A 57,671-nucleotide genomic window follows, 5' to 3' on the forward strand; every position below is an offset into this window, starting at 1 on the left:
TTCAACCCTTAATTCGCATTAACAATTAGTACTCGCTTCATTAATTAATAGTTTTACTGCTTAATACAATCACTTCTTCCTTCTTTTCTACCGCACTGCCGCTTAATTCGATATTATCCAGTCGGAATCCAATCTTATTCGATTGCGATGACGAGATAAACTCAATAATAAGATTAGCACTTTGAGGCAAACCTTTCAATTCAATCGGATAGAATTTTCCATTGTCACCAGCAGCGTTAGAAATAACTTTGCTCGGAACCGCCATCATATTGCCATTAACACGAATCTGAATCTGATCAAGATTTGCCGTCGAACCCGCATCAAATAAATTCGCTGTCAATTCATATTTAAGGTTAATAGTGCCCTTATTCAGACTGTTGATTCCGGAAATCTTAACCGTTGCGTCCCGATTTGCCGGCAACCAGATATGGGCACCGCTTCCACTTGATATACTTCGTATATCCGCATTTTTACTGTCATCCTCATATTTCACTGGGGCTTTCATATCGAAGTCGGTAAAATCATTGATCTTTGGCCTGTTGCCCGACCCGTAGCGCTGGTTACCAAAAGTCTCCCGAAAGAATATTGCTGTATTCGGTTCAACGGTTTCTTCTTCCGTCCCGTCAAAATTGCCGATATCTGATTTCGTTCTTAAGACCAATTGCCATGCACCATTAAAGCGCCCCAGCACCCCGAACAATTTCCCCTTGCCTTTCGGTAATGGCTCACGAGAGAAGTCCGCATAATTACTCGTTCTGACATCTAGCGTTTTTCCAGAGGCGTCTTTAATGCTTTCATTCGTCGTTCGATCTCCGGTAATAAACGCGTTCTTTCCACCATTGATGAAGCGGATCTCATTCAATTCAACCAATTGATGCAAGTACTCCTCAGACATATCCGAAATCGATATTTTCTTTGCCTCGACGTTCTTCATATTCGGCCAGGAATTGGCGAAGGCACGCGACTGAAAATCATCCCAGCGAATGCGGTTTGCCTGTGTTTTCGCCATACCTAATTGCAACTCATCGCCATATTTCAACATATATAAACCTTTCAAATGCACGAAGAGCTCCTGCCCTACTTGATAAGAGCCATAGATCGCATTCTGATCGATGCCGATATTCAAACCCGCCGTCTCATCTTGTATATAGATCTGTTTATAGATATTCCCAGACTCATCATTTCCCAGAACCGTCCCTTTAATAATAAACTCATCGGTCACTTCCGTTGGAGCTGTAATGTTTTTGAATTGCGTCTTAAGTTGCTTAATGCTGATATTATTCAGTTTTCCACTGTATTTAGGCTCCGTTAAAGGTGGCGGAGTATAATCGCGTTCGCAAGCAGCAATAACTAAAGCAACTAACAGCGATAATATGATGTAGATCTTCTTCATCGTTTTTATTTTTTAGAATCTATAACTTGTGTTGAGAAACACATTCAAACCCTGCATATAGAAGTATCTAGGCGCAAATTGATTCGGCCACTTCGTGCTCAATCGCCCCTGCTCGAATCCTCCAGTACGAATTTTCTTATCGTTCAGAAAGTTGACGATAGAAAAGTTAACACTTAACGATTTTCTATTTTTCAGGTAGAGCAACTTGCCAATGGACGCGTCGAACGTAATAGCGTCCGTTAAGCGTTCTTGCGCGCTTAACTGTAGATATGCATTATAACTCTGAGTATCATTGGGATTGATATTAGCATAATTAGATGCAATGCGACGAAGGGGTGCCGCAGATAAATACATTCTCCCTGCATAATTGCCACTTAGTTCGAAAAACCAGAAATCATAAAAGTATCGCGCCGCTAAAATTCCAGCGAACTGAGGTGTTCCCGAAACATATACATGCTTTAAGTACACCTTCTCCTGCACATTCACCAATTTTCCATTTTCAGAATTCATAGTCCCCATGGGATTTGCGGAATAATAATACTCACCCAAATTCAATATAGCATCGATGCTCCAATGCCGATCAGGCGTAAGTGTCGCGGCTGCTTCTAAACCACGATGCACCTTCGACACACCCGATAGTTGGTGGAACACAAAAGTTCGCTCCGAATCATGGTAATACTGCATCCGCTCAACCTGATCGTTAAAATTCGTTTGGAACAGGCTAATTCGACCGGCTATTTTCGGTGTCGAGAAAATGTAGTTCAAATCACTCTGAAAAATACGAGCACTTTTGAGATTTAAAGCCGTTTGATCGGTCGATCTGGACATAATGTAAGCGCGGTCCGGAACAGGAGCTTCCGTTAGCAAGCCCACGTTCATGGATAGAAAATGGCGACCCGAAAACTTATAGTTCATACCTCCTTTTAATGCAAAATCAAAAAACTGATGTTTTGTTCCCTTGCCATATGAAGAGTTTGGAAATCGACCATTTTTCATCTTTCCGCTACGTCTGAAATCAACATAGGAGAACTTACTCCCATAATAGAAATCGAACGACTTGGTTTTATGCTGATTATTAAACCAAATACTTGCCGACTGTATTCCGATTTCAAAGTCATAACCAAAAATATCACCGACATACACTTTACGATCTGGAAACAATAAATCGTTCTGCTTTCGAGTTTCGAAATCTGCAAACTCTTTCTCGCGTTCGGCAAACTTGTCGTAGTCGGTCACGAAATCTGCACCTAACAAGTCATTAACTGTTTTATATTGGAATGAAGTCGATTTTCTAGCTTCCACACCCGCCGTAATGGACATGTTATTATCATAAAGCTTATGAAAATTAACATTCATGGTGCCCTCTAATAAATCAAAATGCCTACGCTCGACCATGTAGAGTGCCTCGCCCGCATATTTTCTCCGATGCTCCGGATTTCGGTTTTGCGCATAGAGATCATCCCAGTCGATTTGTGTGATTTTTGAATCTCCAGAAATCCATCTATTTGTTAATCCACTAATATCTAATGATGTACGCGAGCTATCCTGTAATTGAAAGGAAGGTAATTTCCTGTAATAGTCTGGTCGAGGATCCATCGCATCATACCAGTTCAAGGCTGAATTGCTATAACGCCCATAATGTACCATCGCTCCACTGCTTAACGACGTTCGCTCGTCTACACGCCAAACATGCGATAGAATAGCAGTAGGATCAAAAGCCTTCACGATTCTTGAATTCCGAACCTTCCCATTTTGATATCCCCAATTTGGATTGTAGAGATTATTCTTGGTCAAGTCGTAGGCTTCCTGAAATGATGAGCCCTGTTGTCCGCGGACAACAGGCGAACCATAGGTAACAAGGGATATGGAATGCCGTCCCTCAGCCCACTGCCTTTCGACAGACAGCGCATAAGAAACATTTTCATAAGACGTTCCTTCGATATAGCCACGGTCGGAAAATCGCCCACCTAAAGCACCTACAAATGCCCAGCCGCGATCAGACATCCCCGTCGCATAGCTTAGAATACTACGAGCATAGTAATTCCTATTTGTATAAGATAGAGTAACCCTGGCTCCGGGGGCATATGATCCTGCCCGCATATTGATATTTTCAGAGCCACCTATGGATCCAAAAGTGAAAGTTCCGCTATTATTGTAATTGACCACATCACCATTACGCGTCAGGTCATTCAATGCACCAATGGATGCATAATTAAATACTCGACGGTATTGGTCATTCGCCAATACCCCATTGATAAAAGTTTGTTCGTAGATTGGATCAAAGCCTCGAACACGATATCGAAATGGAGACAGCTTAAAGCCAACTTTATTCAGATAAATATCATTCGATAAGATGACAGAGGATTGAACCTCTTGATTCGAGATATCAGCATCGCCAAGAATATCTTCGTCAATAACGCCCAACAGCATTTGGTAGTCAACTTTCGGTTCTAGCACAAGCTCTATTGGGTCTAAGCGTAAAGTATCACCTTCCTTAATAATCAGCTCTAACTGAAAAGGTCGATAACCTGCTGCTCGGATACTAAGCTGTTCAGATCCTGCTTCTAAATTCACAAACAGGAACTGACCATTCTCATTGCTGATTGTTGATTGCTGATTATTGGCTAGGTCTATCTGTATGCCAACCAATGGAGCCTGCGTTCCTGCTTCCAGAACCACACCACTGACTTGTGCTTTCTCTTGGGCAATAAGTAGCATGCTTCTCCAAAAGAGAAAGAATATTATGATGAGTAGCTTTCTACACATACGCCATTATATTAATCATTTAAAACTGAAAGAATGAGGCTAGAGAATTAGCCTCACTCATAGAATCAAATCTGGGTGTTAACCCTATTTGGTTCCGAAAATTTTGATGTTATCGATACGATAGCCAGCCTTATTCTCTGCAGCTTGGGCTGAAATCTCTACTGTTAAGTTTGCAGCACTCGCAATACTGTTGATTGCCACTTCGCTAAACTGGTTTTGTCCTCCTAAGGTTCCACTTGTTGGATAATTTACCCCATTGATGTTAACCTTCAGTGCAGCAATGTCAGCGTTATTTCCATTAGCAGCTTGCTCATAGGTCATTCTTAACTTCGTATAGCCCGCAGCATTGATATTTTCAATCTTCATACCCGTCGTTCTGTTCGCCGGAAACCAAACATGCGTGTCCATGGTCGATGTTTGGCGAATATCTGCCCAACTGTCGGTGTACAAATCACTGTATTTAACCGTTTTATTTTTAAAGTCTGTATAGGTTGCAAATCTGCCTCGAGGATTTGATCTAGGCCCTTGTGTACCAAAATCTTCTTCAAAAAAAACTTGTTCAACACCAACCGGGTCAATAGGTTTGATAGGCTCCTTGTCTTTATCCAAAATAACGCTGCTTCCAGGCACAATCACCCAATCCGTAATCGTTGTTTCACCGATCTCAACAGCTTTTGTAATTCCCGCTTCCGTACGTAATTCGATGGTGTGATTGTATTTTTTTCCAGCTTCTAAATTGTAGGTAGTAGGCAATTTCCAAGTGAAGGAATTAGTGCCGATCGTAAATACTACGTCTTTTCCGCCATAAACTTCTGGAATCAAAATCGCTTCAACTGTTGATCCCGTCGTTCCAGCGGTAACTTTTGTCGAAATATTTGTCGCAGCGGTCGGCGCTGTTAAATTCCCGCTCGCTAAATCTAAAGAAGTCTGTGATAGTATGTTCTGGTAAGTAACAGCTAGACCATCTAAATTAGTAACACCAGGCCCTGCTTTAACTGTAATCTCTACTTTCGATAAGCTATGCTTAAAATTCAGCTTTGCAATTTCAGAATCCTTGTTAAAACCTGTCGCATTATTAGAATAAAGGACGTCAATGGCAGACTGATTGCTCTGATCAGCAACATTGATTGCTACACTATTATCTCGAAGATCTGCCTTAAAAGGATAGTATGCAATAAAGTCTACAGTACCTTCATTAGGGTAGTTGATAATATCGTCTCCTGTAGCAGTAAAATTACCATTCCCTGCAGTGCTATATCTTTTATTTCCCGCAATTACATTACTTAAACCTGTACCTTGCTTCATAAAAACACCGATCGCATCGTCCTTGTCCCAAGAATTTCCGGATACGCGAGTTGTGCTATTTCCTGCTATTGTAGATGTGAATTGTACTCCATTTTCTGCCGTTTCTTCTAGATCACGGTAGGCATCGTTCTTACACGAGCTTCCTAGCAATAAGGCCAAGAAAGCCACGCTCAATAATTTTTTTGTGTTCATTGAATTAGTAATTATTTGTAAAAAAAGTAAAAAATCTATCGCCAGATTTGATTGTCTATTGTCCGTTTGACCGAAGGATCCAAGCCTGGAAAAAATGTCAAGCCAGTTAACTCTTCTAGGTCCGCCACACTTAATCGGTGGCTCATAAAATTATTATCGGTTGGGAAGTATTTATTATCCATCTTAAAGCCGATGGCGTAGTAATTGCTACCTCGTTTGACCGCCAAAGCCTTGTAATAGTACTTTGGACGTGCAATTCTGTTCCTCCCCCTATCCATAACATAGTCGATGGTTTGGTCTTCTTTCGTTTGAATGACAGCGCCTGTAACGACATACATCGTATCTACAGCTGATTGAAAGGTCCAATTGCGTATCTTGTCCTCCAAACGCATCCATAGACCTTGATTCAAGAATGACTCCTGAGCCGTCATATTGGTATAATAAAAGGTCGTCGCATTTTCAGCGAAGTTCTTCGTGCGGTCTGCGCTCGGTAGTTGGTGGCCGCGATCAATGCCCGTTATACCAAAACCACTGGAAAGAAATGGTTGTGTATTTTGAGGAAAAAGAGGGTCGTAGCTCCAAGCATTCGTACGCCGCTGAGAACCTACATAGTCGCGACTCAAGGGATAAGCAACCCAGCGGGCTAACCTATTTACCTTATCATATAACATAGAGAAGTTTCTCTTCGACCCATCAGGTGTCATTCGGAACTTATATTCTAGATTTGCACTGGCTTCAATCCTCGGCACTTCAAGATAACTAGTCTTTACCTCAGGGAGTACCGCTCCTCCACGCAAGGTGAGCTCATACTGATAACGATTACCTGCCATAAGTGGAAGGTTCAACTCACCAATATTCCATGTATAAGTACCTCCATTCGCATCGTGGATTACCAGTTGTGATGCGCGAGGTAACTGTTTAGGAAATAACATCCATTCTACTGTTGTTTCCTGCTTACTATTCTTCGAAACAAATCCCTCTACATCCTTAAGAGCATCATACAAATCAAGATCTTTATTTGACAGGTCGTAGGTCGCCTTCGTTGGAACCTGTCTTAAGGTCGCCTTCAAATTCGAACTTGAGGTATTACTTAGCGTAATCTGAAACTTAACCATCAAGCGTTCGAATACCAAGGAAACAGGGCCCTGTTGAGATATGGGGCCTGCCTCACTCTGCCCATGTAAAAAGTCAAGCGCTGATTGATTCTGCTGGTTCTCAATATCTAATAAACGTGTCAGCAACGGACCGCGCTGAAAAGGGTGAAAAGCTAAAAAACGAACTTCTTTATCTTTGGGAAACTGGAATGATTCATTTACATCGGCAGGGCGGAGATTCCCGCCTCTAGAAGCGATAAACTTTTTATTAAAAGCTTGCGGGAGAATGCTTCCGCTGGTAAACTTATCCGTCTCATACATATATATACTCAGCGAGTCCTCCGCATCCCAAACATTGCCAGACACCCGAGTGATGCTCTCTCCTGAAATTTTACTACTGAAGAGAACAGAAGCATTCTGTTCCACGACGTCGGGAAGATTTGCTTCCTTACGACAAGATTACGTTATAGTTAAAATTAAAATTAAATAAATTAAACCTACTCTTTTCATTTTTTCTTAGCTATTCTATTATCTAAGCGCAAATAAAAACTATACTTAGCTCCTTTGAGCGCTTGACGCTAAATTAAAAACGAAATAATAATTATAAATATTTTACTTATTAAGTAATTGTTATTAATCTAAAGTTCTCCAAGGCATTATCCAGTCAAAATAAAAATGTTGGGGTACAAAAAGACTGAAGGGCTTAGAAACCGTAGGCTATATTTTCTTAACCTAGTAAGGCTTGTCTATTGAAAAAAATCGATGTTTCCTTTGAGAACAGCAAAAGCATTGGAAGTTTTCCGTGGTCTGTGAATAAACCCACTCTGAAATATTAAGGCAAAAAAAAATCACTATTTCTAGTGATTTAAAGTCTTTAGGTATTTGCTGAGCTTCGGCGCGATTACGACCTGGCAAAACTGATTCTGAGGATTCTGATTGAAGTAATCATGATGATATGCTTCGGCCTCCCAAAATCTCGAAGCAGGTTCAACTGCAGTAACGATAGGACTATCAAATACTTTCTCAGACTCTAATGCCTGAATAAAATCCATTGCTGCTAGTTTTTGCGCTTCATCGTGATAGAATACTACCGAACGATATTGCGTACCTACATCTGCGCCCTGACGGTTTAACGTAGTAGGATCATGCGTCTTAAAAAACACTTCCAATAACTTCTGAAAACTAATCTGGCTCTCATCAAAGTCTATTTCAATAACCTCCACATGACCTGTCGCACCTGAACAAACCTGCTCGTAAGTCGGATTTTCACGCTCTCCGCCCATATAGCCCGGACGTACCGAATTAACCCCTGCTGTATTTTGAAAGATAACTTCTGTACACCAAAAGCATCCCCCTCCGAATGTTGCCTTCATTTCTTTTCCTTTATTTTTACATACAAATTTACAAAGAATTGCCTACTTAGCCGTCTCGCTTTTGTAATGGAACTTTCCTTTTTCAATGAGATCTTGCTTTTCCTTATCGCAAACTGCAAAAGTAAACCCATCCTGCAGCGCATAAGATCCATACTCACCCTGCTTATTCAGTGCCAGAAAACCAACCTGTATATCCTTAGCAATCTCTGGTTTTTTCTTAACAATACGGAGCACTGCCTCTTTGCAGGCATCCTCTGGAGAATAACCTTGTCGCATCAATTCAACGACCAAAAAACTCCCCACTGTACGAATGACCTCCTCGCCGACTCCTGTAGAAGTTGCACCACCAATCTCATTATCTACATACAGTCCTGCTCCGATAATCGGGCTATCACCCACACGACCATGCATTTTGAATGCCATTCCGCTTGTTGTACAAGCACCAGACAAATTTCCATTAGCATCTAAGGCCAACATACCGATGGTATCATGATTATATTGGTTCCCGGGTAAACGATCCGTCGCAAACGACTTATTCTCAATATTCATTACCGGTTCATATTTCTTCTCTTTTAACCATTCTTTCCAAGCCTTATCAGCCTCAGGTGTCAATAAATTATCCTTCTGAAATCCACTCTCCAAGGCAAATTGCATTGCCCCCTCACCTACTAGCATAACGTGCGGCGTTTTTTCCATCACTAAGCGCGCAACAGATATAGGATGGGCGATATGCTCCATCGCGGCTACTGAACCACAATTTCCAAACTCATCCATGATACACGCGTCTAGCGTGACATGTCCGTCCCGATCAGGATATCCCCCTTTTCCAACCGTATGATTTGATAAATCTGCTTCCGCAACTTTTACGCCCTGTTCAACGGCATCTAACGCCCGTCCATTCTTCCCTAGAACCTCCCATGCAGCTTGATTTGCAGCAACGCCAAAGTCCCAAGTTGAAATGACAATAGGTTTTTTTCCTTTAGATTTGGATGGACTCGGCTGAGCGCAAGATACAGCCGATGCCAACGTGCCTAAACTCGCAGCACTGAGGACGCCCTGTTTAATGAATGTTCTTCTGGAATGCATAAACTTCTTATTATTCATAATGGTTACTGAAACAACAAATATAGAGGTTTCGACCGAAATTAAACGTTTTAGTAAAATGTCAATTAATGCGGTAATTATGAAATAATCTTGCAAGAAATTGCATACTTTTTTACGATTGTGGATAAAAAAGCTAGGGAAATCGAGGTTATCACCATATTTATTCGCATATTTATGCACATTTACCTCAGTTTTAGCAATTTTAATCGATACCAATGAACAAGAAAATTATTCATATTGTTTGTTTATCCCTATTCGCTGTACAATTCAGTTACGCACAAAGCGATTCCACAACTTTTAAAAAAATACAAGCGGTTGTAGCACAAGCAAAACAAAACTTTGCTCCTGACAAGCGGACGAAAATAGTTGCTATCACAAAAGCAGACGCCAATAATAACCAGTACTTTATTGAATCAACGGAACCTGCAGCGAACGACTATATTCTGCAGCAGGTAAAAGAATTGAAAGCAGAAGTTAAGATCAACAATCTGCCGGATAGTTCAGTTGCAGACAAAACGCATGGAGTGATAAATTTGTCGGTGGCGAATCTACGTACGCAGCCCGGACATGCTTCTGAAATGGCAACTCAAGCCATATTAGGAACTCAGGTCGATATACTCCAAAAAGATAAGGGCGAGTTTCGCGTGAGAACACCTGAAGGCTATATTTCTTGGATTCCTGCTTCATCGGTAGTACCTATGGACAAAGCTACTTTCGAAAAATGGAAAAAACAGCAGAAGGTTATCTATACCCAGGATTTCGGAAAATCGTATTCTAAACCCGATAATCAGAGCATACGTGTATCAGACTTAGTTTATGGGAATATTCTTAGCTTGCTCGGGAAGGAAAAAGGATTCTATAAAGTAGCTTACCCCGACAACCGTATTGCCTATATCCCCACTTCCGAAGCTGTTAGCTTCGATCAATGGATATCGACTAGAAAACTGACATCCGATAATGTTTTAGAAAGTGCGAAAACGATGATGGGTCTTCCCTATCTTTGGGGCGGCACGTCTGTAAAAGGTGTGGATTGTAGCGGATTTACAAAGACTGCTTTCTATATGAATGGCGTGGTCATTCCTCGCGATGCTTCTCAACAAGTATTGGCTGGAGAAAAAGTCGATATACTAGACGCTGAAGGGCATTTCGAACCTACAAAAGCATTGAAAAACTTAAAACCTGCCGACTTATTATTCTTTGCTTCTGGAAAAAACAGCAACCCAAATGCTCGCGTAACACACGTCGCGATGTATATTGGCAATGGCGAATTCATTCACTCAGCAGGAACAGTTCGAATCAACTCTATGCTAAAAGACGCGGCAAACTACGACGATTTCCAAACCCGTACGGTAGTTGCTGCAAAACGCTATATCGGAGTCGACGATCCACAGATACAAACCATAAAGAACAATCCGTATTATAATTAACAAACCAATGAGTGCAGCTTGGCAATCAAAAAAAATGGGGAAATTCACCCTACGCTACCGACCTTACACATTAGAGTTACGTCATGTTTTTACTGTAGCATCCTTCAGCCGTTCAACAACACCTGTTGTGCTAACCGAGCTTGAATATGATGGAATAATCGGATACGGCGAGGCAAGCATGCCCCCCTATTTAGGCGAGACGCAGGAAAGCGTAATCAACTTCCTAAGTAAATTAGATCTATCTTCTTTTTCTTCACCATTTGAAACTGCAGAAATCCTGAGTTATGTCGATCAGGTTGACAGCAAAAACACAGCGGCAAAAGCCGCTCTAGACATCGCCTTGCATGATCTATTGGGCAAAATCATGCAGCAGCCTTTCTACAAAATCTGGGGCTTAAACCCTGATCTTATTCCAGCAACATCTTATACCATAGGTATAGATACAGAGGATATGATTCGAAAGAAAGTCGAGGAAGCCCAACAGTTTAAGATATTAAAAGTAAAGCTGGGTCTAGATACCGATAAGATGATCATTGACACCATACGTTCGGTGACTGATGTACCACTATGTGCTGATGTGAACCAAGGATGGAAAAATAAAGAAGAGGCTTTAGAGATGGCTCACTGGCTTGATGAACGCAACGTTGTATTTTTAGAGCAACCCATGCCTAAAGAAATGATCGATGAGAACGCCTGGCTTACCGAGCGATCACCGATTCCAACGATCGCTGATGAGGGCTGCCAACGTCTAGCTGATGTAACCGCATTACGGGGGGTATATACGGGCATTAACATTAAGCTGATGAAATGCACAGGCATGCGTGAAGCAAAACAAATGGCCGAATTAGCGAGAGCATTGGATATGAAAGTCATGCTAGGATGTATGACGGAGACGTCCTGCGCCATTTCCGCTGCGGCGCAATTAGCACCATTAGTAGATTGGGCGGATCTTGACGGAGCATTACTAATCGGAAATGACATATACGAGGGAATGTATGTGGAGAATGGTCTCTGCAGACTACCCGACCGACCGGGAATCGGTATTATAAAAGCTTAAAAAACAAATTTTACCTAGAAACTATTTAAATACCTCTATTATGAAACATCATTTACTCACTTCACTGTGCGTAATGGCCTGTAGTAGCCTACAAGTCGTTAATGCGCAACAGATTGCAGTAGCCGGAAAAGTTTCAGACCAAAATGGCGCTGCGCTAGCGGGCGTCACAGTAACTGTAAAAGGTACTTCCATCAGTACCTCTACGAACGAAAATGGTCTCTTTACTTTAAATGCGGATCACAACGCTACATTAATTATTTCTGCAATCGGTTATCAACGCCAAGAAATCCCTTTGGCAGGCAGAAAAACAATCAACATCAATCTGAGCAGCGCTGATGAGGCGATCGACGAAGTTATTGTAGTCGCTTACGGTACTGCCAAGAAAAGTGCTTTCACCGGATCAGCAACGCAAGTAGACTTTGACAAAGAAGGCGGAGATGTGCCGGTAAACTCTTTTGAACAGGCATTGGTTGGAAAGCTACCTGGTGTACAAATCAACACCACAACAGGACAGGCTGGAGCAACATCAAGCATACAGGTTCGTGGTATCGGGTCGATGAATGCCGGAACAGAGCCCTTGTATGTTGTCGACGGTATCCCGGCCCATAGCGGAAACTCTGGCCAAATGCAGTCCGCATTAGCAGGGACATCCAACAATATCATGGCGACCATCAACCCGAACGATATTGAATCCATTACTGTATTAAAAGACGCTGCGGCGTCATCATTATATGGATCCCGTGCAGCAAATGGTGTCGTTTTGATTACGACAAAATCTGGAAAAGCTGGAAAACCGAAAATCGACTTCCGCACATCCTTGGCAACCACGCCAGACTGGGCAGTAGACAATTATAAACCGGGAAGTGTACAGGACCAAATCCAATATTTCTATCAGATTTTCCACGACTATAGAACTTCCAACGGAAAAACAGAGGCCGAGGCAAATAAATATGCATTAGATCGCATGAATACCCGTTTTGGAATACATGGCTATAGCTTCTCTAGTGAAGGCACCGGTCTATATGATAAAATTATTATTACCGGAAAGACCGATGGTGTGGAAAATAGAGATGGTAAATACTTCGACTGGAACGACGCCTTATTCCGCACAGGAAGACATCAATCCAACGACCTCTCCTTTTCTGGAGCAAACGAAAAAACAAGATACTACTCTTCTTTAAACTATACCAAAGAGCTCGGTAGAGCAATTACTAACGAATTCGAACGCATCAGCGGACGGGTAAATATCTCCCAAAAATTACATGATATCGTTGAATTCGGTGCTAATATCAACGTCACCCACAATAATAAAGAAGGATATAACGACACCAGAAATACCGGAACAAACTATTTCTATCTGGCAAACAACTTACTGTTTCCTTTCTATTGGCCTACGGATTACAAGACAGGTCAGGAATACAGCACCCGTTATAGTTCTTTAGGATATAACCCCTTATTCTACGATAAACAATGGGAAAACAACTCCAAAACTTTTCGTGTGATTGCATCGCCTTCATTGACGGTAAACATCTTGCCTGAACTAACAGGAAAGACAATATTCTCTTATGATAACGCTGAAGTGAAAGATCATTTATACTATAGCCCATTGCACTATCATACGACTTATGGAGCAACAGCTAATGGTTCTGTTTTCGAATACAGCACCAACTACCGTATTTTGGTTTCTTCATCGACTTTAACCTACGACAAGAAGTTCAACAATCATAATTTAAACGCCTTGTTGGGTTTTGAAGCGCAGAAAAATGAAACCGACTACCAGTACGCTGCGGGCTCAAATCTTCCAAACTCCGCCCTGCATACTGTAGCAACGGCAGGGGTAAAAGATGCGAATTCCTATTCTTGGGGACACAATATGTTGTCTGTATTCTCTAGAATGGAGTACAACTATTTAGATACTTACTACCTATCAGGATCTATCCGTCGTGATGGTTCATCAAGAGTAGGACCAAAAGATCGTTGGGCAAACTTCTGGTCTTTATCGGGGGCTGTGAACTTGAAAAATACAGCTTTCTTAACGAATGTAAATGAAGTGAGCTTCCTGAAACTCAAAGCGTCCTATGGAACAAACGGAACACTTGCAGATTCTAACTTCGGTTGGCGCTCGCTTGCGGGTTTTGGCATGAATTATATGAACCAACCTGGAGGATCCATCAACACGATTGCCGATGAAAACTTACGTTGGGAGCAAAACTTAAACTTCAACGTAGGTACGGAATTCGGATTATTCAATAGCCGCCTTAACGGTTCGATCGAATATTTCTCAAGAACTTCCAAAGACCTATTACAAGCCGTAAATATCTCACTCGTTACAGGTTTCCCAAGCACCTTGAGAAACATCGGTAAAATCAACAATAGCGGAGTGGAAATCGCGTTGAGCGGAGATATCATAAGAAACGACAATTTCCGTTGGTCTGCCAATGCAAACACCTCATTATTGACATCAAAAGTGAAGTCCTTATATGCAGGTCAGGATATCCTTTGGTCTGACCCTACAGGCGGTGATGCCCGCGTTCCTTTTATTTACCGTGAAAACGAATCTGTCTATTCCTTCTATATCAGAGAGTGGGCGGGAGTAGATAAAACAAACGGTAAACCAGTGTGGTATGTTAATGATCCTGAAAATCCAGATGGCGACTTCTTATATAACGGCAGAGGCGCATCTAACTCAGTATCTAAAGCGAAGCAAATTATTGCTGGAAGTCCGATCCCGAAAGCATATGGTGGTTTTGGAACCGAACTGGAATATAAAGGTATTAGCTTAGGCATGACCTTTACCTACAAAATTGGAGGTAAACTATATGATGCGGGATCTAAAGATGTAGCAGAAGATGGCTATTACTGGGAGCGGATTCGTTCGGAACATGGTATTAAAGAAGTATGGAGACCAGACTATACCGACGCATTATTACCTAAAGTTAGCGGAAATGACCCAGAAGACGGAATTACCAATTCAACCCGTCACCTTTACGATGCTTCATTCTTACGTTTAAAACAAATTAACCTAGCTTATCGAATTCCTGCATCAATCACCGAAAAAGCAAGAATCAGTAATGCTAGAATCTTTTTCAATGGTACAAATCTATTGACCTTCTCCAAATTTAAGCTAGCGGATCCCGAAGTTAATCAGTACGGAACCCGTGGATGGGAAACCCCATTCGGAAAGACTTATTCATTTGGTTTAGAGTTTAGTTTATAACCTATCAATTATTATCAATCATGAAAAAGAAATCAATATTCATTATAGCACTTGCAAGTATATCATTGTTCTCATGCAAGGATTTCCTCGATGTAAAACCGACAAACTCCATTGATTCCGGAGAAACCATCACAACGCTAGCAGATGCCAAGGTGATGACAAACGGCTTATTACGTAGCTTGGTCACAACAAGTTATTATGGCCGCAACTTTATGATATATGGAGACGCAAAAGGAGGTGATGCAACGATCGTTTCACAGGGTCGTGGGCTAGATGCACTTTATGTATTCAACCATAGCGTCACGAACAATAACTACAGCGGCTTTTGGGCTGACGGATACAACGCTATATTACAGGCAAACAATATTATACAAAGTATAGATGACCTCGTTGCCAATGGCTCTACATTGGATTTCAATACCTATAAGGGGCAAGCATTAACCTTGCGTGCATTAGTTCACTTCGATCTAGTTCGCCTCTACGGCAAAACGTATACAGATGATCCAGCTTCCTTTGGTGTGCCAATTGTAACCGAGAAACTGAAGCACGACGCTAGATTATTAAGAAATTCCGTAGCAGACGTTTACAAGCAAATCTTAGAGGATTTAAAAGATGCTGAAGCCTTATTGCCGAAAACAAAAACAAATGGTTATGTGAATTACTACGCCAATAAAGCCATTCAGGCACGCGTGTATTTGACTATGGGCGACTTTACAAATGCATTTGCTGCAGCAGAAGAAGTAATAAACTCGAAAGTTTACTCTTTATACAGTAATTCCGAATGGGTAGGTTCTTGGGCGGCACAATTCGGTAAGGAGTCTATTTTCGAAATCGCTATCGCTAAAGATCAAGGCGACTTAGGTTCAAGTTCATTAGGTTTCTATTATCTAAAAAGTAAACAAAATAATGCCCTTGGAAACTTCACAGCATCGGATTATTATGTAAACCGTTTAGGCGAAGACGCTGATGATGTGCGTTGGGGAGTAATAACCGAGGATGAGTTAGAAAGGAAAGCCGCAGTTTATAAGTATGTTGGTGGCATCAGTCAACCTTTTAAAGGCGACGGTAAAGACGTATTTACTGCAGTAAACATCAAAGTTATTCGCTTGTCAGAGATTTACTTAATTGCGGCAGAAGCAGCGTTGAAAAAAGCAGGACCCGACGCTGCCAAAGCGGCAACATATTTGAATGAGATCCGCAAGCGATCACCGAATTTAGTGGCAGCGACCGCAGCGACCGTCACTGAAGACATGATTCTGAACGAGAAAAGTAAAGAGCTTTACGGCGAAGGACAACGCTATTGGGACATGATACGTAACAATAAGACAATCACCTTCAATGATGAGCACGTGGGTGTCTCTCTTCAACATAGACAGAAGACCATCAACCGCAGCTTCTACAAAACAATACTTCCAATTCCACAGGTTGAAATCGATGCCAACCCGGAACTTGAAAAACAACAAAACTCGGGATATTAGCCCGACAAATAATTAAATAGGCTGTCCAAAAGGGCAGCTTATTTAATTTATAGAAGCTGGGTTAATGGAACTTTATTTTGAAATACAAGCATTGCAATACTAAAAATGCTGTATCTATTTATTGTACTCCTCATCGGTCACTTCTTCCAACCAGACTGTTTCGCCCTTTTCTCTACCGGTTATAGCAACTTGTATAAAAGCACTGTCCGCGCTAGCACCATGCCAATGAGGGATGTTAGGTGGACATTTTATGGCGTCGCCCTTACGAAGTATTTCCTTAGGTTTTCCTTTCTCTTGATAATATCCGACACCATCTATCACCAATAATATTTGGCCTCCTGGATGAACATGCCATTTGCTTCGCGCTCCCGGCTCGAACGTCACATTTCCGACCGAGATATCATTTAAACTATCCGCATCCACAAGCATTTGCAAATATGCCGTTCCTGTGAAATTCGCATTTGTGATTTTTTCGCCCTGCGGAAATACAAGCGAATCTTTTGAATTCTCTGCTGTCTTTTTTTCTGTCTGATTACAAGCCAAAACAGATGGGATAGACAGCAATATCATATAGATAAATTTATTCTTCATCATTATTAATTCTATAAGTGTGATTGATAAAAACTCGACAGTTTATTTACGATTTGATCCACATATTGGGGCTTCCAATATGTTTCTATATGCGTAGCACTGTCAATCAGAAACAATTCCTTATCTTTTGCATTCGTGGCCTTTTTAAAAGCCTCATCGCTCATATATTTGGTATCGGCTTTGCTGCCAACAATCATCAATAAGGGCTGATCGAGAAGCTCAAGTTGATCGGTCGCATCCCAGGTCATCAAATCCATTAAACTACTCGTTGTATAAAGAAAAGTTGAATTTGGGTGAGAATGTGTCCGATAATAATATTCAAAACCTTCACGATATAGTCCCGCGGGAGTTTTCGCAATCTCTTCATCGGTAACACTTGCCACCCCTGTCAGTCGAATTTCTCCACCCTTTGCCTCTTCGGCACGTGCCTCAGATGCTTGCAATAGGCGTTGTTGTATGGTCTGGAGCTGCGAATTTTGAAAGCCGTTACGACGAACTTCCCCAGAGTTAAACATACTTAATGTTGCTACGGCTTTAAAGCGCTTGTCCGACTCTGCCGCCTTCAGGCTATAGCCACCACCTCCACATATTCCTAAAAGACCAATTCGGTCACTGTCGACACCTGGATAGTTACTTAGAAAGTCTGCCATGCCATGAATGTCAGCAATTCGATTTTGTGGCCTATCTGTATGACGAGGATAGCCTCCGCTTGCCCCTTGATAAGCTGCATCCGCTACAATAGTAATGTAGCCTAATTCTGCGAGGCGTTGCGCGTACAAACCTGTTGTTTGTTCCTTCACACCTCCGTTGGGATGTGCCAAGACTATCGAAGGATACCTCTTAACCGTATCAAAATTTGCAGGAACGTAGATATTTGCGGCAATATCAATTCCATTAACCTGATAACTCACTGGCTCAATGTTCACCTTCCCTTGCTCATTTTTACTCAAAGCCCCTCCATATACGAGCGAATATGGGTTTTGCTCGGCTCTTGACTGAGATTGTGCAAAAACAGGTTCACCCGAAAAAGTAGACATCGCTACTGCAATTATTGAGGTCAAATTTTTCATTTGATTGATCATTTCTGATTTTTTAATTATTTAATCCTTTTTCTTTCATCCAGGCAGCTAAATGATTGGCAACTTCAAGATTATTCAAATCTGACATTGGAAAATGCGTATTCCCAAGAATGCCTACTTCTGGAAGATGGATTACTCGAGCATCACCCCCATGCTTATTAATCGCAGCAACCCAGAGTTTTGCCATTTCTAAGCCTGAACGCCAATGATCCATATTCCACACGGATGTTGGTTCTTTCGCAATATTGTCTCCATAATAAATAACAATCGGTTTAGTCGTCAATTTCTTAAAATCCGATAAAGGAATAGCTACTCCATTCAACGGTCCAAAAAGACCCGTTGATGTTATGGCTTCAGGAACTTCCCCATCTGGAAATACGAAACCGCTATAAGGCTCATATGCTACGACAGCACTTACCTTTTCGTTTGCTATGGCTGCCAACCAGCCTGCACCACATCCTTGCGAATGCGTAATCAATACGCCTGGCCCTATTTTATCGAATAATGCCGATACTGCCGCGCTGACAACCGTAGCATCAAAAGCACCGGTATTTGGGGTCATTTGCCTATAAAACTGTTCTAAAGCTGCGTTATCTCGCGGAAACTGAACATTCGGAAAAAATTCCGGAAAATTGCCAATGCGGAATTGGGTAAACCAAAATTGTTCGTCTGCAACAGGCTTGATTGTGGCCTCAACAGTACTGCGTCCTGCGGCACCTCTTCTCGGTTGATCCAACAAATAAACCGAATAGTCTTTTCTTAGGAATATATTCTGAAAACCCTCGCGCCCATCGGGCGTAGATTCCCATGTCTTTTTCGATTGTCCCGCACCATGTAAAAAAACTAGTGGTAGTCTCCTAGACTTTTGAGGTATTTGATAAAATGCATAGGCATGATCTCCGTGAAAAGATTGTCCGTCAGGCTTTAGCGCTTGACCCACATCGAAACTCCCGGCAGCAGTAAAAGAACTTCCGCCCACAGCAAAGCTCCCTTGAGAACGAATAACTAACGGTTTTAATGGCCTTTTCTCGGTTTGGGCATATACGTTAAACATCATGATGGCAAATAATATTACTATTGAAATTTCCTTCATGTCTTCCTATTTTGATTTATAGTTTTCAATCACTTCATTTAAAACCGACTGCGCGGACCTTGCTTCAGGCTCGCCTAGTGTTGACCGTATAGTATCAACGAATTGCTGTAATTGTTTTTCACTTAAGCCTATATTTAAGCAGATTGTTAAATGCGAGCGCAACATAGGCTCTGCCCTTTCTATCGCAGCAATGACGGATACTGTAACTAATTCTCGCTGAACATAATTAAGAACGTCACGCTCAAAAATATCAGCAAACAGGTGCTCTTTCAGGAATACATCGATTGGAGGTGCAAATGCAGAATATCCACTTAGTGTATCTGCAGAAACAGTTCCTGTTAGTCGATCCAATATGGATTTACCACGATTATATTTACTTTCTGTCTGATCAATATCAGAAGCGAATCGGCCAAGATTATCTTGGATCCCACGTTGCTTTCTATCGTCCATCACTTCCATAAATGTTTGCAAACCTCTTATACTACGAGGAAAACCACAATAGGCATAAGTGTGAATAAGAATCTCCTTTATATCATTGACGGTCAATCCAGAGGATAGCCCCTGTTCCAATGATAACCTTAGCTTTTCCAAATCTCCTTTCGCAGTAAGAGCAGAAATAGAAATTAAACTGACTTCAGATGGCGTCAAGCCGGCGGAATCCGTATCTATTTGTTGTGCATTAGCATGTCTTGTAACCATCGAAATAATACCTATTATTATTACTAGAACTATATTTTTGAATTGAACCATATTCCATTTTTAATATTTGACAAACTGTAGAACCTATAATAGTTTATCCCTCCGCACTGAAAGAAAAAACCGTGATCTCCATCAATTAAATTAATTTTGTAAAAGATAGTGATAGCAGCAACCATCGATTACCTTCTTTTTGATAAACTTCAGTCACCATAAAATTATTGGTCACTTCATTGCCCCCAACGACCGCTAGAAGTGTGATTTTATTTAGTAAAATAGCGGTATTATCAATGATATTCACTGAAACATCATGCACGTCTGCCTTCTTGTACCAGATCCCCCCATTCTTTATCACTTCCAGTTCTGCTGTCTTTCCCCAAGCACCGCCCATATGTACGAACACAGATTTCTCATGAAACAGGTCGTCCAATATTTCGACCTTTTTGTCCGCCATCCAATGCCATTTATCCAATGATAATTTCCGAATGCCTTCATCTTCAACCTGACTTTGAGAAAACGCTAGTGGCATCGCCGATAGCAAAAAGATCATCCCAATAATCAATTTCATCACCATACTTTTCTTGCTTTTCATATCATTAGTATTAAAAGATTATTCACTTTAAAAACGCAGACTTAATGCATCTCGCTAATCGCAAAACAACATTAACTTCGTTCTTACAAAATTGTAAGTTATTATCAGATTGTCGTTTATACAAATTACGGAATCACCTACCAAAATCACTGATAAGTGGAAATGTGTACACAGAGAAGTGATCGAATGTGTAAATTTGAATCAAGAATTCTAAAGGATTGAACAATGGAAGATATTATAAACTTTAAGTCGATTAAGGAGTATAACACTTTTAATAATAATGAGACCCTTCATCCCTTGGTCAGTGTGGTGCATTTGGATAAAGCAGATCAGAGAAAATTATCCCGAATGCGTTACGAGTTTTACACGATATTTCTGAAAAAGATTCATTGTGGCGATCTACGATATGGACTCGACAACTACGACTATGAGGAAGGGACCCTTATCTTTCTAGCTCCGGGACAAGTAATAGGCCAATCTGGAGAAGAATATTATCAACCACAAGGCATTGCGTTGGTGTTCCATCCAGACTTGATCGTAGGAACAACACTCGCCAAGACCATTGGAAATTACCACTTTTTCTCTTACGCGGTCAACGAAGCATTGCACCTTTCAGACCAAGAAAGAAGAATTATACAAGATTGCTTTACAAAAATCGAATATGAACTTCAACATGCGATCGACAAACATAGCAAGCAACTGATTATCTCCAATATAGAATTATTTCTAAACTATTGCACGCGATTCTACGATAGACAGTTCATTACTAGGGAACATGTAAACAAAGGAATACTAAGCCGTTTCGAACAATTACTCGATGGCTACTTTTCGAGCGACCGACCTCAAATGATTGGCCTGCCTTCGGTATCTTGGTTTGCTGATGAATTAAATCTCTCACCGAATTATTTCGGCGATCTCATAAAAAAGGAAACAGGAATATCAGCACAAGAATATATTCAATCGAAAGTCATTCATATCGCGAAAGAAAAGATGTTCGATACAAATAAATCAATTAGAGAAATAGCATTTGACCTTGGTTTTAAATATCCTCAACATTTCACACGCCTTTTCAAACAAAAAACTGGTGTAACGCCGGTCGAGTATCGGAATTTGAATTAAGCGCCGCTTTAAATAAAGCGAGCTGGCGAATGCCAGTTCTCTTTATTGTATTCTGTTCTTCAGCAATCCTATATCTTTCACCGACTTTGACAAATCAATCAAATAACCATTTAAGATAGCATATTTCAAGTTTCCTGTAGAATCCCCAATATAGAAGTTAGTCGTTCCACCTAAGTCAATAAAAGGCGTTGCTGCAAAAGCGGTTTTGCTAAAAACCTGAATCGGTAGACTATGTAGCATCCCTTCTTCAGCAGGCAAAAGCTTAGCCACCTGCACGCCCATATACCCCTTTTTCAGTAGATCATAGGCTACTTCTGGCGTTAGAGTTGATAAATCCGGGATAGCTTGCGGTGCTATTTTTCCTGCGATAAATTTTAAACCATCGGCTTCCACTTCATCGTAACCATAAGATTCCGGCAAATCGCCAATATCTTCAACGCGACCGCGGACAAAATAATCACCTCCAACCGTCATCTCTCCTCTGCGGATTGCAATATCGCTCTTTAGCGAAATAGAATCATTGCCGAAGGAAAGTCCACGGATAACGATATCATGCATCTGGCTCGCATTGAATGGAATCTCCTCATAACCCTTCGCATCATAGTTCTCATAAGTGCCTTGCGCAATCTCCATTAAAGCATTGAGGATAATTATAAAATTGAGCTTCCGAATCTGTTGTTTCTCCGGATCGCCTTTCAGTCCACCCGATTCAATTAAAACGGTGCTCGCTCCCCAAGATTGGAAATTATCCCCAAAGCCCCGAGGCGTATAAGTATCGTCATATTTGGCAACCGCATCAGGAACATATTGCTGCAAAATTTTATTCATCCCTACAATAATCTGCATTGCTCCCTCGCGAACTTCGTTGACTTCCCGTTCCGTATTGTAAGCAGGAGCCAGCAAAGATATCGTTACTGGATTCTTGGTATCCGGCACATTGTAATAAATATTCTGATCATGAAGATTGAATCCATAGCGAGGATTAAACTCCTTCGCCCGAGATTTCAACAAGGAGCCTTCTACAGTTTGATTGGCGCGGGCGTCTCTATTCAAGTCTATACTTTGCGCATTTCGACGCAAGAAGCGCTCTGCGCCGTCCGGGTTTAGCATAGGTATAAATCGAATATTTAGATTTTCTTGAAGCAGGTTCCGAATGCTATCAAAGCCATCCCCATTACCTTCCAGAAAGTTGAATATATCAAACAGCGCCATGGTTGCCGTAGGCTCATCGCCGTGCATTTGCGACCATAGCATAACCTTCTTACCTCCTTTGCCATAGGCAAGTTCATAAATTGCTCTCCCCTCGACAGATTTTCCAATTTGCGAAATATTAAACAGCTCGCTTTTACGATGCACTTGGATTAGCGAATCGATGTCTTTGTGTTTAAATCGTCTGTGAAAAAGAGCAGACTCTTTGTATGATGCATGCATGGAATTCCATTGGCTGCTATCTACCTGCATCCCCAATTTTACAGCTTGTTTTGAAGCATTGAAGGGATTGCTACAGGTTGTCGCGGCCAATAGACCTAAGGAAACTAAGAATAACTTCATATTAAATCAACGCTTTTTCTAGGATTTCTATTGTTCCCTTTGTCGCATCTAAGCGCACTTTCACGCCCACCGGCAACAGAAACTGATCATCAATATGTCCGATAACTGCCCCAGTATAAGCCGGGATGTTTAGGGGTTTGATAAAATCGCGAAGGATTTGGTCGAGATTTAAAGAGCCGTATCCGGCCGACGGTGAGCAACCTGTGCATTTACCGAAAACGAAGCCTTTGATCTGTGAAAGTATACCTGCATTCATTAATTGGCAGAACATTCGATCCACCTTCTCGGGGGTCTCATTAATCTCTTCCAGGAACAAAATACTGTCTTTAAAATCTGGAAGATATGGAGAGCCACAAAGGCCTGAAATCAGTGTTAAGTTACCACCAAGTAGTTTACCTTCAACCACGCCTGGATTAATCGTCGTTATACGATCCTTATATTGTACGATGTTATCGCCTTTTTTATCAGGGTTCGAAAAAGTCACGAGTTTATTATCAATAAACTGATCATTAAACGTCTTCGCTACAAAGTTGCTCCAGTTGGAAGTACCAACAGGGCCATGGAAAGTTACCAAACCTACTTTCGCTTGGAACGCCATAATCAAAGCCGTGATATCGCTGTATCCCAGTAACACCTTTGGATTATTTGCGATAAGTTGATAATCTATTTTCGAAAGTAATCGGGACGCTCCGGCGCCTCCGCGAATACAAAGAATTCCCGCAACAGATTTATCCGCAAACATGGTATGCAGATCTTCCAGACGCTGTGCGTCAGTACCTGCCAAATTCCCATAACGCTCGCGTATATATTTTCCTTCTTTCACTTTGAAACCGAAATAAGTTAGCACTTCTTTCGTCAAAGTGATAGCATCCTCGTCACCTAATGCACTAGCAGGAGTAATGATACCAATGGTATCTCCCGCTTTCAATACTTTTCCTTTCAACAAAGGTTTTACCTGCGCTGCCATGGCTAAGGCGTCCGAACTGCCTGCAAATGGGATGGCGGCCATCCCCAACCCTAAAGATTTTAAGAATGAACGTTTATCCATTATTATCTATTAAAAAGTAAACGATGTCCAGAACCAACTTCGACGATAGCACCATTGCTATAGGCAATATTTCCTGAAACCAATGTATGTTCGATCGTAGAAGAGAATGTATAATCCTCAAATGGCGACCAGCCACATTTAGAAAGTATATTCGATTTATTTACCGTATAAGGTTTATTCAAGTCGACCAAAACTAAATCGGCCCAATAACCTTCACGTATATAGCCGCGTTGCTCAATTTGGAATAAAGTCGCTGTATTATGCGCCGACTTTTGAACCAATTGTTCCAAGGTCATCTTGCCTTGCTTTACTAAGTCGATCAATGCTTGTAAAGCATGCTGTACTAATGGCCCACCTGATGGCGCCTGTAAATAAGCTTGTGACTTCTCTTCAATGGTATGAGGCGCGTGATCCGTTGCGATCACATCGATATGCCCATCCAATACCGCTTTTAAGATGGCGTCGCGATCATCAGCTGTCTTTACGGCAGGATTCCATTTAATAAAATTCCCTTTCGTTTTATAGTCGGCATCCGAAAACCAAAGATGGTGTATGCAGGCTTCCGCCGTGATGCGCTTTTGCTCTAAAGGAATGGAATTATCGAACAAACCGGTTTCTCTGGCCGTTGAAATATGAAGAATATGTAATCGTGTATTGTTTTTCTTGGCCAACTCCACCGCTTTGGAAGAAGAAAGATAACAAGCCTCTGCCGAACGAATCAGTGGATGCATCTCTATCGTTACGTTGTCGCCATACTTTTCCTTATAGGAGGCTAGATTTGCTTGAATCGTAGCCTCATCTTCGCAGTGCGTTGCAATCAATGTTGGTGCCTGGCTGAAGATTGCTTCCAGCGATTGTTCATTATCGACAAGCATATTTCCCGTCGAAGAACCCATAAATATTTTAATACCACAAACATCGCGTGGATTAGTTTTCAATACCTCATCCAGATTATCGTTCGCCGCACCCATAAAAAATGAGTAATTGGCTAAAGAGCTATCCTGTGCGATATCATACTTATCTTGCAATAATTTCTGCGTTAATGTATTAGGAACGGTGTTAGGCATCTCCATAAACGAGGTCGTCCCACCGGCAACTGCAGCACGGCTTTCGGTAAAGATATTCGCCTTATGAGTGAGTCCAGGCTCGCGAAAATGAACCTGATCGTCGATCAATCCTGGAAAAAGGTGAAGACCCTCTGCATTAATCTCTTTATCGGCAGTAGCGTCAATCGTTCCAGCGATTTTTTCGATACGCCCATTTTTAATCAATAGATCTTGCGCCTTGACCTCCCCTTCATTTACAACCTGCGCATTTTTGATAAGTATTGTAGACATGTATATTTATTTTAGGATAAACAAATATAATAAATAGGAATTCCTAAAGTGGATTAATTGCGGATTATGGCTCAAATGTCCCTTCCGGAACATAAAATATTTCCAATTCTTCTTTTTTCGCCAACTTTCTACAAGCGCCATTGTCCATGAGCATGATTTGATCGCTAATCTCCAAAACATTGTGATAATCATGATCAGAGATTAAAATACTCTTCGAATTGCGAAAATTGAGAATCAATTCCTGAACATTTTCCTTCAATAAGGGTGAAAGCCCCGAGAAGGGCTCGTCCAACATGAGGAAAGTAGCTTTTTGATTAAGTAGCAATAATATCTCTAAATATCGCAACTCACCGCCTGAGATATTGGCAACCCGTTCACCTAACAATTGGCGAATGACCGCGTTATCTTTGACTTGTTGAATAGATTGCTTGTCACCAATCATCATATCAATGGCTTTTTCTACCGTAAACCACGTTGGCAAGAACGAATCTTGTGGCAGATAACAAACATCTTTTGTTAAGTAGGCTGTTTTTACGCGCTTGCCATTTAGTCTAATAAAGGCCTCCGAAGGCTTGAGCGTACCGAATAAGATTTTCATCAAGGTCGATTTACCGCAACCATTACGCCCCAACAATCCGTAAATAATTCCGGGATGCATAATGATAACTGCCCCATTTATTAATTTCTGATTGTAGCTATACTCGAATGCAATCGAGTCGGCGTAAAATTCCTTCATCACCTCTTCCATAGCATACTGATTAATAAAATAAAAAATGCTGGCACACAATTGAGAATCCAACAGTGAAACCAAAGTTTAGCACGCGAATATCCTAAATTTCGAAAAAGGTAAGTGAAGCGTATCAAGAACAACTCCGAAAGCAGCATTGAAATACCAAATCCAAACAGTAAGAATGAAAAAGACAAACTCCAAGTTGACATGTTAAAGAATGCCGTAATAAAGAGATTGATAATCAATGCTGGAACATAAATAGGTTTGATATGTTTAAATTGGATAGGCATTCTTAAAAATATTGAAAAAGGCTGATTATCAATAACAGCGACGGCGTTCTTAACAAGTTTTAACTTATAGTATCTAAAACTAGGTTGGTTAAAGTGCGACAATATCAAATGCGATCTAGCGAAAACCACTACATCTAACGAGCAGAAAATTATCAGAATTACAGCTATCGAAGATTCCGTTGAAGTACGACTACAGTATCCTTGTCCGAACTAGCATTCGAGCTCGGGGATAACAGAACGCCATAAGCACTATCTTTCGTTTTTACGATCTTGTGTATGACAAAATCAGGTAGATCGATTGTAAATTGCTCTCCCGTAATGAGGTTTTTATAGCCCTGCACCCCTTTGCTATAAAAGAATTCGAGCAGTTCGCGTCCTGCAATAGTAAACCAACCATTTCCAAATTCGCCATTGAAACGAATTACGAACGTACCTTTGTCAATTTTCACAGCTGGCCACGTATTATAGAATGGATCGATATTATCAAATAAGAATTGCTCTTCCACAATGCCTTCCGGAGAAATAACATCTAAATAGATAGAATTATCACGTTCCTGCAAAACGTAAGAATCTTCCTCGAAAGAAAGCTTCAATATTTTTGAGAAGTACGTATGTGTGGGATTGATTTTTCGTTCCTTGAGTACGGATCCACCGACTGAGATCAAACGATGAAGCCAGAACTCTCCCTCCCAAGCTAGCAAATGTATTTCGTCCTTGTCCACATAAATAGCATTCTTGTTTGGAAAAGGGATTTTCGTATTATGCTTTTTCTTAACTTTTGCCCCTTTAAATTCAATGGCGAGTAATTTATCCTGTTTTTTAGCATCCCATAGATTCGCGTCGAAGAACAAAGAATAATCCGCAATACAGCCTATGAAATCACCTAAGAACGATCGATTTCCTTTTGGAATCTCGACCTGCTCACGATTAAATAATGGAACCGTGATCTCCATCTCCTTATCCGGATGATAAGGCACGATAGACACATATGCTTCTCCAATTGGACTCAGAAACAGTGTAGGCATGATACCATTTTCTTCCACATATGAACTTACCTGACCGTCCTCGCCTACTAGCACAAACGTACTGGAGAAAGGATATTTGGAATCCTCTACATCGCTTGCTAAAAGAACCTTCTCTTCAAAACCAACGGCGTCTTTCACAGATTGCTTCTGCTGTGATTTTAAAGTCGTTATTAGGCCGAAACTAGTATCCTGCACCTGTATATCAAACTGGTTAATCTCCTTTAAGTTTTCCATAGACGTTCTCGCGATTTAAATGCAACCTTAAACGGTATGTACAAGCACCATTCATGCATAGAATTACAATAATCATGCAAAAAAAGTCTCGCATTTTTCACAAATCTGGTAATAAAAAACGCTACTGTAGAAGTTTTTCTATAAAAAGAGTTTTTACCACATATGAAGCATTTTTATTTTCTATTTTTAACTAATATTACTACAATATCATATTGTGAAAAATGATTCTACCTCAACGAACATCGGGATAATCCTCTCGGGTGACCATCTACGATCTCGTTTTAATTATTTGTGCCATGCTTCTTAAAATCTGGGATTTAATCTCTAATCGACATCTTACACAACAAAATCCAAATCAGCCAAGACTGATACAACTTAAAATCATTAATCGGCTAACCCTTGGGATTTCAATCATCATCTTTGTTCATGTCTTACGTGATTATTTTATTTTTGATTTCAGTTGGAACTGGCTATACAGTGCAAGAATCATTCTAAGCGCTTTTTTACTATACTGCTTTTTTCATTTCAAAGCTCGCTTCAAAAGCCTTTTTCAATTCATTATCTACGTTATCATCGGCGCTCTAATATTTGTTATGAGTCTCCATTATGGCTTGCAAAGTTGCTTTTATCTTTACTTTTTCCCTTACTTAGGAAGTTTCAGCTTAATTTTCAACGACAGAGACAACATCAAATATACTATTCTGCTATATAGCATCACTTTCCTAATGATACTGGGGCTTCATAGATTCCAATTCGAGCCGTGGTACTTTGGTATTACCATTCAAGATCAGATCCAACAGAACATTAGACTCAACAGTATTTTAGAGGTTTTGATACTTACTGGATTCAATAGTTTTTATGTGTTTGAAAAAAACGTTAAGCTGATATCATTAAATAACAATTATCAAAACAGCAATGAAGAGCTTATTGCGTTAAAAGCTGTCGTCGAAGATACCCAAATCAACAATATGGAAGAACTGCTCGACTTAGCAAAATCAGGCGATCCCGGATTCCTTTCCTTATTCCAATATATTTTCCCTGGACTTCGCGACGCTCTTTCTGAAATAAACCCCAGTTTAGGGCAAGAAGAATTTAAATTATGTGCCTACATAAAATTAGGTTTCAATACGAAAGAAATTGCTCATTTCAACCATCTCTCAATTCGAACTGTACAGACGAAAAAAAGTCGCTTGAGGAAAACGTTCAATATCCCTTCGCAAAAAAACCTCTATGTCTGGGTATCCGAAATTAGCGAAAATACACCTTTTCCCGTTCACTCTACTGTCGAGGATTAAAAAATCCATAGATTAAGTAGTTTATACCAGTATCTCTGGCACAAACAGTATAAAAAGTAGCTTTTGCGTATCTCAACAGAACTTTTGTTGTAGCAAACGCTTCTTTTTCATCATTTCTTTCGGCTTATGTTTGCATCCGTAATAAGCTAAAAATCATTAAAAGCATGAAAAAAACAAATTACCAAACCCCAAGAATTAACTTGGAAGTCATCGAGCTAGAATGTGGAATTGCGGCGGAATCTACCGGAACCGTCACGGTTGGTCCTCCGGGAATTGAAGAACCACCGGAAGAAGAAGTTATTATCGAAATCTAATTAGGAGAAATTTAAATTAATTGAGAAACAAAAAAAATGAAAACATTTAATTTCATTAAACAATGTACGGCTGTTTGCCTAACGCTGGGCCTATTCTTGCTACAAGGTTGTGAGAAAAGTGAAACAGCAGCCGACAATGACGGAAATACCACCGTATTGGTAAAGGTAGTGGCGTCAAAAACAAATGAAGCATCCACTACGCTTCCTCAAGTAAAAGCTTTTGATGTAGATATCAAAAGTGATAACGCCGAGAACGCCCAAGTACAGATTACAGCGGAATCAAGTGTTGAAAATGGATTTATCTCTAGTCAATCAAATTTGATCAGCTCGTCAAAGCGTTCTATTGCCACGGGGTTAAAAGCAGCAACAAATGCCGAAAAGGGTGCAAAATATCGCTTGATGTTATACTACAAGGATAGCGGAAAATTCTATAAATCAATGATGATGAACGCCGATGAGTTGGCGAAATTGGAACTTCCAAGCTATAACACTTTTACTTGGGTCGCCTATTCACACAACGAGAATAAGGACATCGCCGTACCAAGTGATGTGCAAAACCCAAAAATCACTTCTTCCATCAATAAACCATTGTTGTATTCAAGTGGTGAAATCGAAGTAGAAGGCGGCCAAGTCACGCTTGATATCCAATTTAAATACCTACAGGCACAAGTAGTTGTGGAGTTGAACGCGACTCAAATGTACGGCAAATTGGTTTCTGTAAAAGCGAAGTTCGATAAAACTGACTATATCAAAACTGGAACCCTAAATTTGAGGACAGGAAAAATGGAGAATGTCCAAAGTGCTAATATCAGCGATTTGACATTCTATGATGACGTAGAAGGGGCAACAAAATACGCTTCCTACTACACAATCGAACCGGAAAGACTTACTCAAATAGGCGTTATTTTTTCAGAAATTCAGGTGAAACTTGATGAAAGTGGTGAAATCCGCTCCGGATTGACAAATGCTGGAGTAGCACAATTGGTAAAATTCCCTTTTACAAACCCAGGAGCTTCAAAAATGCTTAAAGCGAAATTGATGGTTACAGGAGGCTACTACCTCGTACGCGGAATTAAATGGTCTCCGGGCTATTTATATATCCATTCTGATGGAAGTTACCGATTCCGTGCGGACCAGAAATACATAGGATATCGCGACTGCGAATTCTACTGGAACTGGAAATCGACTACTCCAAAAGGTAAACCAGGTAGCGGAGACCCTTGTTTGAAGGTTTATCCAGAAGGTAACTGGCGGATGCCGACACATGCGGAGATCACTAAAATGGCGGGCACTAAATTAGCTGGCGGATCTAACTATGTCGCGTACCCAGATGACCAAAGCCCAAATAAATTTATGTACTTGATGACGCACGGAATCATGTGTGGCAATTATTGCACAGCATCATGCACTGGATATGGAAAGATTTGGTCGAGCACCCAAAAATCAAGCTGCTACGCCTATATTTTGGAAATCGAACCAACTTGTAGAAAAGCGTGGGTGACGCATTTATCGACTACTTATCGACTACCAGTCCGTTGCGTAAAAAACAATTAAGCAAGTACAAACAACGTTGAGAAAACATTTTTTTTATACATAAAGGTTTCAATTTATAATTGTTTTTTCATGTTAGCTTTCCATTTACCTATGGAAAATTGACTATTGCTTTACAAAGCTCCCCCGCTCGGGGGAGCTGCGTTTTAGGCTAATGGTAACCTTCGTAGTATTCCCCTCCGCAGGTGGGTTGTTTTGGATCGAATATCGAAAGTGTTTTAAATAAGGAGATCGCCATCTCCTTATGTCCTTGTCCATTTGGATGCAAGGGATCATTCAACAGCTTCCTAGACCATTGCTCTTTATACTTTTCCTTCAACTCCCCGTTCCAAATTTCCCACTGATTGACGAAAATAACCTGTTCCTTCTTGACCAACGCTACCATCTTAACAACATAGGCCTTCAGGTTTGCACGCTCAGGCGCATGGGATTCTAAAATAGGAGTCGGACTGAGTACTACCGGAATAGCACCGATAGCACGGATCTTTCTAATCAAATTCTCTAGATTTTTTCCGTATTGCTCCACAGAGATAGATTTATCACTTGCCGCATCGTTAGTTCCGATCATTAGAAAAACTACCTGCGGTTTGCTATGCGCAACGCGCCAATCAAAATCGTCTAGAATATTTTTAGTTGTATTTCCACTTACTGCGGTATTAACGATCAAATCGCGTGATCGTCCCATCTCGTAACGCACGCGCTCAAAGAATATCTCCGAATAGATCCGCATACCGTGGGTATGTTTCGCCCCTTGGGTAATACTGTTCCCTGTAAATAACCAGGTGATAGGCGTCTTGCTTTTAAGCATCTCGGCGATCGCACGCTTGTCCTTTTCGAGCGAATCGACTAAAGTGTGACTGGCAGCAGTTTCCAAATGCGTTTTAGCATAATCCACTGGCGTCAGACTTGCATGATATAGAAATAGAGATGTAAAGCAAGTTAAGATTGCATTGTTCAGGTTCATGGTAGGATTGATTTTTTGATTGAACTTAAGTTACGATTTTTGTAAGAGTTTTGACGTCAATATGCGCCGCTTATCTACAAAAAAAGCTGTCCTTCAAAAGATCAATCCTAAATGCGACCTTCTTTACTGTTTTTTTAAGGAGATCCAGTTCTTTGGTTCTATCTCAAATTTTAGAGTTGACCCACTGACTTCAAACGGCATTTTAAACGATCCGTCCTCAACGATTACGCCCTTATTGGTCTTCGTATCGAACGTGTATGTCCCTTCCCAGTCGTTAGGCTGATTGTATCCTTCAACTTTTCCGCCGGTCTTAAATTCTAGGGTAATTTTAACGGGTTCCGGCAGCCCTCCAAACGTCCCTCTTCCTTCCCATTTAGTATCAACCAAATTGATCACTTCGGTCTCAGTCGAGTCGTCATCCTTGCTGCAAGAAAATAAGGTAATAGATAGCAATAGGAAAGCATAGATTAGTTTTTTCATAGTGTGTGATTTATGTGTGTGTGATAAAAAAATTTAATCAAACACTATGCCGCTTAAGGTCTGCTTTTATTCTTACCCAATTCAAACCCCATGTATAACCCTTTCGGAGCGGTTCTGATACGGTTATGTATTGGGTTTGAATTGGGGTTGAAAGGGAATTGAGGTTTAGATGTTAGATATTAGATGTGAGACATTAGAGGTGAGACATTAGACTTTTTTAAATATTCTGAACCAGGAAAGGAAGGATGCAAGGATAGACAAGATCCTGTTTATCGTTTTTTTTCCTTCCTTTCCTGGTTCAAAGACAATGCGCCCATCCTAAATCCTTTTTTCCGGTTCAGACAATGGGGGTCTATTATCTAAAAAAAGAGGCCTCGAGGGCCTCTTTTTATACTGAAAATGTTCTATTGAATTTAGTTGATTAATTCCTTGAGGGTAATCACTGGTTTTGTACCTTTTACTACCATCTGCAAGTCTCTTTGCTGATGTGGGTTGTAATAGATAGAAGATGTTGTTGATACGGTTCCGATAAGGTTTCCTTTATTATCAACGACAGGTGCTCCACTGGATCCTGCGGCATAATCTGCTGTGATTTCCATCTCTGGATATTTCGTGCTATTTCCCGAACGATCGCTCTTCATGTAGTTTCTAGCAACAATACCTTTTGAGAAGTAGAACAACATATTGTTTGGGTTGCTTAATACAAAGACGTCAGCACCTAATTTTGCGGTATTTCCTAATCCAAATGGTGTGAGTTTGTCTCCTTTGGTATCTACTCGTAGAATTGCTAAGTCATTTTCTTTGGAGTTGGTCAATACCTCCATGACAGGGTAGACTTTGCCCTTCGCTGTCATGATCTGTAGCAATAATTTGTTTCCCGCAGTGTCTGCATAGGCTTCCACCACGTGGTGGTTAGTTACGATCAAGCCGTCTTCATCAATTACATAGCCAGAAGCAGCATTCACGTGTGTTTTATCACATTTACCGCATAGGTAGGCTTCACTGACAACAACGGTTGATTCTAAAGCACGTTCAGCGATCGCTTCAGCGCTAAGCTCCTTTGTAGCCGGCTTGACAGATTGCACTTTCACTTTTTTATTTGCATTCGCTTTCAATTGCGCAACGGCATCTTGTGGTGTCAAGAATTTGGCTGTGGACATATTTGCTGTTGCTTCCTTTTCCATTAAATCGAAGTATGCTTGATTGTCGTGGAAGATATGATCTACTTTTTTTTGTTGTGCCTGCACGTTCAAGACGAACAACACGGCTAAAATGGATAATTTAAATGGGGCTTTCATTCGTTTTTAATTTGGTTTATTGTTCTTGTTTATATTTTCAATGAAATCATTGCGAATATATTAATTATGACGTGCTTATATCCTCTTAATTAATATACTTTCTGTTTTGTATAAAAAATAATACAAACAATTATAATTTTAGCAATGGTTTACACTCTTTATTTAATTTATTACAGGTTTTTATGGACTTAGATTCGAGAATGTTATGGATTAGAATGGCTTTCGTATCTGTTACGGGATGGCTGTCTATCGTTATATGGGAAGATGTTTTAATTTGCTTTTGAAGATGGTCTATTTCGTTGTTGAAAGACCGCCGATTTTATTGTGAAAAGACGTGCTATCCTATGCCGAAAAACGTGCTAGCGGAGCCCTTTAGTGAAAGGGCTCTACGCGGTTCGTCCTGGCTAATCCCTATATAGATTCAAATTTATAGGTGTTAAATATGTCGCCAATGCGTAGAGCCCTTTCACTAAAGGGCTCCAACAATACAGTCCAAAGTATATTTTATAGAATGTTTCGATGTATGAATAGTTAATGCTCTTATTATCTGTTTTATTTTTGCTAATAATTTTAGTTTTAAACATTCCTTGTTTGCTAATTATTTTAGTATTAATTTTGTTTTGAAAGCCTTGAACAAGGAGGTATGATGTTAAGAAACAGAGAAGCATTAATCAGTCAGCTAAAAAACGACATGTTGCTTTGGCAGGGGGTAAAACCTCGGGACAGCCAAGAGGAGCGTCTTGGTTTAGGACCTATTGAGGAAGCTTTTCCCAATGGTATCTTTCCTAAGGGCAGCATTCATGAGTTTATCAGTAGAGGTCGAGAAGAGGGTGCTAGTTCCTGTGGTTTCATGAGTGTTTTGCTTGGGAAGCTAATGAAGAGCAAGGGTGTCTGTCTGTGGATCAGCAGCTTTAAATCTTTATTTCCTATTTCTATAAAGAGTTTTGGTGTTGAGCCTGAGCGTGTTGTTTTCATCTGCATGCAAAGGGAGAAAGATGTGCTTTGGGCGATGGAGGAGGCATTAAAATGTCCGGGCATTGCCGGGGTTATTGCGGAGGTGCACCAACTGGATTATACACAGACGCGCAGATTACAGCTTGCTGCAGAAAAGACCCAAGGTGTTGGTTTTATTTTACGTCATAATCCGCGCAGTTTGGCGGCCACTGCCTGCACAGCACGTTGGCAGATTAAGCCTTTGGCGAGCTATGCCGAGGAGGGTTTGCCGGGCATCGGCTTTCCACGCTGGGATGTAGAACTCCTCAAGGTTCGAAATGGTAACCCCGGGCGTTGGGAAATGGAGTTTTCCAATTTAGGTCTACGTCCTATTTTTCAAAAATCGAATACATCTGTTTTATGCAGCAAAACACAGCAGACAGGTTAATGCGTCATGAAAAAGAGATATGCTTCCATCTGGTTTCCCTATCTGACAACAGATTGGCAAAGCAAGCGTCAACCCGCTTTGCGAGATACCCCTTTTGTGTTTGCCCATCCTGTACATGGGCGTATGTTGATCAGTGCTGCTAATGCTGCTGCAGAGAAGCACGCCGTGGTACAAGGGATGGTTGTGGCCGATGCGAAAGCCTTTCTTCCTTCGTTGGAGGTGCTGGATGAGCGCCTCGGGCTTCAGGAGAAATTATTGAAAGCTATAGGTCTTTGGTGTATTCGCTTCACTCCTATTGTTGCCTTAGACGAGCCTGATGGACTTATCCTTGATATCAGCGGCTGTGCGCATCTTTGGGGCGGCGAAAAAAAATACCTACAACATATTATTTCACGTTTTGCACAATACGGTTATCAGGCTCGCATGGCTATCGCCGACAGCATAGGAGCTGCCTGGGCAGTAACCCGCTACGGAAAGAGCAATTCTATTGTTGAGAGCAACACCCAACTGGAGGCACTATTAAACCTCCCTCCTATGGCTCTACGTCTGGAGGTACCTATTGTGGAGCGGATGTACCGCTTGGGCTTAAAGAAAATCAAAAGCTTTGCGGGCATGCCACGTTCCGTACTGCGGAGGCGCTTTGGCGATCATACGGTTTTAAGATTAGCGCAAGCCATAGGCTCTGAGGAGGAGTTTATCCTTCCCCTAAAACCTATTGCGCCTTATGAGGAGCGACTTCCCTGCTTAGAACCTATCAATACCGACAAGGGGATTGAAATTGCTATCGAGAAATTGTTGGAGGCGCTTTGTGGGCGACTGGCAAATGAGGGCAAGGGCATTCGGGAAGCCAGTCTGATTGGGCACCGCCTGGATGGCAAAGTGGAGCAGATCAGCATCGGCACCAGCCGTTCGACCGCCCATATCCCGCATCTTTTCAAGTTATTTGCGTTGAAGATATCGCAGATTGAGCCTGCCTTAGGGATTGAGCTCTTTATCTTACAAGCCCATAAGGTAGAAGATGCGGAAGCGAATCAGGAAATTTTATGGGATACCCGCACGGGACTGGAGGACAGCAATCTGACGGAGCTATTGGACCGCTTGAAGAACAGGGATACGGCCTGCGAGATCTTTCGTTACTTCCCGGATCAGCATTATTGGCCGGAACGCTCCATGCGTCAAGTTTCTTCCATCATAGAAAAGGCTGGCTTCGACTGGCCTTTGGACCGGCCTCGTCCGACTCGGCTATTGGCCCGTCCTGAGCGCATCCATGTAACAGCTCCCATCCCGGATTATCCGCCTATGGTTTTTCAATACAAAGGTGTCCGTCATCCGATTCGGAAGGCGGACGGACCGGAGCGCATTGAAAGAGAGTGGTGGATCGACCCGGGGGAGCACCGGGATTACTATGCGGTAGAAGATGATCAGGGGCAGCGATATTGGTTATACCGTTCGGGGCATTATGGGGATAAGGAGTCGGATGAGTGGTTTATACATGGATTTTTTGCATAAACGATGGGTTATATAGAATTACAGGTGACGAGCAATTTCAGCTTCCTCCGCGGAGCCTCCCATCCGGATGAATTGATGGAGCAGGCTGCGCTTTTGGGCTATCAAGTTCTTGCTATCAACGATCGTAATACTTTTGCGGGGATTGTCCGTGCGCATGTTGCAGCCAAGAAACATGGCATCCGTCTGATTCCCTCCTGTCGCTTAGACTTATTGGATGGCCCTAGCATGCTAGCTTACCCTACAGATCGCGCGGCTTACGGGCGTCTATCGACCTTATTGAGCGTGGGGAACCTACGTGCAGAAAAAGGACAATGTCATCTGTATAGAAAGGATGTGTATGAACATGCCGAAGGGCTCAAGTTTGTGGTATTACCGCCAGAGAAGCTGGATGCAGCTTTCTGTTTGGACATGGCCTATATGCAGGATATTCGCGATTATCGGGATAATCTAGGTTCAGATCTTTATCTCGGTATCAACAAACTGTATCGAGGAGATGATGCTAAGATGATTTTCCGCCTACATCAATTAGCGAAAGAACTGAAGATAAAGTTGGTCGCCTTGGGCGATGTCTATTACCATAGTCCGGAGCGGCGTGAGCTACAAGATGTCCTGACCTGCATACGGGAGAAATGTACGATACACAATGCCGGTTTTAAGCTGCATGCAAATGCGGAGCGCTATTTAAAGCCTGCTGAAGAGATGGAACGTTTATTTCGACAGTATCCGGACGCTATCGCCCATACGGAGGAAATTGCTCGGGCTTGCAGCTTCTCGTTAGACAGCCTAGAATATGTCTACCCGGCCGAGTTAGCACCTGACGGCCGTACGCCTCAGGAAGAGCTCGTTCGTTTAACCTGGGAGGGCGCAAGGGCTAAATTTGGAGAAGATATCCCGAAGCATATTCTCGACACGATACATATGGAGCTGGAATTTATTGAGCGTAAGAATTATGCTTCTTATTTTCTAACGGTGCATGACTATGTTCGTTTTGCGCGTGAGCGTGGCATCCTTTGTCAGGGTCGCGGTTCGGCGGCCAACTCAACGGTTTGCTTTTGTTTAGGCATTACCTCGGTTGACCCCTCGAAGATCAAACTGCTGTTTGCACGTTTTATGTCGGATGCGCGGGATGAACCACCCGATATTGATGTTGATTTTGAGCATGAGCGCCGTGAGGAGGTCATACAATACATTTATGAGAAGTATGGGCGCAATCGCGCCGCTATAGTAGCGACGGTTACCCAAGTTCGTTCGAAGGGCGCATTACGGGACGTGGCAAAGGCGATGGGCTTATCATTGGATGCCGTAGGTCGCTTGTCTGGGGTTATCAGCAGCTATTGGGATAACCATGTGGATCAGGAACGCTTGATTGAACAGGGTTTTAATCCTGAGGATCCGAATCTGCAAAAGGTCTTGGCACTCGCTTATCAGTATATGGGTTTCCCTCGACAATTGGGGCAGCATACGGGCGGTTTCGTGATTACGCAAGGGAATCTGCATGAGCTATGCCCATTGATCAATGCGCGGATGGAGGGGCGAACTAATTTGGAATGGAACAAGGACGATCTGGAAGCCTTGGGATTCTTAAAGGTAGATGTGCTGGCCTTGGGTATGCTGACCTGCGTACGTAAGGCATTTGACCTAGCGAAAAAGCATTATAAGGAAGATTTTACGCTAGCTAATATCAAGCAGGATGACCCCAAAGTTTATGATATGATCTGTAAGGCCGACACCTTAGGGGTCTTTCAAATTGAGAGTCGCGCGCAGATGTCTATGCTTCCACGATTGCGGCCTCGAGAGTTCTATGACCTCGTTATTGAGGTTGCTATTGTTCGTCCGGGGCCTATACAAGGTGATATGGTCCATCCTTACCTGCGTCGCAGAAATAAGGAGGAGCCGGAGGAATATCCGAAGGAGGAGCTGCGGGGCGTATTGGAAAGAACAAAGGGCGTTCCTCTATTTCAGGAACAGGCGATGGAGATTGCTATTGTTGCTGCGGGATTTACGCCGGCAGAGGCGGATGAGCTTCGTCGCAGTATGGCGACCTTTAAAGCGAAGGGCAAAGTATCTGCTTTCCATAAAAAGATGATTGATGGCATGGTCAGCCGTGGGTATACGCAAGAGTTTGCAGAACGGGTATTCCGACAGCTGGAGGGATTCGGGAGCTATGGTTTTCCGGAGAGCCATGCTGCTTCTTTTGCTCTGTTGGTATATATATCTTCCTGGATCAAATGCCATTATCCGGATATTTTTGCAGCGTCTCTACTGAACAGTCAACCTATGGGCTTTTACCAGCCTGCACAGATTATCATCGATGCGCAGAAGCATGGCATCCGGGTTCTTCCTATTGACGTCAACCTCTCCTCTTGGGACAATACTTTAGAAGGAAAAACCGGCAGTAAATGGCATGCTATCCGATTGGGATTGCGCCATGTTAAGGGTTTACAAGCAGAGGATGCGGAGCGCTTGCTTGCCGGTCGGATAAAGCCTTATCAGTCGATCAACAGTTTAATTGACGCAGGGCTCACGACTGCAGTATTGGAGCGATTAGCGGATGCGGATGCTTTTGGCTCCCTAGGTCTGGATCGTCGACAAGCCTTATGGGAGATATCGGCACTTGCAGATACACCTATTGCGCTATTTGAGGGACAGGCCTCGGAAAGCACACAGGAAGGACAAATTGAACTGCCATTGATGAGCCAAAGCGAGCATGTTGTGCAGGACTACGCTGCTACGGCCTTATCCATCAAAGCACATCCTGTTAGTTTTTTACGCAGGAAATTGGATTTATTGCATGTAATCCCAACTGCTAAGCTATCTGAGGTAAGGAATGATATGCCTGTCAAGGTATGTGGATTGATCACGGTGAGGCAGCGCCCGGGAACAGCAAAGGGGGTTCTCTTTGTGACGATTGAGGATGAAACGGGTTTTGCTAACTTGGTTATCTGGGGTACCGTCTTTGAAAAATATAGACGAGAGGTGCTGCGGGCAAAACTCTTCATGGTGTCTGGCAAAGTACAGAAAGAAGGGGATGTGATACATGTGATTGCGCAACGTTGTTTTGATGTTACGGGTTTATTGAAGGATTTAACAGAAGATCAGCATAGCGAAGAGGCTTTTCATAAGGGAAGGAATTTTCATTAGGAGAAAGACCTCGAGAAGATCAACACATCCCTTTTCCTGTTAAGCAGATTATTCATTAACAGACATGTTTGAGGTTAAAAACTTATCTATGGTATTGATTTCATTCATGGTTATATAATTGTAAATGGCATGTCCCATATTTTTTAGTATATGAATTTCAGATTGTTGAATACCCAGGTCCTTCATTTTTTTATGAAGCGCATAAGCGTATGCGACATTGATCAAATCATCTTGTTCCCCATGAAACGTTAGCAATGGAGGAGCATTCCGTTGCATATCATCCGTATTTGATAGTCCTCCCCAAAAATTAACAACGCAGCGAATCGGTAGTACTTTTTGCTTTGACCGATAGGCTGTGTATAGCGCTGTCATCGCCCCGGCAGAACCACCAGAAATAGCAACTCTGTTAGTATCCAACGCATAGGTTCCTGCGTTTTCTTTGATCCATTGCAATGCTAATTCGGTATCAGCAGACGCTATTTTTACCGCCGTTTCTAAACCGTCATGGAATTTTCCAGCTTTTGGAAGTCCGTCCTTCATATTGGCACCTGCAGATGCCCCTTGAATCTTATTTTGCTTTAAATAGAGATAGTAATTTATAGAGACTACCGCATAGCCTTTGATCGCAATTTTTTTGCATAACGCCACATTCCCTTTTGCACTCTTGTCGCCACCAGAAAAACCTCCTCCATGGATAAAAACTAACACTGGCAGCCTATTCGCAGACTTCAAATTGGGGAGATATAGATCTAATAATCGATCTGAAGACGTATCCTGGGCAATCCCCTCCGGCGCTGCAGCATACCTTATATCACGTTTTACCGTAACTACCGCAGTGTCTGAAACGGACTGTGCCTGTGAATACAGGAACGCATAAATGAGCATTGGTATCATTAGCATGATCCTAATTACAAATTGTTTGCGTCGCATATTATTTACGTTTTGTCTTGAATTCGCCATAGTTTTATATATCATTACTTTCCCGCCAGTGACAGCAGTTCCTTGGATAGAGATTTTATTAAGAGCCTTCTAAAAATTATAGTAGAGAAGTAAACCTAAATAAAGAATGCCTGAGCCATGGATAGAAACTGTTAATTGTCTTTATTGAATATACGACTTTATTTTTTGGGAAAATAAAGCGTTTTTGGCTACTTAATTAAACCTCAAACGTTTTTGATTAAAACATGCTAAATACGGCAATGATGCCATATAGGCTTATATCTTTCTTTTTAAATACTAGTTTCAAAGCTGCCATTGCTTTCGAACGAGCAAAGTATATGTTATTTGCCGTTGTACCTAGTGTCGTACAGATTTCATTGGTATCCATTCCTTCTAAATAAGTCATTCGAAATACTTCAGCTTGATATTTCGGCAGCTTATCCAGTTCCAATATAATTTGCTCAATAAGTTCTGAATAAATGATATCAGTTAGAACATCAGATCGATTTTCGATTTTATCCCACAACAGCTCCTCTCCTAGATCCACCGTCTTCCGAAAAGCAGAACCTACATGATCATAACATGCATTTCGTGTAATAAGAAAAAGGAAAGACTTAATAGCTTGTAATGAAGATGCATTAGCTCGATTAAACCACAGTTTGCAAAACGATTCGGATACAATTTCTTCAGCTGCTTCGCGGTTTTTGGTAATCCTATATGCAAATACAAATAATTGCTCAGCGTATTGGCTCATAAAATAACGAAGCCCCAGCTCGTCTCCGAGTTGCAACTTTTCAAGATATTGGCTATCTAGGGTAGATTTTTGGTTGAACTGTTTCACAATGAGCGTAAAAGTAGCTATAACAAACCTAGTAAGGTTACCTAATATCGTTATTTTTTTGTTAACTATATGTAGCCAAATTTGTCATATGATTATTTTAACATTCCATCCTTCCAAGTGAGTCTTTCACCCCAAAAAGGAATCATCGTTTTATCACATTTTACAGCGGGCAAATGTTCCATTGTTTTCGTAATTGAGGCTTGTCCATGCGGATATGGCTTATGTCTCAGTTCAATTAAATGGGTCAATACCGCATAATCCGGTTGAACTTGCCCTTCGGCCGTTCCCAAAAGATTGTTTTCTCGCTTCTCTCCCCATCGCATAACTAATAAATTAACCGGTCCTTGAATCTTTGTAAAATTTGCAGGAGTAAAGCCTGCATCTCCGCAATGTAACAAAGAGAATGATCCAGCATCAGTTCCACAGTCGATTCGTGCCATGGATATGAACTTTGGAAACTTCGGATTAGCAAGGTGGTCGTCCATATCAGTGCGAATCGTAACATTCCCAATTTGATAGCTGGTTGGTACTACAGAATGATAAGCCGAGCCCGGCTTATAGAAGTTGGAAATAACGGGTTTACCTAGGTTTGTCATCGCCTCCATCAACTTAACATTCGCATGGTCACCATGATTGTGTGTTATGTACAGGAAATCAAGATATGGGGCAAATTGCCAAGCTAGTCTATGATCTACATCAATACCGAAGCAAGCTGAAGGTGTTTTAACGATAAAACCCATATTATAAAGCAACCAAACTTGCGCAGTACCTTTTTTAACTTTATTATTCTTCACTTCATTCAGAACCTTGTCAAAGCCTTTTCTATAAGCATAAAGAATGGGAACTTTCCGCTCCATTTCCACTGCGTCATCTTCAGACATTGCCAAATAAGCCTTGAATTCATCGGGAGGAAAGCTATCCGAATATCGTTCTATCGTTTTTAGCAATTCAATTCTGTTTGGACTTAGATCGAAGGCGGTTGTTTTCTCTAGGCTTTTCCAAGTTTTGATCGCTTCATTAATTTCACTTTTTATGCTGCTCTCCTGAACGAGACCTTGTCCGGATGAAACAAACACCAAAAGGTACATGGAGAGGGATAATAACAATCTTTTCATAGGATAAACTTAGTTTTAGGTTTTTGATTTATATAGGTAATAATAATAAACAAAATTATTCTTCCTAGTCGCCTAATTAGAATGACTAGGAAGAATAATATTTCTCATTGGATAACTCCTAATATAGGGTCCTTTAAGGAATAACTGTCTCCAAATAATTCGGAGTTATTAAGGTATCAATATCATTTGCATTGATCAAATACCTCGTTTTACTTCTAACTAATCCACCTTTTTTAGGGTTGACCATTGTTAGAGTTCTAACGACTAATTCTTCTTTGGTAAACGTTCCATCGTTTTGTTCGTAACTTACCAAATTATCAACGGCTCCCACCCTGTTATCAAAATTAATGACTCCATTATCTTGAGTAAATCTGACCGTTGATGGCAACAGCGTGTTGATGTAATTATCACCATAAACATAGCCCCCCTTATCCGTCATTAGGGATTTATTACCAAAGGTATCTACATTCCAAGCTTCGATCAGAATATTGCCCTCAATGTCGGGCATCTCTAACGTCGCGAAGTAACCGCCAAACTCTTCATGATAATTACTGTCGATGTAATCCACTTTCAGTGAATCTCTTGAGCCCGCGGCGGTATTCCACCGCAACATAAAGAATGATTTATTCACATCTTCTGCTGGCACCACAACTACGGCCACTTTATTAAATCCGGACTTAACGTTTATATCAGCGATACGCGCTGCATAAACAATAGGACCATCTTTAACATACTGATTTAATAGATCATCCGCATTATCACAGCCGACCTGCAAAAAGGAAAAAATCGCTCCTAGTATATATATTAACTTCTTCATCTTTAAATACTTTAATCTATATATTCTGCTAATATGATTTAAGCACTTCTCCGAACATCTTGAATTCATTGATCGTGTAAAACGTTTCGGTTGGTGTGTAGGACTCCATCAGCTGCAATCTCATGTAACGGAAGGACTCCGTCGGTTTTGCATCAGGATTCTTATTGTCTTCGGAAACTGCGTACTCCTGTTTATTGTAGAAATAATCTGTTTCTTCTTGTGTGATACTAGCCATATTTGCAGGCATCTTTCCTTCGTACTCCCCGATTAAAATCCATCCTTCCGGGAACTTCGACCATCGGGTAGTATTTGCATCATTCGTTCCCCAAATCCTGAATCTCTTCACACTAGAACGCGCATACAGATAACTGGCGGATGGACGAGGATAGATTTGTACTCTACTCAATCGTAAATCTTGATTTAAGTCAAAAGTGACATATAAGTCATGTACGTAGGTCCGCTGAGTTGGCTGGCCTTCCGGGATCTTAAAGAACTTATAGGCTAAGAAGTTGTTAGCAGCTGTGATACCATTGAACATCGTTTGAGGACCAAAGTTGGCACTGTGTGCTACCCCATCATTTTGTACCCCCGTCTCTAAATTATATCCAAACAGCGCATAGTCTTTACCCGAGGTTCCATATGATGGGTTGAAGTAAGCAACAGGTTTCACTGTATTGAAATCAATCAGCTGTTCTTTGAATGGTGTAATCAATTCAATCAGTGTGTCCGTCCTATTTCCCCACTTATCTGATAATACAAATCCAAATTTCTGCTCCACATTATCATACTGTCTGATATAAGTTGCCGTATTCAATGAGTCTGAGCTGTAAATTGTCTTAGAAGGATCCTCTATAAGTGTCTTTTCGCCCATTTGAATTTGATCTTCCGTCAATATGTGAATCGCGAAGGGCTGTGCCTCTTTATTTTCCCATTCTAGCTTAACACCTCCAAATGCGGGAGTAGCCAACAAACTTTGACGTGCAATTTCAACAGGTGATAACAATGGCTTTTCCCTAACTTGAGTTATGTCGGATTTATTACCGCCCTCATCCACAACCGCTAATTCCACGGATACCTCATTGGTTCCTGTAAAGCCTTCAACTAAAATGATATGGCTATAGCGAGAAACTTTAAATTCCACTTCATTGCCGGCTTTATTTATATAGGTTGCAATAACTTGTGAATGTTTAGGGTTGCCGGCCGGCAGACTAAAGTGAATCTCTAATGCACCTGGCTTCGAAACCACTTTGTCGACGGTTAATTTTTCAGGCTTGCCACCGCCTAAATCCAATTGTTCAATCCCTAAGTAGGAATCCATGCAAGAAAGAAGCGATAAGCTACTTACCAAACATAAGAACAAGTATATAATATATCTTTTCATCGTTTTATCAATTAATTACCAGCCTGGATTTTGAACTAAGTTTCTATTTTGAAGCAAGGTATTGGTCTCAATTGGCATCAAATAATCTTTCATTGAAAACCTCGGCTGCACAAGGACCTTCAAGGTGAAGAAATCCTTTTTATTCTCGCCTTCTTTATTCCAACCCATAATTGGTTTGTTATAAACTAATTCGCCAATTAACCATCGACGAACATCGTAGTAGTAATGGCCTTCAAACGCTAATTCATTGATGCGTTCCTGCTGCACAATCTTTCTTAAGCCTGCTTGACTTTCAGGCTTAGATTTAAACGCTGGAGAAGCATATTTCGCCCAACTCACAACCACACCTTCCATTCCAGAACGTTGTCGAATCTGATCTAAATAGTAGTAAGCATTATTACCTCTAGAATCCGTCTTGCCCGGGCCACCTGCTTCGTTTAATGATTCGGCTAATAGCAAATACAAATCGGCTAAACGAATAATTGGAAAGGAATAACGTTCATAAACCAATTCAACGCGCGTTGCAGTATAGGTTGTTTTTAAATGGGTCAGCTTTTTTGCTAAATAACCAGACAGGGGATAATAGCCATAAGTCTCTCCATATTTAAATCCGCTACCCATATGTCTCATAAAGTTTGGAAAAGCAGGGTTTGACAATTGCTGCGAACGACCTTCCCAAATTCCGCCGTCGAATCCCACCGATGCGTAGAAGCGTAAAGAGCGGTGGTGATGAAGTAATGCGGTCTCCTGTCCACTTTTTATGAAGTACTTCGTATGATTTTCATCCGGTAGCTGCGTTGTATATCTATTCTGATACCACCCGTTCGTTTCCCATTCCTGGTCCTCTTCAATCGGAACGCCATTGGAAGAATAAAATGATTCAACGATATTCAACGTCGGAGAATGGCGTTGTCCAATATCGGGAGCACCCGACCCTGCAATATTTTCCCACTCTGAATTGCTGAGCATACTGGAAAAACGTTGGAGCTGTCTTGTTGCCTCATTGGTTGCCCAGATAAGCTCTGGATTCCATGGCGAAGTCACAGCTTGTCTTAAGCTCACCATCGCCTTCGTCTCTGGACTGATATTGGTCGTATTTACATCCGGGATGGCGCCTGCGCCAGCATCTGTAGTAATCAATAAATGGTTACCATCTTCCTCCGCAGAACGAACAGCCTCATCACAAGCCAACAATGCCCGCTCCCATCTTTGCTTACTATCACCGGCCGGAAATAGATCAATACCTCGTTTATCTTTAAATCCTGTATAATAATTATTGTTATTAAAAATTGGACTAGCTGCTAGCACTAGTGTCTTTGCTTTAATTGAGCGTGCAATAGTCTTCGTGAAACGTCCGTATTCCGTAGAGGGATCCAATTCAGCCGTTGTTGGCAATGCTTCGATCGCTTCATCCAATAGGTTGACAATGTAGTCTGTCACTTTATCAACCGGTTCGCGATGGAAATCAAGTTCCTCCCCCTTCGCTGCGATAGGAATAACCTTATCAACAATGGGTATCGGTCCGTAAAGTTGGAACAAATAGAAATTGAGGTAGGCCTTAATCGTTTTGACTTCAGCAATCCATTTGGCGCGTTCCATCTCATCCATGTCTCTTGGACCGCCATCCTCTAGTTTGATATGTTCTAAGAAGACATTACAGTTGCGGATTCCTTGCCAAATGTTTCGGCTCGCTCCATTCTTACCATCCCAGAAATTCATATATGGACGTACTGCGTTATTACCGTTGAAGAATAGTAAAACAGTATTCGGGACGTTTGCCGGATTACCACCCGGCATATTCCGAGGATCCGAGACAACATCACCTCCAGCTGTAAGTCCTAAGGTATTATCCGGATTAGCAACATTTGGAAGAGCCGAGTAACAGGTGAAAAGATATTTCTCGGCGTTAAAGCGATCTTTGAACGCGTCCTCCAGCACCGGTTTGTCGTCTGGTAAAATATCTAGATATTTATTACATCCTGAGAGTGCCATGATAAGGACACCCATTGATATAAAAATTATACGCTTCATATCTTTATGATTAATCATTAACATTTCGATTCCAGATTAGAAATTAACCTGCATACCTAAATTGAACACTTTTTGCAGTGGATAAGCCAAGCCATTCCCACGCATTTCCGGATCCCATAATTTGAAATCGGAAAGCGTAAAGAGGTTTGTTCCGCTTGCATAGATACGAGGACTAATTCCTCGGAATTCCTTGAACTTATACCCCATTTCAACGGATTTCAATCGAATAAAACTTGCAGAACGCATCCAGTAGTTACTACGAACAAAATTGTTCGCATTGCCCACCGCGCTATTTCCAGCCTCTGGTGATAATCGTGGCCAGTGAGCGTATAGGTCTCTATTCGTTTCTGTCCATAAACTTTCTTTGATGAAGTTCAGCATCGCTCTGTTCCCTCTCCTTTCAACTCCCTTTTCTACTAGAGTTACATTGACAAATGGTGCCATTTTATTTGCATCCAAGAAAAAAGAGAAACGCGAGGAGCCTTGAACGAAAACAGAAACATCAAAATTCTTATAACCAAATGACCCTCCGATACCATATTGAATTTCGGGATTGGTAGGGTAGCCAATCGGTACGATATCGAAAGTATTGATCACGCCATCGCCATTGATATCACGGTACTTAATATCGCCTGCCTGATACACAACCGAATTCCCGTTAACCATTTGAACCGGTGAGTTCAACACTTCGTTATCATCGATAAATAGACGCTCCGCAACATAGCCCTGTGACTGTCCCACTTTCCGGCCCACAACAGATTTCCATGGAGCGAAGCCTGAATAGTCTAGCTCATCATAGACTGTGATCTTAGATGTACCATAGGTAAAATTACCCCGAACGATATACCACATTCCGTTGGCTAGAGACTTGTTATAGTTTAAAGTCAAGTCAAGACCTTTTCCTTTCGCTTCACCGTAGTTTGTTTTAACGCTTGAAGTCAATCCTACAACAGATGGAATATCCTGTCGTTCTTGTACAATATTCGTCCGGTTCTCTAAGTAAACCTCAGCAATCAAGGATAGATCATCATTTAGAAAACCCAGCTCCACCGCTAAGTTTGTTTTATAAGAAACCTCCCAAGTAATGTTTGGATTCGCATAGCGTAAAATATCAATGGTCGGTCTGGTGAAGGTCGAGTTTACATTATTTCCGAAATATCCAGCCTGCGGCCCGTTCAGATTGATATTCGAGGTAAAGAAAAAGCGATCGATATCATCAACAATAATGTCATTTCCGACTAGACCGTATGTACCGCGTAGTCTGAGCTTAGAAAACGTAGGTTTTAGGCTTTCAAAAAATGGCTCGTCAGACACTTGCCAGCCCAACCCTACTGACGGGAAGAAACCCCAACGAAACCTTGGATCGAATCGTTCGGAACCGTTGAGTCCAAAGTTTAATTCCGCGAAGTACTTATTAGAATAACCGTATGTAAATCTTCCGGCTAACGAAACGTTACGCGAAGGCAACGAAGAGTCTAAGTTCTGCGGACTGCCATCCAATCGATCTTTGATAGACCCCACTAATAAACCTCCTAAGTCATGTGTCCCGAAACGACGATTATACAACACCGCACCTTCGGCATAACCCCTAGCTTCCACAAACTTGTTACCTGCGGTATAATCAATATGGTCTGAGCCTTTTTCAGGATTTAATACTGATAACTGATAAGGATATGCATTAGTCGGATCATATGTCCCTTTGATATACTGATAATAGAACGGATTATAGCTACGCTGAATATTGAATCCCGAATATCGCGTAATACTTCCTATAAAGCGAGCTTTTAAGCCCGGCGTGATGGACTCTAAGTTCTGATGCAATTCTAACTGAGTCAATAACGTACTATTTCTTACATCCTCATAGCCTTTCATGATATCCGCATATGGGTTGATATAGCCTGGTTCTCCATTTCCGTAATCATCTCCAGAGTAGTTACCGAACAAAATACGGTCAACAAATTCCGTGGCGTGGTCAGGTTGATAATATGCTGGGAATAATACAGGATTGGCTAATAAAGTCTTGCCGTAGGTGTTTGCTCCTCCACTGCCAGACTCACCGATAGGACCTGTATAATCGTCGAAAGTCGCACTCAAACGAACCTTCGCTTCCAAGGTTTTATGGAGAAACAAGTTCACGTTCGAACGAACTGAATACTTCTTTAGATTGATATTGGAGTTGAATGGGTTCTTCTCATCAACTTTCAATATACCGTTATCTTGAGAAAAAGAGCCTGCTAAATAATAGGTCGCGGCATTTCCACCCCCCGTCAAGTTTATGTTCGTACGATGGTTTAAGGAATGGTCTCTGGTTAACATTTCTTTCCAATCGACCGCGGGATACACATTGGGATTGCGGTTTGGATCTTTAGTAAAGTTGATCTTACTTTGCGGATAGACCAATTCGCCAAAGCGCGTCATCTGTGCGATATTGGCATACTCCATATAACTAACCGGATCTGCTAAATCAACTTTGGTAGTCGGAGTGGATACGGAAGATTCATGTCTGAAAGAAACTTTTACATTTCCCTTCTCCCCTTCTTTGGTTGTCACTAACACCACCCCATTTGCACCGCGCGCTCCATAGAGCGCTGTTGCCGACGCATCTTTCAGAATAGAGAAACTTGCGATATCGTCGGGGTTTAATCGAGCTAGATCCCTTGATGACATCTCAATATTATCGATCAATATTAAGGGAGCTGTTAAACCACTACCGAATGAAGTCACACTTCGCACAAAGAATTGCGCATCTTCCTCTCCTGGAGCTCCAGTTGATTGATACGCAACTAAACCCGCCATGCGACCAGCCAATGCTGTTGTTAAGTTACTCGCCGGAGTTCTCAGATCCCTGACATTTACCGTCGTAATCGACGAAACAATACTTTCTTTCGCTTGTCTACCGAAAGCAACAACTACTGTCTCTTCCAGCTCACGATTATCTTTCGAGAGCCGAATATTGATAACCTTTGCACTGCCCACCAAGATACGCTGAGTCGAATAACCGACCATTGAGAAGATCAACGAGTCGCCTTCATTTACCGCTAATTCGTAGACACCATCACCATCGGTACGAGTGCCGACTGCTGTTCCTTTCACAAAAACACTTACACCCGCCATCGCTGAATCATCAATGGCATCCGTAACTTTACCTGTCACCATGTTCTGTTGTCGCACCGGCTGTATTGGCACTCCTTCCCTAACAGGTACTGAAGCGACATTCTTCGAGGCAACGCGTGCCTGTGGTTTTATTACAATGGTATTGCCTTGAAGCAACCACTCTGCGGATTTATCTTGCAGCAACTTGCGCATAGTCCCCTCTATTGGCAAGTCTTTAATGTCCGCATGAATCTTCATATCAGCCAATACTTTGCTCTTGATGAAGAATTCATATTTTGTTTGTTGTTGAATAGTCTTCATCACTTTCAGCAATGAAATACCATCAGCTTTCAATGTCACGTTCTGCGCCATACCATCGGCCATAACCGTCGTGATATTGAGCAGTATGAGTACAACGATCCATTTCATAATTAGGGAACATCGGTTTATAGAAGACCAGTGCCGGTCTTCCAGATTTTTTTTAAAATTCATACATTTGTACTGATTAGATCATATTGTAATTATTAAATTCAAAATTTTCTCTTAGCCGAGAGATTGTAATGCGATAGACATCTAAAGAATTGGCGGGCAGTGTTGGAGCACTGTCCGTTTCCTTATTATCTATCCTTTCCTTAATAGTTCCGTTTCCTCATTCCTTATTCCTGTTTAGTTAAAAATTGATAGTTTGTTCCTTTCCCCTATGCGTTCGAGTTTAAACTTAAACCCGCTGCCTTCAATTATCTTTAGCACCTCCTTTAAATTCTTTCCACGGCTAATACTTGCGTAGAGATATGTTCGCTTAACGCGATCATCAATTTCAAAATCGAAATCGTACCATCTACTAAGTATTCTCATCGCTTCGCCCAACTCCACTTCTTCAAATACAAATTGATTATCCTTCCAAGCGACGTATTGACTTATATCCACCTGCTTTTTATGTAGACCTCGTTGATCAATAAATCCCTGTTCACCCGCTTTTAGAGGCAGTATCTTCCCCGCTGCGTGCAACACGACAGATCCTTCCACCAGCGTCGTACGATTCTCATATTGCTCGTCAGCATATGCTTTTAAATTAAACTGAGTTCCAGTCACTTCCACCACTTGTTCAGACGTTTTGATTTTAAATGGGATCTTTTTCCCGCCGACAATCTTACTTTCTACATCGAAATATGCCTCACCGTCCAATTCTACGACGCGTTCTTTTCCTCGCATCGTTAATGGATAGGTCAATTTAGAGTCTGCATTTAACCATACCTTTGTCCCATCCGACAAAGTTATCTGATACTGGCCGCCTCTCGGCGTAGAAATCGTCGCGTAGCTATCCTCACCATTGTTCAGATCTTGAATCAATGTGCCATCCGCATAAGCGAGTTCATCCCCCATAACGACAGCGTCCTGATTCTCATTTAATTCAATTACGCGACCATCTGCCAACGTGATTTTGGCTTTATTGCCGCCTGGCGCTAAATCACTAATCGAAATAGCTTTTGTCTGATTGATTTGACTTCTGTATAATATCAAACCAATTCCTAGTACTGAAATCAGTAGCGCAGCACACGATAAATACCATCCCGAATTTGTTTTCTTCCGCGGAGGATGTTCACCTTCTGCATCGCGCACTTTTGCTAAGGTCTTTTCCTCGAATTTCATCAGCCAGTCTGATTTTGAATGATCAGATTTAATGGCCAGTCTATTTTTCAATTCTGATAATAAAAGTTCCTCATCCTCTACTTTCTTCAAAAGATCCGAAAACAAAGGATCGGAAGCCCCCCAGCTCTCAAGCATGCGTAGCTCTTGCTCAGTGATGGTTCCTTCCATCCGCTTTCTTATTAAAGACACTATCTCAGCGTTGCTATTCATGGTTATAGATGTTGGCTTGTTTTATTCGTCGATCAGATCGACTGTTATTAATACGAACGACTCTGGAAAATCTTAGAAAAAAAGTTAAAAAAATTTATAACGAAGTAAAGAGAAGTATAATTCTCTATTAAAAAACCACCATAGCACACATGTAAAGAGGGTTTTGAAGAGTTAAAAAATTTTAGACAGAACTTATTAAAGCGCCAAATGTTTATTATATAGTCACACTAAAAACGATAAAAATGATTAGTTCAAAATTTCAATCCTGTATAGAAGCTTGTTTAGAATGCGTAGCAACATGTAACTTGTGTGCTACGGCATGTCTTAATGAAAAAGATGTGGACCATCTTCGGAAGTGTATTCAACTCGACCTTGAATGTGCAGCAATCTGTCAAGCCGCAGCTAATGTGCTAAGTTTAAACGGTCAGTTTAGTGCTGAAATTTGTAGACTTTGTGCAGATATCTGTAATGCCTGCGCCGAGGAATGTGAAAAACACGCAAAAATGGGCATGGATCACTGTAAAGAATGTGCTGAAGTATGCCGTAAATGTGCGCAGGAGTGCGAAAAGATGGCAGCGTAATAACAATTCATATTTTGTACAGCAGGGCGCTCGAAAGACGTCCCGCTGTATTAATAAACTCGTTATTAGTAAGTGTATCAGCTAATCTATTATCTATAATAATAGATTTAAGGATGTATTCAGGTTTCTATTTCGTTGGCGAGTAATAAAGTATAATTGCTCCGTTGTTGAAAACTTTCGCCCTTTTGAGTTGAAAGACGGTCCGATTTTCCATATCCTCAAATAATGAGATTCCTGGTCCTGCAATAACCGGCTGGATACGAAGTTGTAGTTCATCGATTAAATTCAAGTTCATTAACTGAACTATCAAACTGCGGCTTCCAATCAGGATGTCTTTTCCTTCTTCCTTCATTAGCTCATTAATTACTTCCACTAGTGGCTTAGTTGCAATTTCAGCAGTCTCCCAATTTGTCTTTTTGAGCGTTTGAGAAAAAACGATTTTTGGAATTTTGTCTATTGATTTAGCGAATTCGTTCAATTCTTGTTCATCGGATGGATGTAGTAGCATTGTCTGTCAATATTGCATCAATTCAAAAGTAATTCGTCCGTAAAGGATTTTGCCTGCATTTTCCAAAAGACTAGTATAGTGTTTATGCAACTCTTGGTCTGCAATTCCAGCAGTGTGGTCACAATTTCCGTCGATTGTGGTATTGAATGCTGCGATAACTTTTCTCATAATTTATTCTGTTGCTGTTAGGAGGTTAACAATTACAATGGACATTTATGTAGATGAAGTATAAACCTAATAATAAATATGTAGATGCTATTATTTAATATCCCTAGAGGCGGACAAAATGCACGATCTTTCAATATTTCCTTAACCAGCATATCCCAAAACCGATGTTATAGGGAGTTTGATTTTGGTACTTTAAAAAGTAGAACAATTGAATAAATCTGTAAAGCCGCTTGGACAACATTAATAATACCGACTATCGGATTCAATAATATGTTCATAATAATAGTTGGAATTCCAATTAACCCTAAAATCATAAAAACTAACAAAACATATTTTATCCAGTCATCACCTTTACTTACTAAGTAGCCAATACCAATTAACATTCCTAACGTGAGTATTGCAACTTTAATTCCGAAACTATTGTTGAATATCGCAGGACTTAGAATTACATTAATTATACCTAATCCTGCTGATAAATAAATTAAATTAGCTGCTTTTTTGTGATTTGGATGGATTATTTTTGCATTTTCTTTATTCTTTTCAGATATCAAAGATGTTAATCTTTGCGTTTCTAATTCGGTAAATTCTCTACCTCTTGATTTAAGAATTTCAAATGCTAATATATTCGCTTCAGGAACAAATCTATTTCCTTCCTTAATATATTCTTCTAGTTCTCTGTCAGTTTTAGTTTCTAAAACACTCTTTTTTACACTCATAGATTGTTAATAACTGTCTATAACATACTGTTTAGCGAAGCTAACATACAAATATTTCACCGATCAGGATCTATTAATGTACCTCGCCTTACAAATTCAAAGACAATATAATAATCTATATTTTAACGGGTTGACACAACATTAAATATCGTTATCCATATGGAGAAAACAATTATTATATGTAAATCGTTTTCTAGATATGGCTAGTTTAATTTACAATCCTCATTATTTGGCAATTCTAAAACCGATGAAGTAATGAAAAATGTAGCTGAAAAAATGGGCCTCAAGGAAAAAGCGTGTGCATACTTTGCAAACGCTCCGAAAGAAGCTATCGAAAACATGCATCTTCCTGAAATAGAGATATCAAAAATATTAGAAGGAGAATTTGATTATATTCATTTTTTTGCAAAAACTCAGGCGGAACAGACAGAGCTGTTCCCAAAACTGAAAGCGCATTTAAAATTAGATGGAATGCTCTGGGTATCGTGGCCGAAAGGCGGACAGTTGAACAGCAACCTTACCCTACCAAAAGTTGTCAAAATAGGCTATGAATTCGGATTGGTAGAAAGCACTTGTTTGAGCATCAATAATGTTTGGTCCGCTTTAAAATTTACGCACCCCAAAAAAGGAAAAACCTATAATAATAGCCACGCAAAACTGAAATCAAGAACAACGAATCGCTAACAAGAGATTCTAGAATGAGCCGCTTCAAATCCTTCATGTGTGGCAGGATTGCTTCAGCCCCACAGCCCCAAACTCAACCCTGAAGCTCCTACGGATCGAACCGCGGCTCGAATCTCCCACACCCGAACACAAAAAAAGCCCTAACTTTCGTTAGAGCTTTATTTTCTGTCGGGGTGGCAGGATTCGAACCTACGACCTCCACATCCCAAATGTGGCGCGATACCGGGCTACGCTACACCCCGAAAAGGTATCACCTTTGTTTTTGTGTGGCACAAATATACGGCGAAAAATATATTTGTCAAGATAAATTTTAAAAAACATGCTAAAACACTCATACAACGCACTTTACAGTTTTAGCAATCCTCGAAAAATAATTTTTTAAAAATATTTTCACAATAACTTTCATATAATCAAGCTGTTTTCCTATCTTTGCACCCACCTCAAATAGAGGAACATAATTTTTAAAAAAAGTATTTTTTTATATCAGATAAAAGCTGTAATATTGCATTCCGATTTTTACAGGATATAAATCGTTTTTAATTACACAGAATCATGGATTTAGTAAAATTTGTAGAAGAACAAGCGGTAGTAAAAAATGAAATTCCCGCTTTCAAAGCAGGAGATACCATCAGCGTTCATTATAAAATTCGCGAAGGAAATAAAGAGCGTGTACAGGTGTACCAAGGGGTGGTAATTCAATTAAACAGCGAAGGTGCTAACGCAACTTTTACCGTTCGTAAAATCTCTAACGGTGTAGGTGTTGAACGTATTTTCCCTGTAAACTCTCCTAACATCGAGAAAATTGACGTTAACTCAGTAGGTAAAGTTCGTCGCGCAAAATTATTCTATTTACGCGGACTTACTGGTAAAGCTGCTCGCATCAAAGCGAAAAGAGTTTAATTACGATATTTCTTTTAAAGAAGAAAAGGGACTTACAAATTGTAAGTCCCTTTTTTTATGCCCGATCAACCAGCCATTCGAATTAGTTCCGGATAACAACAGGCTTAGTTCCCATGATCACATCAATACGCTCCTTAACCTCTGCCGTAATTAATGGAAGAACTTCCAATGCTTTTAAATTTTCAGTCAACTGGCTCTCGCGTGTTGCACCCAAGATAGCAGTCGTTACATTCGGGTTACTTAAGCACCATGCAATACTCAATGTTGGCAATGATACACCCAGCTCATGTGCGAAATCACCTAAAGCCTTTACCCGGCTCAACTTATCTTCTACAACTGCTCGTTCTTTCAGCCACTCATAACCTTCCAAAGACATTCTAGATCCTTCGGGAATTCCATCGTTATACTTACCTGTCAATATTCCGGATGCTAAGGGACTCCAAATCGTCGTTCCCATCCCGACATTTCTAAAGATAGGCTCATAGTCCACCTCCATTTTCATGCGGTTGAATAAATTGTATTCGGGCTGCTCGACGGACGGACCTTCCAACCCCAAATCCCTAGCGACCATGTGCGCTTCCATAATCTCGGCAGCTGACCATTCGCTGGTTCCCCAGTAAAAGATCTTGCCTTGCTGAATCAATGTATTCATCGTACGTACCACTTCCTCAATTGGAACATTACGATCAGGACGATGACAATAATATAAGTCCAAATATTCAACTTGAAGGCGCTGCAAAGCCTCCTCACAAGCCTCCATCAAGTGCTTTCTGCTCAGACCATGCTGATTAGGTTTCTTATCCTCGCCCTTCCAGCCGAAATAAGCCTTGCTCGACAAAACATAGGAAGATCGATCCCAGTTCACTTTCTTTAATACACGACCCATCATTTCTTCTGATAATCCCGCAGAATACACCTCCGCATTATCAAAAAAATTCACACCGGCATCGTATGCCTGCATCATCAATCGTTCGTTCGTATGATCATCTGTTTGTCTAGCAAAGGTTACCCAAGACCCAAAGGAAAGCGCACTCAACTGTAGGCCGGTTTTACCCATTCTTCTGTATTCCATTCTGTAGATTTTTTATTAAAGTTACTCCATTCAAGGCTATTTCTGTATTTTATTTTCCACTAAAAGTGTAAAATTTCAGCAATTATTTAGGCTATGACAGTGTGGAAAACCTGCCAATCAATTAATCTTCAAATCAATCCATCGAAGATTACCCTAAACGATTTTTTTTAGAGCAGATTGAAGAAAAAATTTGTACCTTTGTATCCCGTACATAGAGCAGATGAGGCGGTATAAAAAGACCTCATTCTATATTAGAAATCCATTATTGCTATGACTAAATATATCTTTGTTACGGGCGGCGTAACTTCGTCGTTAGGGAAAGGAATTATTGCTGCTTCCCTTGCCAAACTACTTCAGGCGCGCGGTTTAAAAGTAACCATCCAAAAGTTTGACCCGTACATCAATATCGATCCAGGAACGTTAAACCCTTATGAACATGGCGAATGTTATGTTACAGAAGACGGTGCTGAAACCGACTTGGACCTTGGTCACTACGAACGATTCCTAAATGTTCCCACTTCTCAAGCTAACAACGTTACAACAGGTCGTATCTACAGCCATGTTATCGAGCAAGAGCGTGCAGGTGCATACTTAGGAAAAACAGTTCAAGTAGTTCCCCACATCACCGATGAAATCAAACGTCGTATGTTGCTTCTTGGTCAGACAGGCGAATACGATATCGTTATCACCGAGCTTGGTGGTACTGTTGGCGATATCGAGTCCCTTCCTTTCATTGAGGCCGTACGTCAATTACGTTGGGAATTAGGCAACAACGACTGCCTAGTTATCCACCTAACCCTTGTTCCTTACTTAGCTGCGGCCGGCGAGTTGAAAACAAAACCTACGCAGCACTCCGTAAAAACCTTATTGGAATATGGTGTACAACCTGATATTTTAGTTTGTAGAACCGAGCATAAGTTGAATAATGATATTCGTAAGAAATTAGCATTATTCTGCAATGTGAATATCAATGCGGTAGTAGAGTCGATCGATGCGCCTACGATCTATGATGTTCCTTTGAACATGCTAAAAGAGCAATTGGATAAAACAGTATTAGCAAAATTAAAACTATCGACGAAGAACGAACCAGATCTTGAGAACTGGAAAGCCTTCTTAGGTCGTTTGAAAAACCCAACCAACGAGGTATGCATTGGTCTTGTGGGTAAGTATGTAGAATTACCAGACGCCTACAAATCTATTGCAGAAGCCTTCATCCACGCGGGTGCAACCAACGAAACCAA

At 41.2% G+C, this 57,671-nt stretch carries 46 protein-coding genes and 1 tRNA gene (1 of these 47 running past the window's edge); 15 read left to right on the plus strand and 32 right to left on the minus strand.

Annotated features, from left to right (window positions below; translation table 11 throughout):
* Nucleotides 1-40: 40 nt before the first annotated feature.
* The 6 genes from B2400_RS16400 to B2400_RS16425 all read right to left on the minus strand — a co-directional run bounded on the left by B2400_RS16400 (nucleotide 41) and on the right by B2400_RS16425 (nucleotide 9,209).
* Complete coding sequence (locus tag B2400_RS16400; protein ID WP_293935023.1) at nucleotides 41-1,393, minus strand: DUF5689 domain-containing protein; 1,353 nt, start codon at nucleotides 1,391-1,393, stop codon at nucleotides 41-43.
* Between the two features lie 12 nt (nucleotides 1,394-1,405).
* Complete coding sequence (locus B2400_RS16405) at nucleotides 1,406-4,111, minus strand: TonB-dependent receptor (RefSeq protein ID WP_293935025.1); 2,706 nt, start codon at nucleotides 4,109-4,111, stop codon at nucleotides 1,406-1,408.
* A gap of 132 nt (nucleotides 4,112-4,243) precedes the next feature.
* Nucleotides 4,244-5,656, minus strand: a complete 1,413-nt coding sequence (locus tag B2400_RS16410) for a fimbrillin family protein (RefSeq protein WP_293935028.1) — start codon at nucleotides 5,654-5,656, stop codon at nucleotides 4,244-4,246.
* Nucleotides 5,657-5,691: 35 nt separating this feature from the next.
* Entirely contained in the window at nucleotides 5,692-7,176 is a 1,485-nt protein-coding gene (locus B2400_RS16415; protein WP_293935031.1) for a DNA/RNA non-specific endonuclease, read from the minus strand.
* A 431-nt stretch (nucleotides 7,177-7,607) separates the two neighbouring features.
* The gene (msrA, locus tag B2400_RS16420) at nucleotides 7,608-8,123 is read right to left on the minus strand and encodes a peptide-methionine (S)-S-oxide reductase MsrA (protein ID WP_293935034.1); all 516 of its coding nucleotides are present in this window, start codon (nucleotides 8,121-8,123) and stop codon (nucleotides 7,608-7,610) included.
* 42 nt (nucleotides 8,124-8,165) lie between these two features.
* Nucleotides 8,166-9,209, minus strand: coding sequence for a N(4)-(beta-N-acetylglucosaminyl)-L-asparaginase (locus B2400_RS16425; protein WP_293935109.1), 1,044 nt, complete (start codon nucleotides 9,207-9,209; stop codon nucleotides 8,166-8,168).
* 233 nt (nucleotides 9,210-9,442) lie between these two features.
* On the opposite strand from B2400_RS16425, the gene B2400_RS16430 reads away from it, so the two are divergent.
* From B2400_RS16430 to B2400_RS16445, 4 genes are read left to right on the plus strand one after another with little or no spacing between them, the layout of a single operon-like run.
* Nucleotides 9,443-10,654 carry a C40 family peptidase gene (locus B2400_RS16430; protein ID WP_293935037.1) on the plus strand — a complete coding sequence of 404 codons (1,212 nt, stop codon included), beginning with the start codon at nucleotides 9,443-9,445 and terminating at the stop codon, nucleotides 10,652-10,654.
* Nucleotides 10,655-10,661: 7 nt separating this feature from the next.
* On the plus strand, nucleotides 10,662-11,711 hold the full coding sequence (locus B2400_RS16435) for a dipeptide epimerase (protein WP_293935039.1): 1,050 nt from the start codon (nucleotides 10,662-10,664) through the stop codon (nucleotides 11,709-11,711).
* A 40-nt stretch (nucleotides 11,712-11,751) separates the two neighbouring features.
* On the plus strand, nucleotides 11,752-14,928 hold the full coding sequence (locus tag B2400_RS16440) for a SusC/RagA family TonB-linked outer membrane protein (protein WP_293935041.1): 3,177 nt from the start codon (nucleotides 11,752-11,754) through the stop codon (nucleotides 14,926-14,928).
* A gap of 20 nt (nucleotides 14,929-14,948) precedes the next feature.
* Nucleotides 14,949-16,406: a RagB/SusD family nutrient uptake outer membrane protein gene (locus B2400_RS16445; RefSeq protein ID WP_293935043.1), complete on the plus strand. Its 1,458-nt coding sequence runs from the start codon at nucleotides 14,949-14,951 to the stop codon at nucleotides 16,404-16,406.
* 114 nt (nucleotides 16,407-16,520) lie between these two features.
* Here the strand turns inward: B2400_RS16445 and B2400_RS16450 are convergent, their stop codons facing one another.
* From B2400_RS16450 to B2400_RS16470, 5 genes are all read right to left on the minus strand, one after another.
* Entirely contained in the window at nucleotides 16,521-17,000 is a 480-nt protein-coding gene (locus tag B2400_RS16450; protein WP_293935045.1) for a cupin domain-containing protein, read from the minus strand.
* Nucleotides 17,001-17,008: 8 nt separating this feature from the next.
* Nucleotides 17,009-18,067 carry an alpha/beta hydrolase gene (locus B2400_RS16455; RefSeq protein ID WP_293935047.1) on the minus strand — a complete coding sequence of 353 codons (1,059 nt, stop codon included), beginning with the start codon at nucleotides 18,065-18,067 and terminating at the stop codon, nucleotides 17,009-17,011.
* Between the two features lie 22 nt (nucleotides 18,068-18,089).
* Nucleotides 18,090-19,169 (minus strand): alpha/beta hydrolase, encoded by a 1,080-nt coding sequence (locus B2400_RS16460; protein ID WP_293935050.1) that lies wholly within the window; start codon nucleotides 19,167-19,169, stop codon nucleotides 18,090-18,092.
* A 6-nt stretch (nucleotides 19,170-19,175) separates the two neighbouring features.
* A complete protein-coding gene (locus B2400_RS16465) occupies nucleotides 19,176-19,868 on the minus strand; it encodes a carboxymuconolactone decarboxylase family protein (RefSeq protein WP_293935053.1) in 693 nt (230 codons plus the stop codon).
* 136 nt (nucleotides 19,869-20,004) lie between these two features.
* Nucleotides 20,005-20,457, minus strand: coding sequence for a nuclear transport factor 2 family protein (locus B2400_RS16470; protein ID WP_293935056.1), 453 nt, complete (start codon nucleotides 20,455-20,457; stop codon nucleotides 20,005-20,007).
* 225 nt (nucleotides 20,458-20,682) lie between these two features.
* On the opposite strand from B2400_RS16470, the gene B2400_RS16475 reads away from it, so the two are divergent.
* Complete coding sequence (locus B2400_RS16475) at nucleotides 20,683-21,576, plus strand: helix-turn-helix domain-containing protein (protein ID WP_293935058.1); 894 nt, start codon at nucleotides 20,683-20,685, stop codon at nucleotides 21,574-21,576.
* A 42-nt stretch (nucleotides 21,577-21,618) separates the two neighbouring features.
* On the opposite strand, the gene B2400_RS16480 is transcribed toward B2400_RS16475, so the two are convergent.
* From B2400_RS16480 to B2400_RS16500, 5 genes are all read right to left on the minus strand, one after another.
* The gene (locus B2400_RS16480; protein ID WP_293935061.1) at nucleotides 21,619-23,127 is read right to left on the minus strand and encodes a M14 family zinc carboxypeptidase; all 1,509 of its coding nucleotides are present in this window, start codon (nucleotides 23,125-23,127) and stop codon (nucleotides 21,619-21,621) included.
* Nucleotide 23,128: 1 nt separating this feature from the next.
* Nucleotides 23,129-24,175: a S66 peptidase family protein gene (locus B2400_RS16485; protein ID WP_260041530.1), complete on the minus strand. Its 1,047-nt coding sequence runs from the start codon at nucleotides 24,173-24,175 to the stop codon at nucleotides 23,129-23,131.
* Between the two features lie 2 nt (nucleotides 24,176-24,177).
* Entirely contained in the window at nucleotides 24,178-25,512 is a 1,335-nt protein-coding gene (locus tag B2400_RS16490; protein ID WP_293935065.1) for a dihydroorotase, read from the minus strand.
* 64 nt (nucleotides 25,513-25,576) lie between these two features.
* Entirely contained in the window at nucleotides 25,577-26,248 is a 672-nt protein-coding gene (locus B2400_RS16495) for an ATP-binding cassette domain-containing protein (protein WP_293935068.1), read from the minus strand.
* A gap of 448 nt (nucleotides 26,249-26,696) precedes the next feature.
* Nucleotides 26,697-27,791: a hypothetical protein gene (locus tag B2400_RS16500; RefSeq protein WP_293935071.1), complete on the minus strand. Its 1,095-nt coding sequence runs from the start codon at nucleotides 27,789-27,791 to the stop codon at nucleotides 26,697-26,699.
* A 725-nt stretch (nucleotides 27,792-28,516) separates the two neighbouring features.
* Between B2400_RS16500 and B2400_RS16505 the strand changes: the two genes are divergently transcribed.
* From B2400_RS16505 to B2400_RS16515, 3 genes are all read left to right on the plus strand, one after another.
* A complete protein-coding gene (locus B2400_RS16505) occupies nucleotides 28,517-29,086 on the plus strand; it encodes a helix-turn-helix transcriptional regulator (RefSeq protein WP_293935074.1) in 570 nt (189 codons plus the stop codon).
* Between the two features lie 164 nt (nucleotides 29,087-29,250).
* The gene (locus B2400_RS16510) at nucleotides 29,251-29,400 is read left to right on the plus strand and encodes a hypothetical protein (protein WP_187773876.1); all 150 of its coding nucleotides are present in this window, start codon (nucleotides 29,251-29,253) and stop codon (nucleotides 29,398-29,400) included.
* 36 nt (nucleotides 29,401-29,436) lie between these two features.
* Complete coding sequence (locus B2400_RS16515) at nucleotides 29,437-30,954, plus strand: hypothetical protein (protein WP_293935077.1); 1,518 nt, start codon at nucleotides 29,437-29,439, stop codon at nucleotides 30,952-30,954.
* A 148-nt stretch (nucleotides 30,955-31,102) separates the two neighbouring features.
* Here B2400_RS16515 and B2400_RS16520 read toward each other — a convergent pair whose 3' ends face one another.
* The 3 genes from B2400_RS16520 to B2400_RS16530 form a co-directional block, all read right to left on the minus strand.
* Nucleotides 31,103-31,915, minus strand: coding sequence for an SGNH/GDSL hydrolase family protein (locus tag B2400_RS16520; RefSeq protein ID WP_149526868.1), 813 nt, complete (start codon nucleotides 31,913-31,915; stop codon nucleotides 31,103-31,105).
* Nucleotides 31,916-32,038: 123 nt separating this feature from the next.
* Complete coding sequence (locus B2400_RS16525; protein WP_149526869.1) at nucleotides 32,039-32,395, minus strand: hypothetical protein; 357 nt, start codon at nucleotides 32,393-32,395, stop codon at nucleotides 32,039-32,041.
* Nucleotides 32,396-32,808: 413 nt separating this feature from the next.
* Nucleotides 32,809-33,693, minus strand: a complete 885-nt coding sequence (locus tag B2400_RS16530; RefSeq protein ID WP_149526870.1) for a S1 family peptidase — start codon at nucleotides 33,691-33,693, stop codon at nucleotides 32,809-32,811.
* 643 nt (nucleotides 33,694-34,336) lie between these two features.
* On the opposite strand from B2400_RS16530, the gene B2400_RS16535 reads away from it, so the two are divergent.
* The 3 genes from B2400_RS16535 to B2400_RS16545 are packed head-to-tail and all read left to right on the plus strand — an operon-like array spanning nucleotide 34,337 to nucleotide 39,724.
* The gene (locus B2400_RS16535; protein ID WP_286650802.1) at nucleotides 34,337-35,074 is read left to right on the plus strand and encodes an ImuA family protein; all 738 of its coding nucleotides are present in this window, start codon (nucleotides 34,337-34,339) and stop codon (nucleotides 35,072-35,074) included.
* A 6-nt stretch (nucleotides 35,075-35,080) separates the two neighbouring features.
* The gene (locus B2400_RS16540; RefSeq protein ID WP_149526871.1) at nucleotides 35,081-36,583 is read left to right on the plus strand and encodes a Y-family DNA polymerase; all 1,503 of its coding nucleotides are present in this window, start codon (nucleotides 35,081-35,083) and stop codon (nucleotides 36,581-36,583) included.
* Nucleotides 36,584-36,586: 3 nt separating this feature from the next.
* Nucleotides 36,587-39,724 carry an error-prone DNA polymerase gene (locus B2400_RS16545; RefSeq protein ID WP_293935084.1) on the plus strand — a complete coding sequence of 1,046 codons (3,138 nt, stop codon included), beginning with the start codon at nucleotides 36,587-36,589 and terminating at the stop codon, nucleotides 39,722-39,724.
* 48 nt (nucleotides 39,725-39,772) lie between these two features.
* Here B2400_RS16545 and B2400_RS16550 read toward each other — a convergent pair whose 3' ends face one another.
* From B2400_RS16550 to B2400_RS16585, 8 genes are all read right to left on the minus strand, one after another.
* Nucleotides 39,773-40,684 (minus strand): alpha/beta hydrolase, encoded by a 912-nt coding sequence (locus B2400_RS16550; protein WP_293935087.1) that lies wholly within the window; start codon nucleotides 40,682-40,684, stop codon nucleotides 39,773-39,775.
* Nucleotides 40,685-40,901: 217 nt separating this feature from the next.
* On the minus strand, nucleotides 40,902-41,504 hold the full coding sequence (locus B2400_RS16555) for an RNA polymerase sigma factor (RefSeq protein ID WP_149526874.1): 603 nt from the start codon (nucleotides 41,502-41,504) through the stop codon (nucleotides 40,902-40,904).
* Nucleotides 41,505-41,596: 92 nt separating this feature from the next.
* Nucleotides 41,597-42,619 (minus strand): hypothetical protein, encoded by a 1,023-nt coding sequence (locus B2400_RS16560; protein WP_149526875.1) that lies wholly within the window; start codon nucleotides 42,617-42,619, stop codon nucleotides 41,597-41,599.
* A gap of 133 nt (nucleotides 42,620-42,752) precedes the next feature.
* On the minus strand, nucleotides 42,753-43,436 hold the full coding sequence (locus B2400_RS16565; protein ID WP_187773877.1) for a DUF4998 domain-containing protein: 684 nt from the start codon (nucleotides 43,434-43,436) through the stop codon (nucleotides 42,753-42,755).
* 28 nt (nucleotides 43,437-43,464) lie between these two features.
* A complete protein-coding gene (locus tag B2400_RS16570; protein ID WP_293935093.1) occupies nucleotides 43,465-44,817 on the minus strand; it encodes a DUF5126 domain-containing protein in 1,353 nt (450 codons plus the stop codon).
* Between the two features lie 15 nt (nucleotides 44,818-44,832).
* Nucleotides 44,833-46,848 carry a RagB/SusD family nutrient uptake outer membrane protein gene (locus B2400_RS16575; RefSeq protein WP_293935095.1) on the minus strand — a complete coding sequence of 672 codons (2,016 nt, stop codon included), beginning with the start codon at nucleotides 46,846-46,848 and terminating at the stop codon, nucleotides 44,833-44,835.
* A 36-nt stretch (nucleotides 46,849-46,884) separates the two neighbouring features.
* Nucleotides 46,885-50,370 carry a SusC/RagA family TonB-linked outer membrane protein gene (locus B2400_RS16580; RefSeq protein ID WP_223110824.1) on the minus strand — a complete coding sequence of 1,162 codons (3,486 nt, stop codon included), beginning with the start codon at nucleotides 50,368-50,370 and terminating at the stop codon, nucleotides 46,885-46,887.
* Between the two features lie 237 nt (nucleotides 50,371-50,607).
* Complete coding sequence (locus tag B2400_RS16585; protein WP_293935098.1) at nucleotides 50,608-51,801, minus strand: FecR family protein; 1,194 nt, start codon at nucleotides 51,799-51,801, stop codon at nucleotides 50,608-50,610.
* 242 nt (nucleotides 51,802-52,043) lie between these two features.
* On the opposite strand from B2400_RS16585, the gene B2400_RS16590 reads away from it, so the two are divergent.
* A complete protein-coding gene (locus tag B2400_RS16590) occupies nucleotides 52,044-52,382 on the plus strand; it encodes a four-helix bundle copper-binding protein (protein WP_149526880.1) in 339 nt (112 codons plus the stop codon).
* A gap of 127 nt (nucleotides 52,383-52,509) precedes the next feature.
* Here B2400_RS16590 and B2400_RS16595 read toward each other — a convergent pair whose 3' ends face one another.
* The 3 genes from B2400_RS16595 to B2400_RS16605 form a co-directional block, all read right to left on the minus strand.
* A complete protein-coding gene (locus B2400_RS16595) occupies nucleotides 52,510-52,890 on the minus strand; it encodes a dihydrofolate reductase family protein (RefSeq protein WP_293935100.1) in 381 nt (126 codons plus the stop codon).
* Nucleotides 52,891-52,896: 6 nt separating this feature from the next.
* The gene (locus tag B2400_RS16600) at nucleotides 52,897-53,058 is read right to left on the minus strand and encodes a hypothetical protein (protein ID WP_293935103.1); all 162 of its coding nucleotides are present in this window, start codon (nucleotides 53,056-53,058) and stop codon (nucleotides 52,897-52,899) included.
* A 167-nt stretch (nucleotides 53,059-53,225) separates the two neighbouring features.
* Nucleotides 53,226-53,774, minus strand: a complete 549-nt coding sequence (locus B2400_RS16605) for a hypothetical protein (protein ID WP_149526882.1) — start codon at nucleotides 53,772-53,774, stop codon at nucleotides 53,226-53,228.
* A gap of 255 nt (nucleotides 53,775-54,029) precedes the next feature.
* Here B2400_RS16605 and B2400_RS16610 point away from each other — a divergent pair, with 255 nt between their 5' ends.
* A complete protein-coding gene (locus tag B2400_RS16610) occupies nucleotides 54,030-54,458 on the plus strand; it encodes a hypothetical protein (RefSeq protein ID WP_286650808.1) in 429 nt (142 codons plus the stop codon).
* A 168-nt stretch (nucleotides 54,459-54,626) separates the two neighbouring features.
* Here the strand turns inward: B2400_RS16610 and B2400_RS16615 are convergent.
* Nucleotides 54,627-54,700: transfer RNA gene (locus B2400_RS16615), tRNA-Pro, on the minus strand.
* A gap of 310 nt (nucleotides 54,701-55,010) precedes the next feature.
* Between B2400_RS16615 and rplS the strand changes: the two genes are divergently transcribed.
* Complete coding sequence (gene rplS / locus B2400_RS16620) at nucleotides 55,011-55,358, plus strand: 50S ribosomal protein L19 (RefSeq protein ID WP_149526884.1); 348 nt, start codon at nucleotides 55,011-55,013, stop codon at nucleotides 55,356-55,358.
* 82 nt (nucleotides 55,359-55,440) lie between these two features.
* Here rplS and B2400_RS16625 read toward each other — a convergent pair whose 3' ends face one another.
* A complete protein-coding gene (locus tag B2400_RS16625) occupies nucleotides 55,441-56,430 on the minus strand; it encodes a potassium channel beta subunit family protein (RefSeq protein ID WP_149526885.1) in 990 nt (329 codons plus the stop codon).
* A 270-nt stretch (nucleotides 56,431-56,700) separates the two neighbouring features.
* Here B2400_RS16625 and B2400_RS16630 point away from each other — a divergent pair, with 270 nt between their 5' ends.
* Nucleotides 56,701-57,671, plus strand: partial view of a CTP synthase gene (locus B2400_RS16630; protein ID WP_149526886.1) — the 5' portion only. 640 nt of this gene lie beyond the right edge of the window; the window shows 971 of its 1,611 coding nt (coding positions 1-971); it begins with the start codon at nucleotides 56,701-56,703; its stop codon lies beyond the right edge, outside the window.

The organism is Sphingobacterium sp. UBA6645, assembly GCF_002455685.1.
Classification (GTDB): domain Bacteria; phylum Bacteroidota; class Bacteroidia; order Sphingobacteriales; family Sphingobacteriaceae; genus Sphingobacterium; species Sphingobacterium hotanense.

What these genes read in the sequence shown, in the direction of transcription:
- B2400_RS16400 (WP_293935023.1), bottom strand. Translation starts at nt 1,393, where the DNA reads ATGAAGAAGATCTACATCATATTATCGCTGTTAGTTGCTTTAGTTATT.
- B2400_RS16405 (WP_293935025.1), bottom strand. Translation starts at nt 4,111, where the DNA reads ATGCTACTTATTGCCCAAGAGAAAGCACAAGTCAGTGGTGTGGTTCTG.
- B2400_RS16410 (WP_293935028.1), bottom strand. Translation starts at nt 5,656, where the DNA reads ATGAACACAAAAAAATTATTGAGCGTGGCTTTCTTGGCCTTATTGCTA.
- msrA (WP_293935034.1), bottom strand. Translation starts at nt 8,123, where the DNA reads ATGAAGGCAACATTCGGAGGGGGATGCTTTTGGTGTACAGAAGTTATC.
- B2400_RS16425 (WP_293935109.1), bottom strand. Translation starts at nt 9,209, where the DNA reads ATGCATTCCAGAAGAACATTCATTAAACAGGGCGTCCTCAGTGCTGCG.
- B2400_RS16430 (WP_293935037.1), top strand. Translation starts at nt 9,443, where the DNA reads ATGAACAAGAAAATTATTCATATTGTTTGTTTATCCCTATTCGCTGTA.
- B2400_RS16435 (WP_293935039.1), top strand. Translation starts at nt 10,662, where the DNA reads ATGAGTGCAGCTTGGCAATCAAAAAAAATGGGGAAATTCACCCTACGC.
- B2400_RS16440 (WP_293935041.1), top strand. Translation starts at nt 11,752, where the DNA reads ATGAAACATCATTTACTCACTTCACTGTGCGTAATGGCCTGTAGTAGC.
- B2400_RS16445 (WP_293935043.1), top strand. Translation starts at nt 14,949, where the DNA reads ATGAAAAAGAAATCAATATTCATTATAGCACTTGCAAGTATATCATTG.
- B2400_RS16450 (WP_293935045.1), bottom strand. Translation starts at nt 17,000, where the DNA reads ATGATGAAGAATAAATTTATCTATATGATATTGCTGTCTATCCCATCT.
- B2400_RS16455 (WP_293935047.1), bottom strand. Translation starts at nt 18,067, where the DNA reads ATGAAAAATTTGACCTCAATAATTGCAGTAGCGATGTCTACTTTTTCG.
- B2400_RS16460 (WP_293935050.1), bottom strand. Translation starts at nt 19,169, where the DNA reads ATGAAGGAAATTTCAATAGTAATATTATTTGCCATCATGATGTTTAAC.
- B2400_RS16465 (WP_293935053.1), bottom strand. Translation starts at nt 19,868, where the DNA reads ATGGTTACAAGACATGCTAATGCACAACAAATAGATACGGATTCCGCC.
- B2400_RS16470 (WP_293935056.1), bottom strand. Translation starts at nt 20,457, where the DNA reads ATGAAAAGCAAGAAAAGTATGGTGATGAAATTGATTATTGGGATGATC.
- B2400_RS16475 (WP_293935058.1), top strand. Translation starts at nt 20,683, where the DNA reads ATGGAAGATATTATAAACTTTAAGTCGATTAAGGAGTATAACACTTTT.
- B2400_RS16480 (WP_293935061.1), bottom strand. Translation starts at nt 23,127, where the DNA reads ATGAAGTTATTCTTAGTTTCCTTAGGTCTATTGGCCGCGACAACCTGT.
- B2400_RS16485 (WP_260041530.1), bottom strand. Translation starts at nt 24,175, where the DNA reads ATGGATAAACGTTCATTCTTAAAATCTTTAGGGTTGGGGATGGCCGCC.
- B2400_RS16490 (WP_293935065.1), bottom strand. Translation starts at nt 25,512, where the DNA reads ATGTCTACAATACTTATCAAAAATGCGCAGGTTGTAAATGAAGGGGAG.
- B2400_RS16495 (WP_293935068.1), bottom strand. Translation starts at nt 26,248, where the DNA reads ATGAAGGAATTTTACGCCGACTCGATTGCATTCGAGTATAGCTACAAT.
- B2400_RS16500 (WP_293935071.1), bottom strand. Translation starts at nt 27,791, where the DNA reads ATGGAAAACTTAAAGGAGATTAACCAGTTTGATATACAGGTGCAGGAT.
- B2400_RS16505 (WP_293935074.1), top strand. Translation starts at nt 28,517, where the DNA reads ATGATACTGGGGCTTCATAGATTCCAATTCGAGCCGTGGTACTTTGGT.
- B2400_RS16510 (WP_187773876.1), top strand. Translation starts at nt 29,251, where the DNA reads ATGAAAAAAACAAATTACCAAACCCCAAGAATTAACTTGGAAGTCATC.
- B2400_RS16515 (WP_293935077.1), top strand. Translation starts at nt 29,437, where the DNA reads ATGAAAACATTTAATTTCATTAAACAATGTACGGCTGTTTGCCTAACG.
- B2400_RS16520 (WP_149526868.1), bottom strand. Translation starts at nt 31,915, where the DNA reads ATGAACCTGAACAATGCAATCTTAACTTGCTTTACATCTCTATTTCTA.
- B2400_RS16525 (WP_149526869.1), bottom strand. Translation starts at nt 32,395, where the DNA reads ATGAAAAAACTAATCTATGCTTTCCTATTGCTATCTATTACCTTATTT.
- B2400_RS16530 (WP_149526870.1), bottom strand. Translation starts at nt 33,693, where the DNA reads ATGAAAGCCCCATTTAAATTATCCATTTTAGCCGTGTTGTTCGTCTTG.
- B2400_RS16535 (WP_286650802.1), top strand. Translation starts at nt 34,337, where the DNA reads ATGATGTTAAGAAACAGAGAAGCATTAATCAGTCAGCTAAAAAACGAC.
- B2400_RS16540 (WP_149526871.1), top strand. Translation starts at nt 35,081, where the DNA reads ATGAAAAAGAGATATGCTTCCATCTGGTTTCCCTATCTGACAACAGAT.
- B2400_RS16545 (WP_293935084.1), top strand. Translation starts at nt 36,587, where the DNA reads ATGGGTTATATAGAATTACAGGTGACGAGCAATTTCAGCTTCCTCCGC.
- B2400_RS16550 (WP_293935087.1), bottom strand. Translation starts at nt 40,684, where the DNA reads ATGGCGAATTCAAGACAAAACGTAAATAATATGCGACGCAAACAATTT.
- B2400_RS16560 (WP_149526875.1), bottom strand. Translation starts at nt 42,619, where the DNA reads ATGAAAAGATTGTTATTATCCCTCTCCATGTACCTTTTGGTGTTTGTT.
- B2400_RS16565 (WP_187773877.1), bottom strand. Translation starts at nt 43,436, where the DNA reads ATGAAGAAGTTAATATATATACTAGGAGCGATTTTTTCCTTTTTGCAG.
- B2400_RS16570 (WP_293935093.1), bottom strand. Translation starts at nt 44,817, where the DNA reads ATGAAAAGATATATTATATACTTGTTCTTATGTTTGGTAAGTAGCTTA.
- B2400_RS16575 (WP_293935095.1), bottom strand. Translation starts at nt 46,848, where the DNA reads ATGAAGCGTATAATTTTTATATCAATGGGTGTCCTTATCATGGCACTC.
- B2400_RS16580 (WP_223110824.1), bottom strand. Translation starts at nt 50,370, where the DNA reads ATGAAATGGATCGTTGTACTCATACTGCTCAATATCACGACGGTTATG.
- B2400_RS16585 (WP_293935098.1), bottom strand. Translation starts at nt 51,801, where the DNA reads ATGAATAGCAACGCTGAGATAGTGTCTTTAATAAGAAAGCGGATGGAA.
- B2400_RS16590 (WP_149526880.1), top strand. Translation starts at nt 52,044, where the DNA reads ATGATTAGTTCAAAATTTCAATCCTGTATAGAAGCTTGTTTAGAATGC.
- B2400_RS16595 (WP_293935100.1), bottom strand. Translation starts at nt 52,890, where the DNA reads ATGCTACTACATCCATCCGATGAACAAGAATTGAACGAATTCGCTAAA.
- B2400_RS16600 (WP_293935103.1), bottom strand. Translation starts at nt 53,058, where the DNA reads ATGAGAAAAGTTATCGCAGCATTCAATACCACAATCGACGGAAATTGT.
- B2400_RS16605 (WP_149526882.1), bottom strand. Translation starts at nt 53,774, where the DNA reads ATGAGTGTAAAAAAGAGTGTTTTAGAAACTAAAACTGACAGAGAACTA.
- B2400_RS16610 (WP_286650808.1), top strand. Translation starts at nt 54,030, where the DNA reads ATGAAAAATGTAGCTGAAAAAATGGGCCTCAAGGAAAAAGCGTGTGCA.
- rplS (WP_149526884.1), top strand. Translation starts at nt 55,011, where the DNA reads ATGGATTTAGTAAAATTTGTAGAAGAACAAGCGGTAGTAAAAAATGAA.
- B2400_RS16625 (WP_149526885.1), bottom strand. Translation starts at nt 56,430, where the DNA reads ATGGAATACAGAAGAATGGGTAAAACCGGCCTACAGTTGAGTGCGCTT.